Genomic DNA, 57,331 nt, shown 5'->3' with positions numbered 1-57,331 from the left:
GTCCGCCTCGCAGGATCTCCAGGCGATGCTGCGCGACATCAAGCTGGCGGTGGACGATTCCGCAGCCGACTATCTGGACACCGAGAAGAAGAACACCGGGCTGTTCCAGTGACTCCGGCGGGCCGGGAGCGCTGACCGTGTCCAGGTCAGCGTCCCGGCCGCTGCGGTTCGACGGGCTGCGCGGGATAGGGCTGCGCGGTTTAGGGCGGTGTGGGATAGGGCTGCGCGGGGTGCGGCTGCGCGGGGTGCGGCGGCGCGGCGCGTGGTCAGCTCGGGTCGGCCGGGCGCCAGCGTCGACGCGCACCTCTGGGCAGCACCAGGGCGAGCAGCGCCACGACGACCGCTGCCGCGCCGATCACCGTCCCGACCAGCAGGGCCCGATCCCGGGCCGTGGCCCGGCGCGCCTGCCGGGCGACCACCGCCGGGTCGGCCCGTACGTCGGCGAGCGTGACGACCGCACCGGGGCTGGCCGCTCGGCCGCCACCGGTCTCGGTGACCGCCCGGTAGGGGTTCAGGACACCAGCGCCGTATCCGCCGCCGTGGCCGGGGCCGGGTGCCGGGTCAACCGTGGCGACGATCCGCTCCGCCACCTGCACGGCGGTCAACTCGGGCCGATACTGGCGCAGCAGTGCCGCGGTGGCGGCCACGAACGGTGCCGCGTAGCTGGTCCCCTCGACCCGGTGGTGGCCCTGACCGGGCGCGGCAGTCAGCACCTCGGTGCCCGGTGCGACCAGGTCGACGTACGGACCGGTCTGCGAGAAGGTCGCCCGCACGCCGTCCGCACCGATCGCCCCCACCCCGAGCACTCCGTCGTAGGCGGCCGGGAACGGGCGCGGGTCGCCGCTGTCGTGCAGGTTGCCGGCGGCGGCCACCAGCACCACGTTCCGGTCGACGGCATATTGCACGGCCGAGCGGACGTCCGGGTCGTCGGCGTACAGCACCACCGAGAGGTTCACCACGTCGGCCCCGTGGTCCACCGCCCACCGGATGGCCCGGGCGAACTCGTCGGCGCTGACCGTACGCCCCGATTCCCGACCCTCTACCACCTGCTGCTCGCTCACGCGTACCGGGAGGATCCGGGCACCTGGCGCGAGGCCGTGGAAGGCGACACCGGCCCGGGGCGCCGCCGCGATGATGCTCGCCACGCCGGTGCCGTGCCCGGCGCAGTCCCGGCTGCCGTCCCCGCCGGGGTCGAGCAGGTCGGTGCCGGCCAGCACCCGCCCGGCCAACTGGGGATGGGCCCGGTCGACCCCGGAGTCGACCACCGCCACCGTCACCCCGGCGCCGCTGGCCAGCGGCGTGAGCTGCCCGGTGTCGTACCGCTGCTGGGGCCAGGGCAGGGCGGCAACCGGCCGGACGGGGGCGAGTGGGGTCGCGCAGGTGGGCGCCGTACCGGGAGCGGAGCCGGTGGCGGCGGCCGGGGCTGCCGCGCCGGTCAGCACCGTGGCCGCCAGACCTGCGAGGACCGGGCGCGCTATCGATCGAGACATCGACGGCCTCCGTATCGTGTCGGCTCCGGGACGGGATGTTATCGCCTCCTCGGGACCCTGGCAGGCCGCCGCCAGCCAGCCATTGTGATCTTGAAACCACCTTGTAGGTTGTACGCGATACCTGTGGCCTGTTCTCGGAAGGAGAGGTGGCCGTGACCGAATGGGAGCCGGCCACGGAGGCCGAGGTGGCCATGCGGGACGCGCTGCGCGCCAACGACCAGGAGCTCTACTTCCGGCTCCTGTCCCGCACCGATCTCCTGCTGCCGGTCTCGGCGCCGGCGCTGCCCGGTCAGGCGTCGCCGGGCTGGGGCACCTGGACCACCGGTGGCCGCACCCATGTGCTGGCCTTCACCTCCAGTAACGCGCTGCGGACGTGCCTTGGCGACCACGCCGGCACCAACCGGCGCGTGCCCTTCAGCGACCTCGCGGTCGGTTGGCCGAACAACGAGTGGTGGCTCGCGGTAAACCCGGGGCTGCCCGTCGAGGGATACCTGCCGGCCTGGTTCGTCGCACAGCTCTCCCGGGGCGATGTCCGGCTGCCCGGCCGTGCCATGGGTGCCCGCGCCCGGCTGGAGCGGGCCGAGTCTCTGGCCCGGACCAGGAGTGGTACGACCGGCCGGGACGTCGCGTCCTCGTCGCCGACCACGTCCGGGGCCGACCCGGCGGCGACTCCGCCCACGCGGCCCTCGCCGTCCCGGGGTGCGGTGCCGCCGACGAGCGGCTCGGCCGTGCCGGAAGCCACGTCCCGGACGTCCGGGCCCGCTGAGCTGTCCCGCCGACCCGGTGGGGAGGACATGCCCGCCGCAGGTCAGCGTTACCCGACCGGCCCGCCCCGATCGGGCCGGCCGGGCACCGACTCCACGCGTGTCACGGGTCGGCCCGCCTCCCGGTACGCCCCGTTGTCCGCCGCCGACCGCCCCGGTGCGGTGCCGCCCGAGCGGCCGGGCCCCGCCGCGGTGCCGGCCGAACGGCCGGGTCCCGCTGCGGCGTGGCCGCCCGCGAATCGACCGGCTGCCGACGTCGACGGACCGGCCGCCACCAACGGCGGCGGCCAAGGCGGCCGGCGGTCGTTCTTCGAGCCGGCGTCCGCTCCGCCCCCGGGCGGGGCTCGGCCCGGGGACCGCGCGGTGCCGCCGTCCCGGCTCGGGCGGGGCAGCCAGCCCTTCCCGCGCCGACGTCCGGCCGATGCGCCCGCCAGCGAAAGCGCACCCCGGCAGTTCCCGGATCCGGACGCCACCCGGCCGATCCGGCCGCCGGCCGTTGACCTGGGCGCGTCCCGCCGAGTGCGGCCGCCCGCGTCGGGTGACGAGACCACTCAGCCCTTGCCGCCCCGCCGGACGGAACCGCTGGGCGACGAGCCCACCCGCGCCTTCCGGGTGACCGGGCCGGCAACCGCCGAGCCACCCTTGACCCGGGTCGGGTGGACCGATCCGGGTGCCGAGCAGACCCAGGCGATCCCCCGCGGCTGGCCGGGCACTCCGAGCCCGTTCGAGCCGGTCGAGGAGTTGCCGGCGTCCGTCGCGGAGCCGGTCTCCGGCCCGCCCGCGCCGCGCCGCGGCTTCACGCCCATCGTCATCGAGGGCACCATCATCGAGTCCCGCGACCTCACCGACCCGGCCGAGGCCGGTGGGCCGGTCGATGCGGCCTGGCGACCAGGCCCGGAGCCCACCGCCCCACCGTCGTTCGGCTCGGCCCGGTCCGATCCTGCGCCGTCCAGCTCGCCGATGTTCGGGTCAACCTCGTTCAACCCGGCACCGTCCGGACCGAGCCCGTTCGAGGCGGCACCGTCCGATCCGGTGCGGTCCGGTTCGAGCTCGTTCGAGGCGGCACCGTCCGATCCGATGCCGTCCGGTCCGAACCCCTTCGAGCCGGCATCGCCTCGTCCGAACCCCTTCGAGCCGGCACCGCCTCGTCCGAACCCCTTCGAGCCGGCACCGCCTCGTCCGAATCCGTTCGAGCCGGTGTCGCCCGGTTCGGTCAGCAGCGATCTGGCGGGTGGCGACCGAGGTGGCGTACGCGCCAGCGACCTCGTCGGTGGAGATCGCGCCGGCACCGGCCTGGGCTCGCCGGTCGGCCTGACAGGCGCGGATCGGGTCGACATGGACGCGCCGGTCGGCGTGGTCGCCGGCGGGCAACCGGCGGGGCCCGGAGCAGGCGCCGGCACCGAGCCGAGGTGGGCTGACGCCGACGACAGCGTCCAGCCGACGGTCGCGGACGATGGCGGCCCGCACGGGATGACGGGCGGGCCGGTGCCGGTCGAGTTCCAGCCCGCGAACACGGTCGAGGAGGACCTGCTCGCGGCGGCCGGCGCCGGCAGTACCGACACGTTCCTGTCCACCCTGCTGCTGGCTCGGGTCCTGCTGCCGGCCGCAGCGGAATCGGCGCGCGGCAGTCGCCCCGGCGACCCGGGCTTCGTCTGGCGTACCGAACAGTTGGACAACGAGACCTACGTGGTGGTCTACACCTCGCCGGAGCGCCTCGCCGACCACGTCGACGGCGACGTCGACACGGTCCGGGTGAAGTTCGCCCAGTTGATCCGCCGCTGGCCGGACGAGGACTGGTCGTTCGCCGTCAACCCGGGCACCCCGGTTGGTGCCAAGCTGCCCGGCGAGCAGATCGTCGCGCTGGCCAACTGGGCTGCGGAGGTGGGGCTCGGCGACGATCTGGAGGTGGATCCGGAGGAGCCGACCGTCGCGGCGGAGCCGGCGGCCCGCCCCCGGTACGCCCCGGCGGCCGTCGATCCGGCCCGGCCGACCGTGATGCAGAAGGCGATCGCGCCCAGCCAGCTCGCGTACTACCTGGATCGGGGGTACGACCGGGTCTCCGGCTTCGTGCACCGGGCCGGCGAACTGGCCCACCTGACCACGCCGGCTCAGCTGCACGACGCCCTCGGCCTCGGCTACCCGGATTCACCCTTCGAACGGGACGCCGAGGAGATCTACGTGCTGCGCTGGCCGGCGCACCGTCCGAGCCTCTACCGGATTCCGTACGGGGGGCAGAACGAGCCGGCAATGCGAGCCATGGAGGGGTGGGTCATCGAACGCCCACCGTTCCGGGGCAACGGCTTCGCCCCGGGTGAGAGCAGCGACGTGGTGGCCGAGTTCAAGGTGGACAGTGCACGACTGCCGTACGGCGCGCAGCTCTGGCGGATCGGTGCGGACGGCGCCGAGCGGGTCATCGCGGTGCTCGACACGGACACGGTGTCGTGGCGACGGGCCGGTGAGGCGTGATGCGGGACGGCTACGTGGCCCGTTGGCAGGGCCGGGAATACCAGGCCAGCCCGGACGGCGACGACGTCCGGCTCTATCAGCCCGAGCCGGGCGAGGGCTTCGACGAGGTCCGCGAAGGCCGGTACGTGCGGGTGCTGCCGGCGAGTGAGATCGAGGACCTGGCGTACGTGCGGACCACCTGCACCTGGAAGGGGCAGCCGTTCATCGTGCTCGGCGAGCACGATGCCTGGCTGCGGGTGGAGTACACGGGTGGCCGGTGGCCGGTGGCCGAGGCGATGCGGCTGGAGGTCTTCGAGTTCGGCGTCTACCAGGGCTGGGCGCCGGCCGCCGAGGTCACCGACCTTCGGGAACAGCGGGTCTGACCGTTCAGGACTTGGCCCAGCGCAGGATCTCGCCGAGCACCAGCTCCGGCGCCTCCAGGTGTGGGAAGTGCCCCACCTCGTCGAGCAGCCGCCACTCGTAGGGGGCGACGACGTACCGGCCGGAGCCCTGGGCGGTACGCGGCAGGGAGGCGGTGTCCAGCGCGCCGTGCAGCTGGAGGGTCGGGGTGACCAGCGGCTTCTGCATCAGTCGCACGAACCGGTAGCCGTGCAGCCGCAGCAGCGAACGGAACGCCCAGCGGTATCCCTCCAACGCGCAGAACGCGGCCTGTGGAATGCGCATCGCCTCCCGGCAGCGCTCGGCGTACGCCTCGAAGGCCGGCCCGGCCGTCCAGCGCGGCCCACCCCAGCGGCGCAGCATCTCCACCACGGCGGCCCCGCCGTCCTTGGTCAGCACGTGCTCGTAGCGGGGGAGCTGGAACTTCAGCGCAGGGGTGGAGGCGGTGAACTGCCCGCGCGGGTCGGCGAAGATGGCGGCGCGCAGCCGCAGCGGATGCGGTGCCCCCAGGACCACCAGCCGACGGACCAGGGTCGGGTGGAACGAGGCCACCGTCCAGGCGATCATGCCGCCGACGCCGCTGCCGACCACCGTGGCCGACCGTTCGCCGAGCGCGCGGATCAGCCCGGCCATGTCGGCGGCGAGCGTGTAGCCGTCGTACCCCCGGGGTGGTTTGTCGCTGGCGCCGTAGCCGCGCAGGTCGACGGCGACCGCCCGGAACCCGGCGTCGGCGACCGCCGGCAGCATCTGGTGCCACGCCCACCAGTGCTCGGGGAAGCCGTGCAGGAAGAGCACCATCGGCCCGGTGCCGGCCTCGACCACGTGGAACCGCGTGCCGTTGGCGCCGACGAAGCGGTGCGTCCACGGCCCCTCGGTGAGGACGCAGGACTCGTCAACGGCTTCGCCGCGCTGGTCGGTCATGGCAGACAGCCTAGGACCCCGGGTGCTCCCGCCGGCCCTGGTGGTCGCGGTGAACAGGGAGAAGCCCGGGTTGTCCCCTACCGGGACGAGAGTCCGGCTCTGGGTTGACAAAGGGCGACGCCCGGGCAGGTGACCTGCCCGGGCGTCGCTGGTTGGTGCGGATCAGTGGTTAGCTGATCTTGATCTTCATCGAGGTGCCGTCCTGCTTGAGGACCTCGATCTTGGTGCCGGTGGCGGGGAGCTTCACACCGTGGTTCGGCAGCTCCGCGTACCAGTACTGCTTGGTGTCGTTGAACAGCGGTGCCGCATCCTGGCCGCGGATGTACTGCGGCTGGCTGTTGAGGTGCAGCGTGAACGAGTCGGCCTTCTTGAGGCTGAACGGCGCGTCGTAGACCTGGACGCGGGCCCGCCAGGCGGCCCCGGTCAGGTTGTAGATCGGCCGCGGCCGCGAGTCGATGTACAGGTTCCGACCCTCACCCGGGTGACCACCGGGGTTGGTGGCCGACGCCGGCGCGGTGTTGTTGTCCGACCAACGGGTGTTCCAGTACGAGATCAGCAGACCCTCCTGGTACGCGTAGTGGTCCACGTAGTCAGGGCGGGTGTTCGCGTAGCCGAAGAAGTACGGGCCCGTCTTCAGGTACTTGTCGTACGAGACGTACGACCGGTTGCCGGCGATGTAGTAGTTGTCGAACAGCCGGCTGTAGGTCGCACCGACAACCGACCAGCCGCTGAGCGACCAGCCTGCGTCGGTCTCGGCACCGTCGCTGAACACCGTCTGGCCGTCGGCGGTCACGGTGATCGCGTCACCGAAGAAGCCGCCCTCGGCGACGCCACCGTCGGTGACGTAGTGCAGGCGGACCTGCGCCACCTTGCCGGCGAGCGCGGTCAGCGGGATGTTGATGTCCGCCCAGGCGCCGTTGCTGGTGCCGTCGAGAGCCGGACGGTCGGCGCCGTCGACGCCGATCGGCTCGCCGTTGACGGTGCCGTCCAGGTCGATCCAGGTCTGACCACCGTCGGTCGAGCCCTCGAAGTAGAGGTAGTCGTAACCCTCCTCGATGGCGTACTTGCCCTTCAGCGACAGTGCCGCGGAGGACTTACCGGTGAGGTCGAACGTCCTCGACATGATCTGGTTGAGGTCGTCGTCGTTACCGGAGAAGTACTGCTTCGAGCCTTCGAACGGTGCGCCGTAGTTGAAGGTGTACTCCCGCTGCGGCAGCACCACCACGGCGGCCTGTGCCTTCGCCGAGTTGTACTCCTGCGGACCGAGGTCCAGCGTGCGCTTCTGCCCCGCCACGACCACCTCGTAGTCGAGCCAGCCGAGCTGGAGCTTGTTCCACGCACCCAGGTCGCCGCCACGGTCACCGATGGCCGGGTCGTTCTTGGCGCCGAGCCGGCTCTGGGCCATCAGGGTCCAGTGCTCGTTGTTGTTGTCCGCGGGGCCGTAGTCGTCCGGCAGGCCCAGGTCGTGGCCGTACTCGTGGTAGAAGACGCTGCGGCCGCCGTTTTCCGGCTGGATGGTGTAGTCGCGGATCCAGACGCCGGTGTTGCCGATCTGGGTGCCACCGATCGGGAAGTTCGGCGGACCCACCGGCGAGCTGTTGAAGGCCGACCAACGGTGGCTCCAGATGGCGTCCTCACCCTGGTGCGGGTCACCGTCGGCCTGGTCGCCGCCGGAGTGGACGATCTGGAAGTGGTCGATGTAGCCGTCCGACTCGTTGAAGTCGCCGTCACCGTCGTAGTCGAACCGGTCCCACTGGTCGTAGGAGCGCATCTCCTCGGCGATCTGCGCGTCCGTCCGGCCCTTGGCCTTCTGGTCCAGGACCCACTGGTTGGCGGCGTCCCGGATCAGCGCCCAGGTGTTCGAGCAGACGTTGTCGCCGCAGACGGCGGGGTCGCCGGTCGGGTCGTCGTCGGCCTTCGGGTCGTCTGACCGACCGTAGCGGGCCTCGTTGTACGGAACCTTGACCCAGTCGGTGACCAGGCCGTCGACCGTGTAGCGACCGGAGGACTGGGCCTCGTAGTACTGCTTCAGCGACTCGTCGCCCGGGTTCGTGCCGAAGTACAGCTGACGGAAGTGCTCCGGGCTGAAGTCCGGCTGCCAGACGGTGGAGTTGTCCACAGCCCGGTTGGGCTGCGGGATCTGGTTGTGCAGCGGCCCGCTGAAGGTCGTCGGCCCGGCGATGTCCGGGTTCATGTCCTTGTCCGGGTAGGACGGGTGCCGCTGGTCGCCGAACTCGGTCAGGATCACGAAGATCTTGTCGGTCCGCTCACGCTCGAGCTCGACGTACTGGTCCTTGCTCTGCTGAGCGCCGGCGAAGGAGCGGGCGTCGGAGCCCGTACCGTTCGTCTTGCCGACCTTGACGACCGTGCTGCCGTTGCGCTGGATTGGCTTGCTGCGGCCGCTCAGCACATCGCTGAGACCCTGCTGACGCAGCTCGCGACGCTTGTCCTCGAGCTTGTCGGGGAGCTCGTCCTTCAGTGACTGCGGTTCGGCGGCGGACGGAGCTGCTGCCGGCAGTTTGGGCTGAGGCGCCGCCGAGGCGGACGGGCCGAAAGCCAGGCCTGTCGCCGTCAGTGAGAGCCCGAGCAGACCCACTGCGACTTTGCGCACGTGGTACCTCCGGTGTGAGGGAACCGGCCCAACGGGGGTACAGGCCGGAGGGAGATCGATCCCACTAGTGGGACCAAAGGTGAACATAGACACTGCCGAGACGGGTGGGAAGATGCACGCGTCGATTTGTTGCAATATTTTGTTGGGAATGCTTTCCACCGTCACACCCCAGGGCTTCATCTGCGCCGCTGACCAGGATGGACCGGCCAGGACCGCTCGACAGTGACAAATTTCGATCATTTTCTTATGCCGCTCCGACCCCTTGACCGTGGCGTGCGGCCGACGGATGTCGGCCGGCCAGACATCGGCGTATCGGGGATGTGGCGCGATGTTGGTACGCCGTTCACGTATTGACTGTTGCCCGGACGCGGGACGGCCCGCCCGGAGCGTGTCGCTCCGGGCGGGCCGCCGTTGTTCCGTCGGACGACGGACCTTCTGGGGTCAGGGCCGCGCCGAGGTGACGTACACCGTGGCCGACGAGTTGTCCCGTGCCGCCTTCTTGACGGTGAGCGAAACGCCGTAGTTGACGCCCTGGTCACCGGGGTTGCCGGTGCCCAGCACGATCGCGCCACCGCCGAGGGTCACGCCGTAGAACTCCGGCGCCGGGCTGCCATCCGGGTGGGTGACCCGGGTGGTGTACGGCGAGTTGTTCCGGGACGGCAGTACCACCGAGGCGTCGTTGTCCCGCGCGAACGGGGCACCGTCGCGCATCTCGATGCCCGGGTACCAGGTCTTGGCGTCGGTGAAGGTCTTCACCGCCGGCTGCGACCGGAACTTGGTGCAGTACTCGCTGTACGGCTCGTCCGCCGCCTCCAGGCACTCCGTGAAGGAGTACGTCGGCTGCAGCGTGAACGCCGCGTTGGACGACTGCGGACGGCTGGGCAGGTTGTCCGTCGCCGACGGGTCCTTGACAGCGGCCTCGCCCGTGCGGCGGTACGGGTCGAAGTGCGAGTCGACGACGAGCAGGCCGCCCTTCGCGCCATAGCTGGGCAGGGCGGTCATCTGCCCGGTGACGTGGTTGACGTCGCCGAGCGCGGTGTCCCGGTACCAGACCAGCATGCCCGGCGCGTTGTACGAGATCCGGTCGACCTTCCACGCCTCGTGCGAGTAGATCGTGTCGTACGCGTACTTCAGGCCCTTGTCGAAGCCGTCGAAGTTGCGCCACTCGGCCAGGTAGTACTGCGCGTGCACCTCGGTGCCGCTGCTGACCTTCCAGCCCGCGCCGGTGGTGTCGACGAAGGTGCCGCCGGTGGCCGTCCAGCCGTTGGCGCCGCCCTCGACGTCGTCGCTCCAGGTGGTGGCGCCGCCGCCGGTGACCGAGAAGTCGTCGGCGAACCAGTTGCGCTCCTCGAACGCCTCGTCGGTGGCCAGCCGCAGCCGCAGCTGGACCGTCGTCCCGGCGTACGCCGACAGGTCGACGTAGTCGTGCCGCCAACCGTCGGTGCTGCCGGTCAGGCCGTACTTCTTGCCGCCGAAGTCGTTCATCCGGCCGTTCGGGTCCGGATAGCCGTCCGGCGTGGTGACCACGGCGCCGCCCTCGGCGTACACCTTCTGCTCGGTCCAGGACGTGCCGCCGTCCGTCGACAGCTCGACGAAGCCGTAGTCCCAGTCCTCCTCGATGATGTAGTTGTTCCACATCCAGAACTTGGCGTCCGCGGCCGCCGGCACGTCGACCGAGCGGCTCAGCTTGACGTCGGCCCACTCCTGGTCGTTGTTGCTGTGCCACATCTTCGTGCCACTGTGCGGCGTGGCCAGCGTCGTCACCTTGTCCGGCAGGTCGACCTTGATGCCGTCCTCGGAGTCGATCGGCGTACGCGAGGTCTGCCCGAGCTTCACCTCGCGGGAGTTCGACCCGGGGCGGATGGTCAGTGGGTCGGCCCAGCCGAGCACCCACTTGTCCCAGATGCCCATGTGCGTCGGCAGCGCCTGGAAGATCTCACCGGAGTGGGATCCGGAGGCCATCAGGTCCCAGAAGTCCACGTCCGAGTCGGCGTTGCCGGAGGTGTCGTAGAGGTCCGGCAGACCGAGGTCGTGGCCGAACTCGTGAGCGAAGACGCCGACGCCGGCGTCCTCGGGCTGCACGATGTAGTTCGACGCCTTGAGGTTGGTGCCCGGGATGGTGTAGCCACCGGCGATCGTGGAGGAGTGCGCCCACACGGCGTACACACCCTCGGCGCCGCCACCACGGGACTTGCCCTGACCGGCGTGCACCAGCACGAGGTGGTCGATCACGCCGTCCGGCTCGAACAGGTTACCGTCGCCGTCGCGGTCGGCCTGGTCTTCCTTGTCGTAGTCGGCCCACGGGAAGTTGGGGTCCTTCGCGGCGAGCGAGTCGATCGCGTCGGTGGCGAGGCGGCCCGCGCCGGCCGGGTTGTCCGGGTGGCCGTTCATCGACTGCTCACGGCCGGGAACCCAGTTGCCGTCTTCGTCCTGGAAGCAGCGGTTGGCCGCGTACCAGCCCTCCGAGTGCGGCACGGTGATCCACGGGCTGGCCTGCCCGTCCACCGTGTACGCGTTCTTGGACATCTCCAGGTACATGTTGTGCATGGTGCGGCCGGAAAGGTCGATGCCCTTCTTGCCCTCCGGGTCGCGCAGGTCCTTGCGGACGCGCTCGGTGATGCCCTTCTTGCTGTAGAGCATCTTGTCGTAGTGGGTCGGCGAGAAGTCCGGCACCCACATCGAGTTGTTGTCCTTGTGCGGCAGGGTCGCCGGGTTCGGGATGTTGTTGTGCTTCGGGCCATTCTGGACGGTACCCGGGACACAGGTGCGGTCCTCGAACACCGTCTTCGGCACCATGACGCCGGTGAAGTCGTCGTTGGCCTGGTCGTTGAACTCGACCAGCAGCGTCAGCAGCTTCGCCGTCTGGGTCGTCGGCGCCTGCTTGATCTTGCGAGGGCTCTTGCCCGTCTTGAGCGACGTGGCTTCGAGCTTGGCCAGCTGCCGGGCGGTCACCGGGTTACCCCGCGCGTGCTTCTGATCGAACGCGCGCGCGCCGTCGACGGCGGGGGCGTAGACGCCGCCCTTGCCCTTGACCTCGCGGCCGGTCGTGTCGGTCTGCACCTCGGGTTCGGCGTAGTTGATGTAGTACTCATCGGCCCCGATCACGGCCCCGGGGGTGCCGGACGCTGACTGGGCCGCCGCGCTGCCCGTCACGGTCAGTGACGTGGCCACGAGGGCGATGGTGGGCAACGCGACGAGTAGTCGTCGACGCGTCCCTGGAGGCGAGGTTCTGTTCATGCCGCTCCGTTTCTCGGGCATGGGCGGAGGAAGTCGGTCGATTCCGGGCGCGGTGCAGCGCATCGAGACCTGCCGACATGCGTGAAACTAAATGAGAAAGCCGCCGTCGGGTTGGATCGTGATGGATGCGTTATCCGGTCGACTCGGCCAACCTGGGAGCGCTGCCGGGCGTACCTCCACAAAAGACGACGGTGGGTGACGGTCCGTCCGGACCGCCACCCACCGCAGGGGTACGCCTTGAAATCAGTCCTCGTCGGACTTCGCGCCGCTCATCCCGGAGGAGATCAGCTCCATCACCGAGGAATCCTGCAGGGTGGTCACGTCGCCCAGGGACCGGTTCTCCGCCACGTCCCGCAGCAGGCGGCGCATGATCTTGCCGGAGCGGGTCTTCGGCAACTCCGGCACCAGCATGATCTGCCGGGGCTTGGCGATCGGGCCGAGCGTCTTGGCCACGTGGTTGCGCAGCTCGGCGATCAGCTTCTCGCCCGCCTCGCCGGCGACGTCCGCGCTGCCCCGGGGAATCGCGAACGCGACGATCGCCTGACCGGTGGTCGGATCGGTCGCGCCCACCACGGCGGCCTCGGCCACCGACGGGTGCGACACCAGTGCCGACTCCACCTCGGTGGTGGAGATGTTGTGCCCGGACACCAGCATCACGTCGTCGACCCGGCCGAGCAGCCAGATGTGCCCGTCGTCGTCCTTCTTCGCACCGTCACCGGCGAAGTACATGCCCTCGAAGCGGGACCAGTACGTCTCGATGAACCGGCTGTCGTCACCCCAGATGGTCCGCAGCATCGACGGCCACGGCTCACGCAGCACCAGGTACCCACCGCCGCCGTTGGGCACCGACTGGCCCTGATCGTCCACCACGTCCGCGACGATGCCGGGCAGGGGAGTCATCGCCGAACCCGGCTTGGCCGCCGTCACACCGGGCAGCGGAGAGATCATGATCGCGCCCGTCTCGGTCTGCCACCAGGTGTCCACGATGGGCAGCTCGCCCCGGCCGACGTGCTGCCGGTACCAGATCCACGCCTCCGGGTTGATCGGCTCGCCGACGCTGCCCAGGAGCCGCAGCGAGGACAGGTCGAAGCCGGCCGGGATGTCGTCGCCCCACTTCATCATCGTGCGGATCAGCGTGGGGGCGGTGTAGAGGATGCTGACGCCGTACTTGTCGATGATCTCCCAGAACCGGCCCTTGTGCGGGGTGTCCGGGGTGCCCTCGTACATCACCTGGGTGGCGCCGTTGGAGAGCGGGCCGTACACGATGTAGGAGTGCCCGGTGACCCAGCCGATGTCGGCGGTGCACCAGTAGACGTCCGTCTCCGGCTTCAGGTCGAAGACCGCGTGCGTGGTGTACGACGCCTGGGTCAGGTAGCCGCCGGTGGTGTGCAGGATGCCCTTCGGGCGGGCCGTGGTGCCGCTGGTGTAGAGGATGAACAGCGGGTGCTCGGCGTCGAACGGCTGCGCGGTGTGCTCGGCCGACGCCGTCTCCACCGTCTCGTGCCACCAGTGGTCCTTCGCCGTCCAGCCCACCTCCTGGCCGGTCCGGCGGACCACCAGGACGTGCTCAATCGACGGGCAGCTCGCCACCGCCTCGTCCACGGTCGGCTTCAGCGCCGACGGCTTGCCCCGGCGGTAGCCACCGTCGGCGGTGATCACCACCTTGGCGCTGGCGTCCTGGATCCGGTTGCTCAGCGAGTCGGCCGAGAAACCGCCGAAGACCACGCTGTGGGCGGCCCCGATCCGGGCGCACGCCAGCATCGCCGCCGCCGCCTCCGGGATCATCGGCAGGTAGATCGCCACCCGGTCACCGGCGGTGACACCCAGCTCGGTGAGCGCGTTCGCCGCCTGGCAGGTCAGCTTGTGCAGGTCGGCGTAGGTGAGCGTGCGGGTGTCGCCCGGCTCGCCCTCCCAGTGGATCGCCACCTTGTCGCCGCGACCCGCCTCGACGTGCCGGTCCAGGCAGTTGTACGCCACGTTGAGTTGCCCACCGACGAACCACTTCGCGAACGGCGGGTTCGACCAGTCCAGCACCTCGTCCCACTGCTTCGCCCAGGCCAGCCGACCGGCCTGCTTCGCCCAGAACGCGAGCCGGTCCGCCTCCGCCTCGGCGTACGCGTCGACGGTGACGTTGGCGTGCGCGGCGAGTTCGGCCGGCGGGGGGAACTGGCGCGTCTCGTTCAGCAGATTGGCCAATGCCTCGCTCATGCCGTGACTCCTCGTCCTCGGGTGACCTGGGTCTCGCTGGCCACGAGGGTAGTCGGGGCTCCACCTACCGGCGACCGCTGCCCACTCCGTCCGCGCCGAGCGGCCCCCGCCGCGCGCCCGACGGCCCGTCCGCGTCGCGCGGCCGTGACCGCGTTCGGCCCGTACCCCGGTGGTGGTTCGGCTCGCGATGCGGGCGGGTGCCACCCGGGACGCCGGGCCAGGTCGCTAGCGTGGCGGGGTGACCACCGACCCGCTCGCACCTCTGCTCGCCCTCGCCGACATCGCCGCCGCCGTCGAGCGGGCCCGCGAGCGGTTCGACCAGGCGCTCGGGCACCGCGCGCTGCGCCGACACGGTGGCCAGGTCGCGGCCGAGGTCAGCCTCCGGTCCGCGGTGGCCAGCGCCGCCCTGGAGGGGTACGCCCACGAGCGCGAGGCGGTCCGCGCCGGCACGGTCACCGACCCGGTTCTCCAGGGTGCGCTGCGGGTCGCCGGGGCGCTGCCCGGGCTGAGTGAACTCTGGCCCAAGGCCCCGCGGCAGGCCCTCGCGAAGCTGCACGTGCTCGCCGCCCGGGACATGGTGCCGGAGGCCGAACTGGGTCGGCCGGTCTCCGACCCGGTGGTCGCCGCCCGGCTGGACGGACTGACCGGGCTTGTCGCCGGCGGCACGAAGGTCTCGCCGCTGGTACTCGCCGCCGTGGTGCACGGAGAACTGTTGAACCTGCGCCCGTTCGCCGGACCGTCCGGCGTGGTGGCCCGAGGTGCCGCCCGGTTGGTACTGCTCTCCACCGGCCTCGACCCGCGCGGCCTGCTCGCCGTCGACGTCGGCCACCACGAGCGGGAGCCCGAGTACGTCGGCTCGGCCGGCGCCTTCGCCACGGGCACCCCGGACGGCCTGCGGTCCTGGCTACGCCACTACATGGCGGCCGTGGAGGTGGGCGTCGACCAGCTCACCACCATCGGCGACGAGGTCCTGGCCGCCACCTGATCCCGACCGTTTGCCCGGCTGGGGCTGGGTGGTCAGGTGGTGGCGGCGGCGCGGGTGCGGCGGTGCCGGCCGTACCAGGCGATGCCGATGGCCACGCCCACGCCGACGCCGAGCGCCGCCGCGGCGACCGGGACGGCGGGCCGCTCCCGTAGCCGGCGGCCCAGCGGGATCGGGTGCCGGAACTCCAGCACCGGCCAGCCGTTCTCGGAGGCGAGTTTGCGCAGCTGCCGATCCGGGTTGACCACGCTCGGGTGGCCGACGCACTCCAGCAGGGGCCGGTCGCTGTACGAGTCGGAGTAGGCGTACGAGTCGGCCAGGTCGTAATCACGGGCGAGGGCCAACTCTGCAACCGCCTCGACCTTGCTCGGGCCGGCCGCGTAGAACTCGACCTCGCCGCTGTACCGGCCGTCCCGCACCGTCATCCGGGTGGCGATCACGTCGGTCACCCCGAGCAGCTCGCCGATCGGCCGGACCATCTCCTCACCGGAGGCGGAGACCAGCACGACGTCCCGGCCAGCGGCCTGGTGCTCCTCGATCAGCGCGGCGGCCTCGGCGTACACGTAGGGGTTGATCAGGTCGTGCAGTGTCTCCGCGACGATCTGGCGGACCTGTTCCACCTGCCAGCCCTTGCAGAGCGCGGCCAGGTAGTCCCGTGTTCGGGCCATGGTCTGCTCGTCGGTGCCGCCCAGCCGGAACATCAGCTGCGCGTACGCCGACTTGACCACGTCACGCCGTGTGATCAGCCCGTCCCGGTAGAACGGCCGACCGAACGCCAGGGCGCTCGACTTGGCGATGACGGTCTTGTCCAGATCGAAGAAAGCGGCACTTCGGCCCACGGCGCGAAAGTCTAGCCGGATGGTCTATCGTCGGCGGGTGCCCGGGGTCACGTCACCCCTCAGACCTGCGGGCCGGAGCCACCACCTCCGCTCGGCGTGATCGCGCGCACACTCCGCGCGAATATTTCGCGTTGTGTGGGGTCTACACCACTCGACGTGACGGGCCCGCTCAGGCAGACTTGTCCGCACGAGCATTCATATCTCGGACAACAGGACAGACCCTCGGCGGTTGCACCCCCCGTGACCGCTGAGTGGTTCGGCTCGACCCCCCCGGAGCCGAACCTCCGACGACCCCCGTCTCCCCCCGACGGGGGTCGTCCCTTTCCGGAGCGTCCGCCAGAAACGCGCCCAGGTGTGGATTCCCGCTGGTCCGTCAGGTCGGCTCGACGGGTAGCCACAGCTCGCAGGTCGCGGTGCTGAAATCGTCCGCGTGCTCGAGGATCGCCACCATCGAGGGACCTGGCCGCAGACGCCACGGGTTGGAGGGGAACCATTCGGTCGCGGTCGCGGCCCAGGCGTCCTGCAGGGACTGCGGGTGCGGTCCGGCGGTACGGAAGATGGCCCACATGCCGGCCGGTGCCTCGATGGCGTCGAGGTCGTCGGGGACCGGCGTGTCCTGGGACACGGCGACCCCGTGCAGGTAGGTCAGTTCGCTGCCCTCGGTGCCGTCGGGGTCGACGTCGTCGCTGACCTGTAGCAGCCCTGCAGGGTCGGAGTCGCTGAGGGCCTTGAGCCGGAGGTGCTCCTGCGGCGGGATCGCGGTTATGTGCTGCTGGATGTGCGGATTGATGCCCCGGTGGATCAGGGGGACCCTCGCTGCGTGTCCGACGAGTCGGAACGCCGGGCGGTCCACGACGCGGGTGTCCATGGGTTTGCTCCCTTCGACGGTCAGGCGGAACCTGACCTGCGGTTGTGTGCGAAGGGGACCTCCGTCGCGGCGTACGTCACCGGGGTTGGCACCGTGGACGGCCCGGAACGCACGTCCGAACGCCTCGGTTGAGCCGTAGCCGTTCCGGACGGCGATGCTCAGCAGGTCGTCCGCACCGCGAACGACGTCGGCAGCCGCGACGGTCAAGCGCCGCCGGCGCACGTACTCCGACAACGGCATGCCGGCCAGCGACGAGAACATCCGGCGCAGGTGGTACTCGGTCGTGCCGAGCGTGCGGGCCAGTCCGCTGACGTCGAACTCCTCGGTGAGGTGCTCCTCGACCAGGTCGACGAGCCTGTTGAGTGCCGCGATCACGAGGCCTCCCTTCGACATCGATCCTGGCCGGAGGACCCCGGCCCGCGCCCGACCGTAGAGGTCCGATCCGATCATGCGCCCAGATCATCGCCGAGTCCGGTAATCGTCGTGCCGGTCGTGACACAAGCCAGAGTGAGAGTCGCCGAGGCAATGGGGGTTCGGGTGGGTCCACCAGGGGAACGCGACGAGGGCTGGTTCACCAGCCTCTACGCCGCCGAGTACGCACACATCGTCAGATACGGCCTACGTCGGCTCGCCGACGGGGACGCTGCGGCTGAGCTGGCCCAGGAGGTCTTCGTCGTCGCGTGGCGGCGTCGCGGTGAGGTTCCGGATCGCGGTCTGCCCTGGCTGTACGGGGTGGCCCGACGACTGCTGGCGAACCAGTGGCGGTCTCGACGAGCCGCGCCGGACGTCCTGCCGATCACCGACGCCGACCTGACGCGGTTCGCGCCGACGGCGCCGAGCCGACCGTCAGCCATCGTGCCGTACGCCCGACCCGTCGCCTGGTCCTGGCGGCCGGGACGCTGGCGGTGGCGGCCGGTGCCGTGGCTGTTCTCCGGCCGTTCGAGTCGACCGGCGAGGATGTCCCGGACGCGCCGGGTGACGCGGCGGGCACGGTGCTCGTGCCGGTCGCGTACCAGTTCGACTCGGACGCGCCAGCGGCCGGCCCGCGGCTACGCGCCCTGGCCGACACGATCGTCGACGCGGACTACGACAACCGCGACGGGCGCTACACCTACCACCACACGAAGGCCTGGGGCGGCTCGGTGATGAGCTCCGACGACGGCCGTCACCAGGTCGCCTTCGTCGACGAGACGAAGGTCTGGCGAGCAGCCGACGGCACCGGTCGGCAGGCCAACAAGCAGCTGGAACCGCAGTATCCCGACCAGGCGTCCCGGGACTACTGGCAGCGCGAGCTCGCCAAGCACCGAACGGGCACCGGCACCCCCGCACCCTCCGCCTTCCCACTGCCGATCCTGGCTGTACCGGCCCTGCCGGCCGACCGGTCGGGGTTGCGCGACCTGCTGAAGGTCGTGCACGGTGCCGGCGCGACCAGCAAGCAGGTCAACACGGTCTACGGGGACTACGCCGTGCCGCGCCAGACCCGCGCGGAGATCCTCCGGGTCCTCGCCGACGTTCCCGGCTTCCGTTGGCGAGGCCAGGTGACCGACCGTGTCGGCCGCAGGGGAGTCGCGATCACCTTCGACGACCGAGAGCACGACCAGCAGAATCTGCTGATCTTCGACCCGAAGACGGGCGGGCTACTCGCCCACGAGATGCTGACGTTCGCACCCGTGCGGCTCGGCGCGTACCAGGTGATTCTCGATACCGGCTGGACCGACCAACCCGGCTGATCACCGACTGCGGGGCCGCTCCCTCGGGAGCGGCCCCGCATTGGGTTCCACCGAGCCTGAGGGCTCCGATCAGCGGGCGAACTGGCTCGCCCATCAACCAGTGCGGTGCTGCCCGCTTCGGGACTGGTGCCTCGATGTGAGGCTGTGCCCGAAGAAGTAACCCAGCAGGATCAGGAAGCTGTTCGTGACGGTGTCGGTTACCGGTGTGTCGGTGAACATCGCGGCGACGACCACCGCCGCCAGGCCGGTCAGCAGCACCGCACCGACGATCGTCGCCACCGACTCCTTCGCCAGAAAACGCGTCCACACCTCGGATCTTCGTTCGAAGAGGTGCACCCTGAGCAGTGGGTCTTCGGCGATTCGTGCCCCGGTCTCAGCGGCCTGTTGGGTCCGTTCGAGTTCGGCCCGCCGCCCCTCGACGTCTGCGACCACCGCCTCCAGACGGCGAATGACGCCGGCCACCGCGGCCCGGTCGTCTGCGTCCTGGAGGCCGTTCGCCCGCTCGTGAACCGTGGACAGAGCCTCGTTCATCCGCATCCGTACCAACCGGTCGAGGATGGACCGTCGCCGGCTGAACAGCACGGCGAGCACCGTCCCCCGATGCTCCTCCATTCCCAGCCGTTCCCACGTCTCCTGGCCGGTCAGCGACGCCGGATCGGCGATGAACTCGTCAAGGTGCGTGCCTGCACCTTCGAGTTCCGCGTCCGTCATCGCCTCCAGCCGGTTCGCCGACAATCCGTGGCGGTCCAGCGAAAGGTTGTAGAAGGCGACGGTCGAATTGGCCCCGATGTCCGCCTCCGCCCGGCCGACCCGCCGCAGGAGGTCCGTCAGGGGGATGCCCGCGAGCGGTTCGGGGGTCTCCTCCGGAGCCGGTGTCGATGATCGTCGACCTGCCCGACTCGGCGATCGATCTTGCGTCGTCCTCATCTGTCCGTCCACCTCTGGTCAGGGGCTGACCAGCTCACGGGCCGATTTCCGGTCCCGCCGCCGGTCTCTGTTCGGCTTCTTCGTGATGTCCCCGGTCGGTGCGTCGGCCGGACAGTCACCCGTCGGCTCGTCCCGCTGCGGCCGGTCGTGGACCCGGTTGGATCGACTGCGCGCTGCGAGCAGCAGATCCAACCGATCGCGCCAGTGCAGGCTCGGCTCGGGAGGACAGGGAACCTCGTCCACCTGGGTGCCGGCCAGGGTCAGGCTGTAGACCGCACGGATCCGGGCGAGGCTCTTGTAGGTCCGCCGGCTGAACCAACTGCGTACGACGAGCCAGATCAGTTGGGACAGTGCCACTCGGGGGCGGTTGACCAGCCGGGAGAGCATTTGAAGGGTGCCTTCGAACTCGGCCACCTCGGTCGAGAGTGCCTGGTGTCGCAGCGAGAGTCTTCGAAGCTCGTATCTGGTCCTACCGAGGATGGCGCCGGCGTCCTGGCGCGCGGTGCGGAGGATCTCGTCCCGATGTCGTGTGGCGGCCACCAACGACCGCTCCGCCTCCTCCTGCCTTGCCAGCGCCCGGACGGAATGGCAACAGTCGAGGGAGATCCAAGGGGTGTCCAGGCCGTCGGCCGACGGGTAGTCGGGCACTCCGTAGCCACTCGATGCCGCTCGCCGGTACCAGTAGTGCGCTTCGCTGAACCGCTCGTCCACGGCCGGACCGTTCTCGTCGAGGCCCAGGTCGAGGCGGTTGAACCCGTCCACGGCCTGGCCCTCGTACAGTCGAGCGAGGCGGAAGCCGGCGTCGCCGATGTCCCGCTCGGCCGCCGCACGCAACCACCGCTCCGCGCCGGCCAGGTCGCCGCACGATTCCAGGTGTACGCCGAGGGAGTACGCGGCGACGCCGTACTCTGCCGCGACGGCCGAATCCTCCAGTGCCCGGAGGCGATCGGGGCTGGTGATCCGGGACCTGTAGTGGGCCTCGAAAGCTCGATACTGCCCCTCGGTCGTGGTGTCGGACCCCGGGCCCATTTTCGACGTCAAGGCAGCCCGCAACTGCCGCTCAATATCCATGTCACACTCCTCCCACCGGCTGCTCGGCACCCGGCCCGGTCGCTGAAAGGCGCCTGGCCATCAACTCCTCGAGCTTTCTCAGTCCTCTCGCTTTGTGCGTCTTCACAGTTGATCCTCGAATCCCCAGAATCTCGGCTACCTGCTCCTGGCTGAGGTCGCAGATAACCTCGAGAACGATGACCTCCCGTTGCCGCGCCGGCAGGCGCCGGAGCGCCCGTAGCAGTTCGGCGTCGAGATCCAGGCTGTCGACGACACTGTCGGCACCTGATACGCAGGTCCTGCGGTCGATTTCGTCGATCTTGCTGTCGAGAGGGTGGTACTGGGAGGGGATGAAAGCCGGGCGAGACAGGCGCTGTCTCGCCATTTGGTACATCAATATCTCCGGCCGGTCGTACCGGTACGCCGCCAGGGTCGCCATCACTTCCTGGGCGATGTCCTCGGCCAAGTGTCGGTCCCCCGTCCAGGCCGCCACCGCGTTGACCAACTTGTGCCGGTTCTTAAGAAAGAAGAGCTCGAACGCCTCGTGGGGCGACAGATCAGAATTCACCGTCGGAATCCCCGCATCCGACGGAAGGCCGTTCGTGGAACCAGGTTTCCGCCGTCGTGCGGACAATTTCTGTCCGCGACTGACGGCAACCTGTGTGACCCCCGGGCGTCACGGCGTCGGGGGAGGTCAACGCCATCGTGTGCAGCACGCTTCAACCCTTTCGGATACTGCAGCTCGCCATAAACGGTCGCGCGGGCAGGCAGCCGTGCCCGACGCTTTGATCATCTTTATCGGGCAGGGGTGTGCGCCCTGGATTGATCACCTGTGTGTGGGGTTCCGGGTGGGAGCCCTACTGGAAGAGGCGGATCCGGTCGTCCCGGGTCTACAGGACAAGAAATAAATCTTGAGCAATTTTTGAACGCCCAGGATGGACGAAGGGTATCGACCGGCTCGCCCGGCCCGTCGGGCAAGCCGCGTGCTTAGCAGATCAACTAGCCCACCGGGAGTTGTCCACAGGTGACGAACTTATCCACAGCCGGCGCGACCGGGGCCGCCGGCTGAGCGGAATCGGCGCAGGGTCGGCGGCACACAGAGCCCGACCGCTGGAGGCCGCGATGCCATCCCGTACCTCCGTTCCACCCATCCGACGGCTTCCCCTGGTCGTCACGGGGGACGGCGACCTGCTCGACGATCTACTCCGGCTCGCCGCCGCCGGCGGGACCGAAGTCGAGGTCGCCGCCGATCCGGCCGCCGCCCGTACTCGCTGGCAACCCGCCCCACTGATCGTGCTCGGCGCCGACCAGGCGCAGTCGTGTCTGCGCGCCCGGCTGCCCCATCGGCCCCGGCTGGTGCTGGTCGGCCGGGCCGGCCAGCTCGATCCCGGTTGGCAGCTCGCCGAGCTGATCGGCGCGGAGCACGTCGCCGCCCTGCCGGCGGCGGAGCCGTGGCTGGTCGATCGGTTCGCCGAGCACGGCCCGGATCGTCCGGACGGCTCCGGTGCCCGGATCGTCGCGCTGCTCGGTGGGCGGGGCGGCGCAGGGGCGAGTGTGCTTGCCGGCGGGCTCGCCGTGACCGGGGCCCGTGCCCGGCTGCGTACCCTGCTGGTCGACGCCGACCCGCTCGGCGGTGGCCTCGACCTCGTGCTCGGCTGGGAGCAGCTGGAAGGGCTGCGCTGGCCGTCGCTCACCAGCGCTGATGGGCGGGTCGACGCCCCGGCGCTGGTGCGGGCGCTGCCCAGCCGGGGCGACCTGGTGGTGCTCTCCTGGGATCGCGGCGACCTGTTGCCGCTGCCCGCCGCCGCGATGGCGGCCACCATCGACGCCGCCCGACGCGGTCGCGACTTCGTGGTGATCGACCTGCCTCGGCAGTTGGACGACGCCGCGGTGGTCGCGTTGCAGGCGGCCAACCAGGCGTTCGTCGTCGTCCCGGCCGAGCTGCGTGCGACCGCGGCCGCGGCCCGGGTGGTGGCCGCGGCCGTCCCGCACTGCGCCGCGCTCTCGGTGGTCGTGCGCGGGCCCGCCCCAGGTCGCTTGCGTGCAGCAGAGGTGGCGCGGGCGCTCGGCCTTCCCCTCGCCGGCACGCTGCGCCCCGAGCCGGGGCTCGGCCGCGGACTGGAACGGGGCGAGGCGCCGGCTGCGGCTGGTAAAGGTCCGCTGGCCGCCCTCTGCCAGCGGATCGTCACTGACCTCACCGGTGCTCCGGCGACGGGTGCGGCATGACGACCCGGCCGCAGGACGGCACCCTCGCCGGCCGGGTGCGGCAGCGGATCGCCGCCGCCACCATGCCGGTCACCCCGGCGGCGATCGTCTCCGCGGTACGGGCCGAGCCCGCCGCCGCAGTGCTCGGTGACACGACTGTGCTGCGGATCGCCGACCAGGTGCGCGACACCCTCGTGGGCGCCGGTCCGCTTGCCCCTCTGCTGGCCGATCCGGAGGTGACCGACGTGCTGGTCAACGGCACCCGAGTCTGGGTGGACCGGGGGGCGGGGCTGCACCAGGTCGCGGTCCCGGTGGGCTCGGTGGAGGACGTCCGCCGGTTGGCTCAGCGTTTGATCGCCAGCGCGGGACGGCGGCTCGACGACGGCTCCCCGTACGCCGATGCCCGCCTCGCCGACGGCACCCGGCTGCATGCCGTGCTGCCGCCGGTGGCGACCGAGGGTCCCTACCTGTCGCTGCGGACCTTCCGGCACCGGCCGTTCACCCTCGACGAGTTGGTGCAGCAGGGCACCCTGCCGCGACCGGTGGCACCGGTCCTGGCCGCCGTCGTCGCGGCCCGGTTGGCGTACCTGGTCACCGGAGGCACCGGGTCGGGCAAGACGACGCTGCTCAACACGCTGCTCGGGATGGTGCCGGCCACCGAGCGGATCGTGTTGGTGGAGGACGCCGCCGAGCTGCGTCCGGGGCATCCGCACGTGGTGGGGCTTCAGGCGCGTACCGCCAATGTGGAGGGCTCCGGCGTGGTGAGCCTCGGCGACCTGGTCCGGCAGGCGCTGCGGATGCGCCCGGACCGGCTGGTGGTCGGGGAGTGCCGGGGCGGCGAGGTGGTCGACCTGCTCGCCGCCCTGAACACCGGCCACGACGGGGGCGCCGGCACGCTGCACGCCAACACCCCGTCCGACGTACCGGCCCGGCTGGAGGCGCTCGGCATGCTGGGTGGGCTACCCCGGGCCGCGCTGCACGCCCAGGTGATCGCCGCGTTGCAGGTCCTCTTTCAGGTACGCCGTGGCGACCGGGGGCGGGTCCTGGAGTCGGTCTGCCTGCTGCTCCCGGAGGGGCCTGAGCGGTTGGTCACGGTGGTGCCCGCCTGGGTCCGCGGTCGCGGGCTCGGGCTGGCCGCCCGGGCGCTCGGAGCACTGCTGCGGGACCGTGGTGTACCGGTGCCACCGATTCTCACCGAGCCGTGGCCCGGATCGGCTGGTCCGGCATGAGCGGCGCGACGGTGCTGGTGGCGGCGCTGCTCCTGGCGGCCGCGACCCTGGTGGCCTGGCCGGTGCACAGCATCCGGGCCCGCCGCCGTCGAGTGCTCACGGCGGGCGGCGGTGGCGAAGTCGGCGCTGACGTGGACGACGCGTTGCTGGAGTGGGTCAGGGAACTCGGTCGCACGCCGGACGGGCCGGCCAGCGGGCTCGGCAGCCCGCCCGCCTCGGGCCATCTGCCCATTGCCGTGGGCTATGGCGGTGGACGGACAGCTGTCGGGTGGCCCGTCCGGGACGCCACCGGAGCACCGAGCTGGCCGCGGGGAGCGGGTGGGTCGGCGAGGTCCACACGCCCGGCAGGTCCGGTACGACCGCCGAGCCGTCGGGATCCCCGTCGCCCGACCGGGACCGCCGGCCCGGTGACCGAGGCTCCCGATACCGAACGGGCCGCAACCACGTCAGTGATCGAAAACGCGGATCCGCAGGCGGACGTTCGGGGTGGGACGCCGGAGATGGCCGGCGGGCGCGGCGACGTCGACGACCGGCACCAACATCGGCACGACACGCCGGCCGTGACGGCCGGCGGGGCGAGCGTGGGCACGTTGATGCGCGTCCCATCGTGCTCCGCGCGGCTGCTGCTGTTGGTCGGCCTGGCCGGGGCTGGTGTCGGTGCCGTGCTCGGCGGCCCGGTGGCTGCGGCGGCGGTAGGCGGCTACGGCACGCTGACCGTGCGCTCGCTGCTGCGGTGGCGGGTGAACCGGCATGCCGAGCAGATCCGACGGCGTGGGTTGGACCAGCTCTGTGGCCTCGCGGCGGACCTTCGGGCGGGCCTGCCTGTTCCGCCGACCGTCGAGATCGCCACAACCGGTGCGCCGGACGGGTCGGATCGCCTTCGCCAGCTGACCTCGGCGGCGGTGCGACTGGCGGACCGAACCGGCGCGCCGCTGGCGGAACTCGTCGAGCGGATCGAGGCGGACGCCCGGGCGACCGACCGGGGGTTGGCCGCCGCGGCCGCTCAGGCCGCCGGTGCGCGGGCCACCGCCTGGCTGCTGGCGGGCCTGCCGATCGGCGGCATCGGGCTCGGCTACGGCATCGGCGTCGATCCCGTGGCGGTGCTCCTGCACAGCACGATCGGTGGGGTCTGCGCGGTCCTGGCCGTTGCCCTGCAGATCGTGGGCCTGTTCTGGACCGAGCGGCTGGGTGCGGCTCCGGGGCGGGCCGCCTGATGTCCCGACGCCGGCCAGACGCCATTCGGCTCGCCGCAGGAATGGGTGGGCTGGCCGTGGCGGTGGTCGTCGGGGGTTGGCTCGGGTGGCTCGGCGCGGTGCCGACCGCATTCGTGCTGGATCTGCTGCTACGGCGGATCGAGTCCCCGGCCGTACGCCGCCAGCGGCTTCGGGAGGCCGCCGACCTGCCGCTCGCCGCCGACCTGCTGGCCGCCGCGATGCGGGCGGGCGCCCCCGTGGACCGCTCGGTGCTGGCCGTCGCCGAGGCGTTGGACGGTCCACTGGGCGTCCGGCTGGCGCGGGTCGGCCGCACCCTGCTGCTCGGCGGTGGCACGGCAGAGGCGTGGTCCGCCCTGGACGGGGTGCCCGGCGCGGATCGACTGACCGCCGCCGCGTCCCGCTCGGCCAACAGCGGTGCCGCCCTGGCCGGTGCACTGACTCGGCTCGCCGACGACCTGCGTGCCGACCGGGCCACCGCTGCCGAGGCATCGGCCCGCCGGGCCGGCGTACTCATCGTCCTGCCGCTGGGGCTCTGCTTCCTGCCGGCGTTCATTCTCGCCGGCCTGGTGCCGGTGATCGTCGCCGTCCTCGGCGACGTGCTCTGACCCATCGAGAAGGGAAACAGCCATGCGCAAACTCGTCGCCCGTCTACGCGGCGATGCCGGAATGAACACCGCCGAGTACGCCGTCGGTACCCTCGCCGCGGTCGCCTTCGCCGGGATCCTGTTGAAGGTGCTCACCTCCGGCAACGTCCAGTCGGCGCTGACCGCCGTCATCGACCGGGCGCTCAAGTGATCCGGCGCCGGCAGGCCAGCCGCGATCGGAGGGCGGGCAGCGCCGAGCGGGCGGTCCGCAGCGACCGGGGTTCCTTCACCGCCGAACTGGCGGCCGGCCTGCCGGCGCTGCTCCTGCTTCTGCTCACCGGCCTGACCGCGGTCAGTGCCGTCAGCACCCAGGCGAGTTGCCTGCACGCCGCCCGGGAAGCGGCGCTGGCCGCCGCGCGGGGCGCGGACGGCAGCGCGGTCGGTCGCCAGGCGGCGCCACCCAGGGCGGAGGTGTCGGTGTCGATCAATGGCGATTATGCGCAGGCGACGGTACGGGCTCCGGTGCGCGCGCTGGGTGCTCGGCTGCCACAGCTCACCGTGGAGGCCACCGCCGTGGCAGCCGTGGAGCCGGGAGCGGGCGAGGTGGGCCCATGATGCGGCGACCGGCTGCCGAACGGGGTGGTGCGACTGTCCTGCTGCTCGCCATCGGGCTGGTCTTCGTGCTGGTGGGGACGTTCAGCGCAGCCGTGATCGCAACGGGGATGGCTCGTCAGCGGGCGGCGGTGGCGGCCGATCTGGGTGCACTGGCGGGGGCCGGCCGCGCACTCGACGGTGACACGGCTGCTTGCGCGTTCGCTGCGGAAATCGTTGACCGCAACGGTGGGCGGCTGGTCGACTGTCGCGTCGATGGGCTGGATGTGCTGGTGACTGCCGAGATGGTGGTCACGCCATTGCCGGGCCTGACCCGGGTCGCGGCGGCAACGGCTCGCGCCGGACCGGTGCGTGACTGAGACAACCGATCCAGCTGGGGTCACCCCGCACTCTGGCGTCGCTGACGAGTCGAACTTGCGGCCCTGATGCCGTGGACGAAACCGGTCCACTGGCCAGTGGTGAAGGACAGCGCCGGTCCCTGCTGATCCTGGCTCTCGCGGACAGCGGCCCCGGTGTCGAGGCTGCTACCTCGACCCAGGTGCCGCCGCTGTTGTCGCCGCGGTTGGACCTGCGCCACGCCGCTGCGCTGAGATTCGGGGTCGTCATGGCAGCGCGATTCGGAACCGTCAGGGCGGTCGATGATCTTCTGCCGTTCCGGTCGCACGGCGATCTGCTGGTCGACGTCTTCCCGGACGTTCAGGACGCCGCCAGGGCCTCGGCGATCATGCGGTGTCCCTGGGTTTCGAACGATTCGTCGCCTACCCGGTAGGCCCAGGCCGCGGTGCCGATCGCCTCGCGAACTCGAGTGCGGTGCCACGCGGGCGTCTGGCGCGGATCGTTCCCGTACCCGTCGAGGAAAGCTGTCTCGAGTTTCGGATCGCGGCGGAATTCTTGGGCGGACAGCCGGGTGAAGTCCGTGAAGGGCGGACGCATTCCCGCCCGACCGAAGTCGATGATGCTGACGACGCCGTTGTGGATGAGCCAGTTCCGGGGGTGCCAGTCTCCATGGGTCGGCACGAGCAGTGCGCCCGGCGTGGGCCAACTGCTGATCTCCGCGCGCAGCCGTTCCACGGTGCCCGGGGCGATCCGGTGTGGTCCGCTGAGCCAGGTGAGCGACTTGTCGTTCTCCCGCTTCTCGTGGTCGTCGTCAGTGCTGCTGGTCTGCGCGTGGAGCAGTGCCAGGAGTTCGCCCGCCTCCCGGTAGGTCGCGGGAGCGTCGGCGTGGTGGCTGCCGAGCACCAGCTCGCCGGGCAGATATCTCGTGACGAGGAGTTTCGCCTCCGAGTCGCCATGCTCCAGGACCGGCGCACGCCCCAACCTGGTCCACGGAACCAGCCAGTTGAGGTGGGCGCGTAATTCGCGGTCGAGGTGATGGTCACTTTCGCCGCCGGCTTTGACGATGAATCGCGACCCGGCGTACGTCATCTCCAGGACTGTCGTCTGGACCAGGCCCCAGCTGTGGTCCTTTTCGACAGTCGCGCCCGGGAGCCACTGATCCAACAGGGCGAGTTGCCGTGCCGAGAGGTTGGCGAGCCCAGAAGACATGGCGGAATCCTACGAGCCGCACCGCCTGACCCGTGATCCACGCAAGAACATGGATATTGCTGCCTGCGAGACCGTTCGAGGCACCAACATCCGTGTAGTTGCGCGGATCCTGAAGCGTGTGCGCGTGGGCCGATCTTCGAGCGGCGTCGCAGAGCCGACAGCTTGCTGGCCGGGACGCAGGCGGAAAGCCCGTGTCCCGGCCAGCGGCCGAATTGGGTCGAGCCGGGTGCGTCAGCGGGACTGGAGCGCGTCGAGGGCGACGGCCATCGCGATGACGAGGCGGCGGTCGATCTGCGGGTTCTGCACCTCGACGACGTACTTGTCGCGCAGGCCCCACTTCTTCACCACGGAGAAGAACGGCTGGCCGCCCGCGGTGAAGTCGAAGTGGTACGGCAGCCAGGACAGCGAGTCGACGAAGCGGCGCAGCAGCGCCACCGGCAGGCTGCGCTCCTGGCCGGTCACCTGCGGCAGGCCGGCCTGCTCGACGTGCCAGGTGGAGCGGAGCAGCGACTGGGCGAAGTCCTTGCGGAACAGGCCGATCGCGTTGCCGGCGGCGTCGGTGACGTCGTACGTGGCACCCAGGTCGATGCGCTGGCGTGCCTTGAAGCCGAGCAGGGGCTGCTGCTTGGTGTCGTCCGTGTAGATCGTCACCTGCTCCTTGAAGGCGAGCCGCTTCTGCTGGGCGAACGCCAGCAGCTCACCCTCGGTGCCGTCCGGCGCGACCGCCCGGACCTCGTACTGGTTGACCATCATCCGCAGCCGCTGGCGGATGTGGAACTGCTGCAGGGTCTGCAGATTGTCGAGCTGCATCGAATCTCCTCAAAGGGCTGGTGCGCCGGAGTCTCGCACAGCCCGGCAACCGCCGCGGCCCGCGCCCCCGGCCTGGCCGGCGACCGCCGCGGCCCGCGCCCCGGCCTGGCCGGCGACCGCCGCAGCCGGCAACCCGGCCAGGTCGGCGACCCGCCGCGCCCGGCGACGGTCTTGGCCCACAGCCCCGCCCGGTGAGCGTTCGAAGCGTCAGCGGCCGTCGACGGTGGCGCGACGCAACGCCCAGCCGTTGAGCACCTGGTGGATGTCGCGGAGACGTTCGTTGATCTGCTCCAGCCGTTCCGCCTGGGCCAGCGCGGCCAGCGCGGAGCCGAGCGCGATCTGCTGGTCGAGGGTGAGTCTCTCCTGGTCGATGGTGTAGAGCAGGTCGACGGTCTCGGCGATGGTGTCGGCCACGACTTCTCCTCGGGCACACGGCGGACTGACAGACGCGCTTCGATGGAAGCGCTCCCATCATTGTGCCCCGCGCTGCCCGGGATCATGCAACCTTGCTCAGGCGGGCAGGTTTGCCAGCACCACGTCGAGCACCCGGATCGCGTCCGGCTTGGAGAGCGGGTTGTTGCCGTTGCCGCACTTCGGCGACTGCACGCAGGACGGGCAGCCGGTCTCACAGCCGCACTCGGCGATCGCGTCCCGGGTGGCGCGCAGCCACGCCGACGCCGTCCCGTACGCCCGCTCGGCGAAACCGGCACCGCCCGGGTGGCCGTCGTAGACGAAGACGGTCGGCGCCTCGGTGTCCGGGTGCAGCGCCGTGGACAGCCCACCGATGTCCCAGCGGTCGCAGGTGGCCATCAGCGGGAGCAGGCCGATCGCCGCGTGTTCGGCGGCGTGCAGCGCACCCGGCACGTCGGCCGCCTGCACCCCGGCAGCGGTCAACGACTGCGGCGACAGGGTGAACCAGACCGCCACCGTACGCAGCTCACGGGTGGGCAGGTCGAGTGGCCGGGTGTCGATCACCTCGCCGGTGGCGATCCGCCGCCGCTGGTACGACACCACCTGGCTGGTCACGTCCACCTCGCCGAGGAACATGCCGACCGGCCCGGCATCCACGTAGGAGCGTACGGACACCACGGACAGGTCGGTGACGTCCCGGGCGTGGGTGGACCAGTCCGGCTCCTCGATGTGCACCAGCGCGCAGCCGTCGGCGAGGTCGAGCTCGTCCACCACGTACGAGACGCCCTGGTGCAGGTAGACCGCGCCAGGGTGCAGCAGGAAGTGCGAGGAACCGCCGTCCACCGTGCCGAGCAGCCGGCCGGTGGCCGACTCCACCACGGCGACCGGGGCACCACCCTCGCCGCGCAGGTCCACCTCGGGGCGTTCCCGGTGCCGCCAGTACCAGCCAGTGGGCCGTTGCCGCAGTGCGCCGGCCTCCACCAACTGGTCGATGGCCTCCTTCGCCCCGTCGCCGAAGAGCGCCAGGTCGGCCGGGGTGAGCGGTGCCTCGACCGCGGCGCAGGCCAACTGCGGGGCCAGCACGTACGGGTTGGCCGGGTCGAGCACCGTCGCCTCCACCGGCGCTCCGAAGATCGCCTCCGGGTGGTGCACCAGGTAGGTGTCGAGCGGGTCGTCCCGGGCCACCAGCACCGCCAGCGCCTCCTGCCCGGAGCGCCCGGCACGGCCCGCCTGCTGCCAGAGCGACGCCCGGGTGCCCGGGTAGCCGCAGATCAGCACAGCGTCCAGGCCGACCAGGTCCACGCCCAGCTCCAGCGCGTTGGTGGAGGCCAGGCCGAGCAGGTCACCGTGCAGCAGCGCCCGCTCCAACTCACGTCGCTCCTCGCGCAGGTAGCCGCCCCGATAGGCGGCCACCCGGCCGCCGAGCCCCGGCACCGCGTCGTCCAGCGCCCGGCGCGCGTTGGCCGCCACCACCTCGGCGCCCTTGCGGGACCGGACGAACGCGAGCGTGCGTACCCCCTCGGCGACCGTGTCGGCGAGCAGGTCCGCGGTCTCGCGCAGCGCCGACCGGCGGACCTGGCGGAGGTCGTCGTGGTCGCCGGTCGGCTGCGGGGGCACCGGGGAAATCGAGCCCGAGTCGGCTGGGAGCAACGGCGGTTCCCACAGCGCGAAGGTCACCCCGCCGCGCGGCGAGGCGTCCTCGGTGATCGCCGTCACCGGCAGACCGGTCAGCCGACCCGCCGCGGTCGACGGGTCACCGGAGGTCGCCGAGGCGAGTACGAACACCGGGGTGGCCCCGAACCGCGCACACTGCCGGCGCAGTCGGCGCAGCACGTGCGCCACGTGCGAGCCGAACACTCCCCGGTAGGTGTGGCACTCGTCGATCACCACGTACGCCAGCCGGCGCAGGAAGCCGGACCACTGGGCGTGCCCGGGCAGGATGCCGTGGTGCAGCATGTCGGGGTTGGTCAGCACGAACCGCGAGTGCTTGCGGATCCACTCCCGCTCGGCGCGCGGAGTGTCCCCGTCGTAGCAGGCTGGGCGTACCCCCTCCAGCTCCAGCGCGGCGACGGCCCGCAGCTGGTCGGCGGCGAGCGCCTTGGTCGGCGCCAGGTAGAGCACCGTGGCCCGGGGGTCGGCGAGCAGGGTGGCCAGCGCCGGGAGCTGGTACGCCAGTGACTTGCCGGACGCGGTGCCGGTGGCGACCACCACGTGCCCGCCGTCGTACGCCAGGCTGGCTGCCTCGGCCTGGTGCTGCCAGGGTGCGACCACGCCGCGGCGGGCGAACGCCGCGCGCAGCTCCGGCGGGGCCCACGGCGGCCAGGGCGCGGGCACGCCGGCGCGGGCCGGTACCCGCTCGACGTGGGTGACCGGGTCGCCGGCGCCCCGGGCGCGCAGCCGGCGTAGCAGGTCGGCTGGCGCTGGCTGGAGGCCCGGGCCTGCGGATACGGTGGCGGCGGACGACGGCTCCAGGTCGTGGCCCGGGGACAGGCCCGCCGAGCTGATGCCGTCGTCAGTCACGCCCTGCACTCTCGCACTGGTGTTCGGAGATGAAAAGTCGGGCCGGGGGGTAAGGGGAAGCCTCCCGCTGGCGACCGCAAGGTGTCCCGGCGGTAGTGGTTAGATGCCCAGGAGAGTTTACGGCTCTTGCGAGGAGGACCGATGGAGCTGTCGCTGGCGACCCGCACTGTGGGTGAGCACACGGTGCTGGAGGTCGGCGGTGAGGTGGACGTCTACACCGCGCCCCGGCTCCGCGAACGGCTCCTCGAACTGGTCGACGGTGGTGCCCGACACATCGTGGTCGACCTCGGTCGGGTGGACTTCCTCGACTCGACCGGGCTCGGCGTGCTGGTCGGGGCGCTCAAGCGGCTCCGTACCGCCGGGGGTTCGTTCGCCCTGGTGTGTGACAAGGAGCCGCTGCTCAAGATCTTCCGGATCACCGCGCTGGACCAGGTGTTCCCGCTGCACCCCACGGTCGATGCGGCGGTCGGCGCGGACCCGACCGGCGCCAACGCGTGATGGCGACGGTCCGGCTCTCCTTCTCCCCGGCGCCGGTGCACGTGCGCACCGCCCGACTGGTCGGCGTCGCCGTCGCCCGGCGGGCCGGGGTTCGTGAGGACCTGCTGGACGAGGTGCGTCTGGCCATCGGTGAGGCGTGCACCCGCGCGGTGGCCCTGCACCGTCAGTACGGCCTGGCCGACCCGGTGCTGGTGGAGATGTCCGACGGCGGTTCGTACGCGGTGCGGGTCGTGGACCGGGCGCCGATCGAGGCCGGCATCGGGCTGACCGCGCTGCCGCCGGACGAGCTGGCCAACGAGTCCCTCACCGACGAGGCACTGACCACCGGCGTCGGCTTCGCCCTGCTCGCCGGTTTCGTCGAGGACCTTCAGGTGCGCCCGGTCGACGAGGGCATCGGCACCGAGGTGCGCATGGTGTGGCCGGTCGGCCGCTGACTCGAATTCCGTTCCACAGGCCGCATCCCGAACGGGGTGCGGCCTTGTTTCATGGATCGGGCCCTATATCAGATTTCGTTTCATAACACAGCGACGAAGATCATCGAGACACGGTGCCACCTCGGTGTGACCTCCGACACTGTGGAGGGCTACAGTACCCGGGTTGTCAGCAAGTGATCCAACCCGCAGCCAGCGGGTATGGGTGGTCATCGCTGGTCCGCTGGGGTTGGCGCGCGCTTGCGAGTCCGCATTTCAGGCGCCGGTGGGTGCGTCTCCACTGACCGGCGCGCGTGTTCGGTACAGGAGGACACAGATGTCCGAGACCTTTGCCGCCGACAGCGGCGGGCTATCCCTAACCGGGGCCAATGCCAGCTACGTCATCATCGCCGCGGCGATCGCGTTGGTGGCGCTCGCCTTCGCCGCTGCCCTGACCAAGGCGGTGCTGGCAGCCGGCAAGGGCACCACCAACATGCAGGAGATCTCCGGCGCGGTCCAGGAGGGTGCCTCGGCGTACCTGCTCCGGCAGTTCCGCACCCTGGCGATCTTCGTGGTGATCGCGGTGATCCTGCTCTTCCTGCTGCCGGTGCACGACACCGACGGCAGTGAAACCGCCGTGAAGCTCGGCCGGTCGGCGTTCTTCGTGGTCGGCGCGGGCTTCAGCGCGTTCATCGGTGGTGCCGGCATGTGGCTGGCCACCCGGGCCAACCTGCGGGTTGCCGCCGCCGCACGGGAGCGACAGGGTGGCCGCGAGGCGGCCATGAAGATCGCCTTCCGGACCGGCGGCGTGGTCGGCTTCCTCACCGTCGGCCTCGGCCTCTTCGGCGCCGCGCTGGTCGTCATCATCTTCGAGGGCGACGCCCCGACGGTGCTGGAGGGCTTCGGCTTCGGCGCCGCCCTGCTGGCCATGTTCATGCGGGTCGGCGGCGGCATCTTCACCAAGGCCGCCGACGTCGGCGCCGACCTGGTCGGCAAGGTCGAGCAGGGCATCCCGGAGGACGACCCGCGCAACGCCGCCACCATCGCCGACAACGTGGGCGACAACGTCGGTGACTGCGCCGGCATGGCCGCGGACCTGTTCGAGTCGTACGCGGTCACGCTGGTCGCCGCGCTGATCCTCGGCCGCGCCGCGTTCGGCGAGGACGGCCTGGTCTTCCCGCTGATCATCTCCACCATCGGCGTGCTGATCGCGATCGTCGGCGTCTTCATCACCCGGCTGCGCGCGTCCGACCGTAACGGCCTGACCGCGATCAACCGGGCGTTCTACCTCTCGGCGGTGCTCTCCGCGGTGCTCGTGGCGATCGCCGCGTACGCGTACCTGCCGGCGACCTTCGGTGGCCTGGAGGGCGGGCTCCGCAACGCCGACGGCACCCCGATCGACGGCAACCCACGGCTGGTGGCCATCGGCGCAGTGGTGATCGGCATCGTGCTGGCCGCCGCGATCCAGGCGCTGACCGGCTACTTCACCGAGACCAACCGACGTCCCGTGCAGGACATCGGCAAGAGCTCGCAGACCGGTGCGGCCACCGTCATCCTCGCCGGCATCAGCATCGGGCTGGAGTCGGCGGTCTACTCGGCGCTGCTGATCGGTGCCGGCGTGTTCGGCGCGTTCCTGCTCGGCGGCAGCTCCATCACGCTGTCGCTGTTCGCGGTGGCGCTGGCCGGTACCGGCCTGCTCACCACGGTCGGCGTGATCGTCGCCATGGACACCTTCGGGCCGATCTCGGACAACGCCCAGGGCATCGCCGAGATGTCCGGCGACATCGACGAGGAGGGCGCGCGCACGCTCACCGAGCTGGACGCCGTCGGCAACACCACCAAGGCGATCACCAAGGGCATCGCGATCGCCACGGCGGTGCTGGCCGCGACCGCGCTGTTCGGCTCGTACACCGACACGTTGAAGACGGCGTACGCGGACGCGGGCGTCGGCGACGTCGGCGCGGAGATCCTCAACTCGCTGAACGTGGCCAACCCGCGCAACCTGGTCGGCCTGATCATCGGTGCGGCGGTGGTCTTCCTCTTCTCCGGGCTGGCCATCAACGCGGTGTCCCGCTCGGCCGGTGCCGTGGTGATGGAGGTCCGCCGGCAGTTCCGTGAGCTGCCGGGCATCATGGACCGCACCCAGCGCCCGGAGTACGGCAAGGTCGTGGACATCTGCACCCGGGACGCGCAGCGCGAGCTGATGACCCCCGGCCTGCTCGCCATCCTGGCGCCGATCGCGGTCGGCTTCGGCCTCGGGCCGGGCGCGCTCGCGTCGTACCTGGCCGGGGCGATCGGCGCCGGCACCCTGATGGCGGTGTTCCTGGCCAACTCCGGCGGCGCGTGGGACAACGCCAAGAAGCTGGTCGAGGACGGCGCGTACGGCGGCAAGGGCTCCGAGGCGCACGCCGCCACGGTCATCGGCGACACCGTCGGTGACCCGTTCAAGGACACCGCCGGCCCGGCGATCAACCCGCTGCTCAAGGTCATGAACCTGGTCTCGCTGCTGATCGCGCCCGCCGTGGTGGCGTTCAGCATCGGCGACGACCGGAACACCCCGGTGCGGGTCGGCATCGCGGTGGTGGCCACGCTGATCATCGTGGCGTCGGTGGTGTTCAGCAAGCGCAAGGGCATCGCGATGTCCGACTCCGACGCCGACGGCAGCGCCGGCGCGGGCAGCACCGACCACCGGCCGGAGACGATCAACGCCTGAGTTCCACCGGTACCGGGTCCCCGGTCGGCGGCACACGCCGACCGGGGACCGCCGGAGGTCCGGTCCGGGCCGTCTGACCGGTGCCACGCCTGGCCAAAGGCCGTACGCTGCAACGCATGCGTACGTGCCGGGCGTCTGCCGCCGGAAAGCTCACGGTGGTCCTGGCCACGTTCGTCGTCGTACTCGCCGGCTGCGGCGGCGGCCCCAGCCCACGGGCCTGGGCATCCACGGTCTGCGGCGCGCTCACTCCGTGGCGCTCCGAGATCAGCAAGTTGACCAGCAGCACGGATGAGCAGATGACCGCGCAGACCACTCCGGCGCAGGCCAAGGAGAACCTGGTGCGGCTCTTCGGCGGGGCGGAGCAGGCCAGCGAGACCGCGCGTAAGAAGGTGGAGCAGGCCGGCGTACCGGAGACGGACAACGGCGAGGCGATCTCCGCCGGTTTCAGCAGCTCGCTGGGGAAGATGCGGGACGCCTACGGCCGGGCCCGGGACACCATCGACCGGTTGGGCACCGGCGAGGCGACCGTCTTCTATGACGGGGTGCGGGCCGCCGTGGAGACCCTCAACAAGGAGTACGACGCCAGCGCGCTGGACACCAGCCGGCTCAACTCCGAGGAGCTGAAACAGGCCTTCGACGAGGTGCCGGAGTGTCGCTGAGGGGGCTCGGCGACACCGGAGACGCGCAGGCGCTGCCGGCGCTGTTTCCAGCACCCGAGCCCAACGTGCCCGGGCCGGTACGACGGCGACCCGGGCCGACCCGGTCCGGAACCGGCTCGCCGACGGACGCGGGGCGGCAGCTGGTCTTCTTCGGCGCGGAAGCGGCCGAGCCCGTGGTCGCCGACCTGGCCGGGCTGCTCGCCGGGCCGGGCGAGGTGGTGCGGATGGGCGGCACCGCCCGCCTCTCGGTGCTGGTCGACGCCGCGTGGCGGGTTCACGTGCTCGTCGCCGAACTGGCGCAGCGCGGGCTCGCGGCGAGCTGGGAGCGGACCGACGACGAGCGACACGCCGTGCGTACCTCGTACACCCGGATTCTGAAGCCGCTCGCCGCCGCGTGGCTGCACGGCCCGGCGAAACGCCCGCCCGCCACCTTCCATCTGACCGGCCGGCGGCTGCGGCTCTGGCTCGCCGCGGCCGGGACGCCGGAGCCGCTGGGTGGCTTCCTGCTGCGGCTCGGTGACGGTGATCAGGGGTGTTGGGAACCGGTCGGCGCGGCGCTCGCCGCGGTCGGCCTGACCGGCCCGTTGCTGGGCTCGGACGACGGCGGTCCCGGGTACCTGATCACCGGCCGGCGCCGGGTGGGACGGCTCGCCGAACTGGTCGGTGAACCGCCGCGCGCGGCACCGGCCGACGCCTGGCCGACCAGATCCTGACCGAGGACGATTCCGCTATTTCACCCATCCTGGGCGCGGTGGCCGGTTGTCTGGTCCCGGACAGCCGCTAGGGGACATACCGTCGGCAAACAGGCGGTTCGGACCTCGGTCGACGGCCCGCCATCGTCACAGTGACCCGCTTCGGGCCCTACCCACGGTGTACGGTGGCGCCGTCCGGCAGTGCCGAGCGTGGCGGGGTGGCGTCGACCATCGCGTCGGAGCGGTTTACGGCCCGCGAAACCCGAAACGCGGGCGGCGCGTTACGTTGGACATCCGGACCGCCGGTGCGACGGCGGGGTCGAGGGCGATCGCTGTCCGAGCGCCGGCAGACCACGAGCAGGAGTGAGGTCGGGGAGAGACGTGCCGAGCAACGCTGGAACCACCCGTCTGGTCATCGTCGAGTCACCGGCGAAGGCCAAGACGATCTCGGGCTACCTGGGCCCGGGGTACGTCGTGGAGGCCAGCTTCGGTCACGTCCGCGACCTGCCGCGCAACGCCGCCGACGTGCCGGCCAAATACAAGAAGGAACCCTGGGCCCGGCTCGGGGTGGACGTGGACAACGGCTTCCACGCGCTCTACGTCGTCTCCGCCGACCGCAGGCAGCAGATCAGCAAGCTGGTGAAGCTGTCCAAGGAGGTCGACGAGATCTTCCTGGCGACGGATGAGGACCGCGAGGGCGAGGCGATCGCCTGGCACCTGGTCGAGACGCTCAAGCCCAAGGTGCCGGTCAAGCGGATGGTGTTCCACGAGATCACCAAGCCGGCGATCCAGGCGGCCGTGGCCAACCCCCGGGAGATCGACCGCGACCTGGTCGACGCCCAGGAGGCCCGGCGGATCCTCGACCGGCTCTACGGCTACGAGGTCTCCCCGGTGCTGTGGAAGAAGGTCATGCCGAAGCTCTCGGCCGGCCGGGTGCAGTCGGTGGCGACCCGGATCGTGGTCGAGCGGGAACGCCAGCGAATGGCCTTCCGCACCGCCGAATACTGGGACATCCTGGCCAGCCTCGCCGTGGCGAACGCCGGCGAGGGGCCGCGTGCCTTCAACGCCACCCTGATCGCACTGAACGGCGACCGGATCGCGACCGGCAAGGACTTCGAGCCGACCACCGGCCGGGTGAAGCCCGGGGCCGGCGTCGTGCACCTGGACGAGAGCGGTGCCCGTGGGCTGGCGGCCCGTCTCGAGGGCCGGCCGTTCACCGTCACCCGGGTCGAGGAGAAGCCCTACCGGCGCCGCCCGTACGCGCCGTTCATCACCTCGACCCTCCAGCAGGAGGCGGCCCGTAAGCTGCGCCTCTCCTCGCAGCAGACGATGCGCACCGCGCAGCGGCTGTACGAGAACGGCTACATCACCTATATGCGTACCGACTCGGTCAACCTGTCGGAGACCGCCATCTCGGCGGCCCGCCGGCAGATCGTCGAGCTGTACGGCGAGCGCAGCGTGCCTCCGGAGCCGCGCCGCTACACCGGCAAGGTGAAGAACGCGCAGGAGGCGCACGAGGCGATCCGCCCGGCCGGGGACAACTTCCGTACCCCGGGTGAGGTGGCCAAGGAGCTGTCCGCCGAGGAGTTCAAGCTCTACGAGCTGATCTGGCGGCGGACCATCGCCTCACAGATGACCGACGCGGTCGGCTCCAGTGTCTCGGTGCGTATCCGCGCGATCTCCGCCGCCCAGGAGGAAGCGGATTTCGGCGCGACCGGCAAGACCATCACCGACCCGGGCTTCCTGCGCGCCTACGTCGAGTCCAGCGACGACGAGAACGCCGAGGCCGAGGACGCCGAGCGCCGGCTGCCCACCCTGGTCAAGGACCAGCCGCTGACCGCCGACGAGCTGGCGGCGCAGGGCCACCACACCCAGCCGCCGTCGCGCTACACCGAGGCGTCGCTGGTCAAGGCCCTGGAAGAGCTGGGCATCGGCCGCCCGTCCACGTACGCGTCGATCATGCAGACGATCCAGGATCGGGGGTACGTCACCAAGCGCGGCCAGGCGATGATCCCCACCTTCCTGGCCTTCGCGGTGATCGGGTTGATGGAGCGGCACTACCCGCGCCTGATCGATTACGACTTCACCGCCACGATGGAGAACGAGCTGGACGAGATCGCCGGCGGTGACCACGCCGCGGTCGACTTCCTCACCGCGTTCTACTTCGGCAGCGCCAACGGTGCCGGCGACCAGGACATCGCCCGCTCCGGTGGGCTCAAGAAGCTGGTCACCGAGAACCTCAGCGAGATCGACGCGCGCAGCGTCAACTCCATCCCTCTCTTCACCGACGACGACGGCCGCGAGGTCGTGGTCCGGGTCGGCCGGTACGGGCCGTACCTCCAGCGTGAGCTGCCGGGCGGCGAGCAGCCGGCGCCGGCCGCCACAGGCGAGGGCGAGGAGGGCGGCTCCCAGGGCGACCGTGCGCCGATCCCGGAGGGGCTGGCCCCCGACGAGCTGACCCCGGAGAAGGTGCACGAGCTGTTCCTCGGCGGCAGCGGCGAGCGCAAGCTCGGCGACGACCCGGGCACCGGCGAGCCGATCGTGCTCAAGTCCGGCCGGTTCGGCCCGTACGTCTCCAGCGGTGAGCGCAAGTCCTCGCTGCTGCGCTCGCAGACGCCCGACTCGCTGACCCTCGACGAGGCGCTCAAGCTGCTCAGCCTGCCCCGGCTGGTCGGTGTGGCACCCGACGGCGTCGAGGTGTTCGCCAACAACGGTCGCTACGGCCCGTACGTCAAGCGGGGCGAGGAGTTCCGTTCGCTGGAGTCCGAGGACCAGATGTTCACCGTCGGCCTGGACGAGGCGCTGGCCCTGCTGGCCGCCCCGAAGGCCCGTGGCCGCCGGGCGGCGGCACCGCCGCTGCGCGAGATGGGCGTCGACCCGCTGACCGAGAAGCCGCTGGTGATCAAGGACGGCCGCTTCGGCCCGTACGTCACCGACGGTGAGGTCAACGCGTCCCTGCGGCGCGGGCAGACCCCGGAGGCGCTGAGCATCGAGGAAGCCTCCGAGATGCTGGCCGACAAGCGTGCCAAGGGCCCGGTGCCACGTAAGAAGGCAGCGGCGAAGAAGGCTCCGGCCAAGAAGGCGGCGGCAACCAAGAAGACGGCCGCCGCCAGTAAGTCCACCGCGGCCAAGAAGACCACCACCGCCAAGGCCACCACTGCGGCGGCCAAGAAGGCCCCGGCCAAGAAGGCGGCTCCCCGCAAGGCCGCGACGAGCACGGAGTAGGTCCGGCCTGCCGGGACCTCGAAACGGGATCTTGGAGGGAAAGCGCCCCTCAAGGGGCGCCTAGCTTCCAAGATCGCGGCGTTGTCCACAGGGGCAGATGGCGGGTGGGCGGGGTCGGCAGACTCCGGTCATGGGTCTACGTGCCGGAGTCTCGTTGGCCGCGCTGGGGCGGCCGCTCGTCGATGTCGACGATCACCAACTGGCCTCGCTGTTGTTTCGCCAGGAGGCGGTGATCAGCCTTGGTCAGGCGTTGGGGTTTCTCTCCGCGAAGGCCATCCGGCATCGGGTTGCCACCGGTCGCTGGCGGCAGGTTCACCGGGCGGTCTTCGTCACCCACAGCGGGCAGGTCAATCCGGACCAGCGTCGCTGGATCGCCGTGCTCGCCGCCGGCCCGGCGGCGGTGCTCGGCGGGCTGACCGCAGCTCAGGCGTGGGGGCTGCACCGGTACGACAGCGAAACAGTTCATCTGCTGCTCCCCGCCACCCGTCGCAGAGATCCACTGCCGCAGGGCGTCCGGGTGCACCGCACCACCTGCCTGTCCGAAGACGACGTACTCACCCTGGGTCGGCCTCGTCGGACCATGCCTGCCCGGTCTCTGGTCGACGCGGCGCAGTGGGCGATGACGGACGACGAGGCCAGGGCGATCATCGCGACCGGGTTTCAGCAGCGGCTGGTCGGCGGCGCTGAGCTGCACCGGGTGCTGGACCGGCTACCCCGGGCCCGCCGGCGCAAGCTGATCCTGCAGACGGCTGCCGACGCGGCCGGTGGTTCGCACTCTCTGGCAGAACTCGACCTGCTCGGGCTGCTGCGGTCGGCCGGGCTTCCCGAGCCGGCCCGGCAGAGGGTCCGGTACGACGCAACTGGCCGACGTCGCTACCTGGACGCCTACTTCGATCACTGGCAGGTGCACGTGGAGGTCGATGGTGCGGACCATCTCGATCCGCGCACCGCGTGGGCCGACATGCGTCGGCAGAACGATCTGTGGATCGAGGGCGACCGAGTGCTTCGGTTCCCCGCGTGGGTGATCCGTGCCCACCCGCACGAGGTGGTCCGCCAGATCCGGGCGGCACTGCGCGCGGCTGGATGGACAGCGTGAAGATCTTGGAAGGTGCCGGCCCCTCCGGGGGCAGTTTCCTTCCAAGATCGCGTGCGTCACTACTCGCCGAGGATGTGGGTCAGGTGGGGGTTGGTGAAGACCCGGTTGGGGTCCAGGCGGTCTCGGACAGCTTGGAAGTCGGCGAACCGCGGGTACGCCGTGGCCAGCGAGGCGGCGTCGCGGTAGTGCAGCTTGCCCCAGTGCGGGCGTCCGCCCAGCCCGGTGGCCACCTCTTCGAAGGCCCGGAAGTACGGTTCGTAGGGCATGCCGACGTACTGGTGCACGGCGATGTACGCGGACTCCCGGCCGTAGCCGTGCGACAGCCAGATGTCGTCGGCCGCCGTGAACCGCACCTCCACCGGGAAGAGCACCTTGAACGGCAGGCCGTCGACGATGCGTTGGAGCGCGGCGAGGGCCTCGGGCAGCGCCTCACGGGGCAGCCCGTACTCCATCTCCACGAATCGGACCCGGCGCGGCGTGCAGAACACCCGGTCCGAGCGACCGGTGTACTGCCGTTCGGTGAGCGCTCGGGCGGAGACGGCGCTGATCCTCGGGGCCAGCGCCGGCACGGCCCGGCCGAGTCGGCAGGCGCCGGCGAAAATGGTGTTGGACAGGAAGTCGTCGTCGAGCCAGCCGCGCCACCGGGACAGCGGCCGGTCGTCGGCCGGCACCCGGTCGTTGGTCTTGACCTGGACCCGCGTGGTGTAGGGGAACCAGTAGAACTCGACGTGGTCGTGGTCGGCGATCAGGGTCGGCAACTCGCCGAGCACGTCGGCCAGTGCGGCCGGGCGTTCGTGTGCGTGCAGCACGAAGGCGTCCACGCAGCGCAGGGTCACCTCGACCAGCACCCCGAGCGCGCCGAGCGACACCCGGGCCGCGGCGAAGACGTCCGGGTTCTCGTCGGCGGAGCAGCGCAGCACCTCACCGGTGCCGGTGACCAGGGTGATCGCCTCGACGAAGGTGGACAGACAGCCGAAACCCGCACCGGTGCCGTGGGTGCCGGTGGAGATCGCGCCGGCCACCGTCTGTGCGTCGATGTCACCGAGGTTGGGCAGCGCGAGGCGGTGCCGGGCGAGCAGGCTGTTGAGGGTGTGCAGGGTCATCCCCGCCGGTACGGTGACCAGCCGGTGCTCGATGTCGACGCTGATGCCGGTGTCCAAGTCGGACAGGTCCATCCGCCGGTCGTCGGCGAGGGCGATCGCGGTGAACGAGTGGCCGCTGCCGGCCACCCGGATCCGGCCGCCCTCCGCGCCGGCGGATCTGACGGCCTCGGCGACGTCGGCCGGCGAGCCGGGGCGCAGGATGGCGGTGGCGGTGCCACGCTGGTTGCCGGCCCAGTTGGTCCAGCGGGCGGTGAGCGGTGCGGTGCCGACCATGCGCGCTCCTCATTCATGAATATGAACTGACTTCATATCAGGAACGTTGTACCTGGTAAATACCGCAATCGAGGTCCGCTCGTTGTACCGGTAGTCACGGATTCGTGACGTGGAGATATGTTCATCCGTCGAAGGGGGGTGGCGCCGAGTGTCCACACCAGCCGCCACGACCGGGCCGCTGCGCCGCGTACCGGTGCAGGGTCGAAGTGTCGCGCGGGTCCAGCGCATGTTGGACGCCTGCGCCGAACTCGTCGACGAGGTGGGGTACGAGGGGCTGACCACGACCCTGCTCGCCGAGCGCGCCGAGGTGGCGATCGGGTCGGTCTATCAGTTCTTCCCGGACAAGCGGGCGATCGTGCAGGCGTTGACCCTGCGCACGATGGAGTCCTACCTCCAGCGGCTCGACGAACGGTTCGCCTCCGACGAGATGACCCACTGGTGGGACGGCGTCGACGCGGGCATCGACGAGTACATCACGATGCACCGCACGGTCCCGGGGTTCCGTACCCTGCACTTCGGCGACGTGGTCGACCTGCACCTGCTCGATGAGCAGCGAGACAACAACGGCGTGATCGCCGACCAGTTGGCCCGTGTGCTCACCGAGCGTTTCGGGTTGACCGACGTGCCGCAGTTGCGCTTCGTCCTGGAGATCGCGGTGGAGGCGGCCGACGCACTGATCAAGCTCGCGTTCCGCCGCCGCTCCGACGGCGACGAGCGGGTGCTGGTCGAGGCGAAGGCCCTGATCCGGGAGTACCTGCACCGTCAGGTCGACGGGCACGAGGGCGGTGGCGACCGGTCCGCGGTCGAACAGCCGGCCGAGGCGACCCAGCCCGCCTGACGCCCCTCCGATCGACCCGCCCCCGCTCGTGGGGGCGGCGTCAGAGGAACGCCTTTCCCTCGCCCCGGTAGGTGGGCACGGTCCCGACGATCGTGTCCCCTTCCACCAGGTGCAGTTCGTTGACCCGTTCGCACAGCTCACCCGCCTTGGCGTGTCGGAACCACACCCGGTCGCCGATACGCAGGGTGGCTGCCGCCGCGCCGGACAACGGAGTCTGCACCTCGCCGGCACCCTCGGTGCCGACCAGCTTCAGGCCGGCCGGCAGCCAGGGGCGGGGTAGCCGGCTGTCCGCGGCCGGGCCGGAGGCGATCCAGCCGCCACCGAGCACGGTCGCCAGCTCCGGCGTCGGCCGGCGGACCACCGCGCAGGCGAAGAACGCCGCCGGGGTGGGCCGCCAGGCGCGGTACGCGTCGAACAGCGTCGGCCCGTACAGGCCCGATCCCGCGGTGACCTCGGTGACCGCGGGATCGGCGCTGGTCGCGGCCACGCTGCCGGTGCCGCCGCCGTTGACGAATTCCAGGTCGGCGTGTTCGCGTACCGCTGCCACCGCCGCACCCCGGCGGGCCACCAACTCGCGGTACGACCTGCGCTGGGCCAGCCTGATCGCGCCGGCCAGCAGCGCCTGCCCCGGCGGCGCGTCGCCCAGGCCGGCGATCTGCGCCTCGTACGACATGAGGCCGACCAGTCGGAAGCCGGCGCGACCGGCGACGGTGGCGGCGAGCGTGCCGGCCGCTCGGGCGCTGTGCACCGGTGAGCGGCGAACGCCGACGTGTACCCCGCGCAGCGGTCGCCAGGAGGCGTCCAGGTCGAGGCAGATCCGCAGCTCGGCACGCTGCCCGGGGGCCTGGACGGAGTCGATCAGGTCGAGCTGGCCGCTGCCGTCGATCATCAGCGTGATCGCGGCGGCCAGCGCCGGGTCGGCGGCGAGTTCGGCGAGCGCCCCCCGGTCCGCGCTCGGGTACGCCACCAGCACGTCGTCGGTGACCTCGGCCCGGACCAGCCAGATCGCCTCGGGCAGCGTGAATGCCATCACGCCCCGCCACCCGGGTCGGGCCAGCGCCCGGCTGATCAACTCCCGGCTGCGCACCGACTTACTGGCCAGTCGGAGCGGTTTTCCGGCGGCGCGGTCGGCCAGGGCGGCCGAGTTGGCGTCGAAGGCGCTGAGGTCGACCACCGCGTAGGGCGGGTCGAGGTCGGTCGTCGCCCGATCCAGGCGCTCGCGAAGTTTGTCGCTTTCGATGGCCACGTGTGCACGCTAACTGTCTGGCGGTGAATGCGAAATACCCTCGCGTACGTCCGGGCTGCGCTCGGTGCCTCCGGCGGCCTAGGCTCAGCGAGCAGGAGAATGTCGCCGGTGGGGCGACCCCCCACCGGGACTAGAGTGTTCCACCGGGGGTGCCCAGCGATGGGCCGGCACGTGGAGGTACGGCCATCGAAAGCCAGAACAGCGGCGAGTCGCCCGGCGTGTCGCGCTCCGGCGACCAGTCGGGCAACGCCGCCAACCAGTCCAACGGCGGCCAGGTGGATGCCTCCGGCTACGCCGCCATCCGATCGGTGCTGCGGATCCGACCGTTCCGACGGCTCTGGATCGTGCTCGGTGCGGCCTCCTTCGGTGACTGGCTCGGCCTGCTGGCCACCGCACTCTTCGCCGCCTCCCAGGTGCAGGGCAGCACCGCCCAGGGCGCCGCGTTCGGCGGGGTGACCGCGATCCGGCTGCTGCCCGCGTTGGTGCTCGGCCCGGTGGCCGGCGTCTTCGCCGACCGGTTCGACCGGCGCTGGACGATGGTGATCTGTGACCTGCTGCGCTTCGTGCTCTTCGCGTCCATTCCGCTCTACGCCCTCACCGGTGCGGCGGGCGGCCTGGTGGTCGGCTGGGCGCTGATCGCCACGTTCCTGATCGAGTCGATCACCCTGCTCTGGATCCCGGCCAAGGAGGCCGCGGTCCCCAACCTGATCCCGCGGGCCCGGCTGGAAGCGGCCAACCAGCTCACCCTGATCACCACGTACGGCCTCACCCCGGTCGCCGCCGCCGTCGGCCTCGCCGTGCTCGACCGTGGCGTCCGTGGTGCCGTCGGCGGCGACCTACCCTCCTGGGCCGAACCGGCCCAGCTCGCGCTCTGGATCAACTCCTTCTCCCGGCTCGCCACCGCACTGGTGGTGGCATTCGGGATCAAGGAGATCAGCGAGGCGCAACGCGGTGAGGCCGAGCGTGCCGAGCAGAGCATGTTCCGGCAGTTCGCCGAGGGCTGGAAGTACATCGGCCAGACCCCGCTCGTCCGTGGCCTGGTGCTGGGCATCTTCGGCGCTTTCGCAGGCGGCGGCATCGTGGTCGGCACGGCCAAGTTCTTCGCCAACTCGCTGGGCGCTGGCGACGCCGCGTTCTCGCTGCTCTTCGGCGCCATCTTCGTCGGCCTGGCGCTCGGCATCGGGCTCGGCCCGATGATCGTCAAGGAGATGTCCCGGCGTCGCTGGTTCGGTATGAGCATCGTGCTGGCCAGTGCCTCGGTGATGGCCCTCGCCTTCGCCATCCACCTGTCCATGGCGATCGTCGGCGCGGTGCTGGTCGGCGCCGGCGCCGGGATGGCCTTCCTGGCCGGCACCACGCTGCTCGGTGGCGAGGTGGCCGACGAGGTACGCGGCCGGGTCTTCGCGGTGGTGCAGATCGGCACCCGGCTGGTGCTGATCCTGGCCATCGGGTTGAGCAGCGTGTTGGTCGGCGTCGGTGGCTCCCGCAAGCTGACCATCGCCGACCTCGGTATCTCCGTCTCCTCCACCCGACTGCTGCTGCTCGCCGCCGGTGTCGCCGGCATCTTCGCCGGGATCAGCGCGTTCGGCCAGATGGACGACAAGAAGGGTGTCCCGGTCCTCGCCGACCTGTGGGGCTCGATCCGGGGTCGCCCGCTGATGCCGTCCGAGCCGTTCGTCTCCGCCGGGCTCTTCGTGGTCTTCGAGGGCGGCGAGGGCGCCGGCAAGTCCACCCAGCTCGCCGCCCTCGCCGAGAAGCTGCGCGGCGAGGGGCGGGACGTCGTGGTCACCCGCGAGCCGGGGGCGACCGCGGTCGGTCAGCGGATCCGGTCGCTGGTGCTGGACACCTCGGGCGACGAGGCACCCTCGCCGCGCGCCGAGGCGCTGCTCTACGCCGCCGACCGGGCGCACCACGTGGCCACCGTGGTTCGGCCCGCACTGGTCCGGGGCGGCGTGGTGATCAGTGACCGGTACGTCGACTCGTCCCTGGCGTACCAGGGTGCGGGACGGACCCTCCCGGTCGACGAGGTCTCCTGGCTCTCCTCCTGGGCCACCGGTGGGCTCAAGCCCGACCTGGTGGTGCTGCTGGACGTCGAACCGCGGGTCGGCCTGTCCCGGGTGGCCTCGCGCAGTGCGGCCGCCGATCGGTTGGAGGCCGAGTCGATCTCCTTCCACGAGCGGGTCCGGTACGCCTTCCTCGACCTCGCCGCCGCAGACCCGAAGCGCTACCTGGTGCTCGACGCGTCCCGGTCGACCGACGAGATCACCGGGCAGGTGGTCCGGCGCGTCGAGGAGATGCTCGGCAAGCCGGGCGGCATCGTGCACCCCCGTCCGGCTCAGGGTCCGGACACCTCGGTGCAGCCTGAGTTATCCGACGCGGAGCTGGTGACGATGGAGCATCGACCCTGATGCCGGACGTCTTCGCCGACCTGGTCGGTCAGGACGAGGCGGTCCAGGCGCTGCGCCGGGCCGCCGCCGCGGCGTCCGCCGTACTGCGCGCTGGCGCGGCCGACCGGGCTCCCGCGCTGATCGCCGCCGCTCCGGTCGGCGGTGCCGCCGCGCCCGACGGGGTGGATCCGTCCGCCGGGATGACCCACGCCTGGATCTTCACGGGCCCGCCCGGCTCCGGCCGTTCGGTGGCGGCCCGCGCCTTCGCCGCCGCCCTGCAGTGTGTGCACGGCACCGGCTGCGGCGAGTGCCCCGGCTGCCACACCACGATGGGTGGCACCCACGCCGACGTCCGGATGGTGGTGCCGGAGGGGCTCTCCATCGGCGTCAATGAGATGCGCGCACTGGTGCTCCGCGCGGCCAGCACCCCGTCCGGCGGGCGCTGGCAGGTGGTGGTCATCGAGGACGCCGACCGGCTCACCGAGGCGGCCGGCAACGCGCTGCTCAAGGCGATCGAGGAGCCCCCACCGCGTACGGTGTTCATGCTCTGCGCCCCGTCCACCCACCCGGACGACGTATCGGTGACCATCCGGTCGCGCTGTCGGGTCGTACCCCTTCGGCAGCCGCCGGCCGCGGCGGTGGCCGAGGTGCTGGTCCGTCGGGACGGCGTCGCGGCCGACGTGGCGCAGTGGGCGGCGGCCGCCGCGCAGGGCCACGTGGGTCGGGCCCGCCGGCTGGCCCGCGACCCGGAGGCCCGCAAGCGGCGCGAGGCGGTGCTCGCCGTACCCCGCCGGTTGACCGGCGTCGGCGCGGCGTTCGACGCGGCGTCCGCGCTGATCGAGGCGGCCGAGGCGGAGGCCGAGGCGTCGGTCGCCGAGGCCGACACGGCCGAGCGGGCCGCGCTGGAGACGGCGCTCGGCGCGGGCGGCACCGGCCGGGGCGCGGCCGGCGCTATGCGGGGTGCTGCCGGGCAGCTCAAGGAGCTGGAGAAGCGGCAGAAGTCGCGGGCCACCCGGGCCCAGCGGGACGCTCTGGACCGGGCGCTGGTCGACCTGGCCGGCTTTTATCGGGACGCGCTCACCATGGCGCTGCGCGCACCCGTCGCCCCGGTGCACACCGACACCGCCGCGCTGGCCGGTGCCGGGGCGCAGAAGTGGGACGCCGAGGGGGCGCTGCGCAGGCTGGAGGCCGTGCTCGCCTGCCGGGCCGCGATCGAGGTGAACGTGAAGCCACGGATCGCCGTCGAGGCGATGATGCTCGCCCTCTGGAAGGGCTGACCCGCAGCTCCCGGCCCTGGTCCCGTCCCGTGGTCCGGGTCATCCACAGGCATCGACACGCCCGATTGCTGTGCGGTACGGTCCGGTGTGCCGTGGTGACGGTGACGGCACGCTCAGTGATGGCTCATCCGGGAGGAGTCGGCCGATGCCGCGGGGGGAGATCGACGAAGCCTGGATCGAAGAAGCGGTGCGGCGTTACCGCCGGATCGAGTCACTCCAGGCGGAGTTCGACCAGGCGGTGTCGACCGTCGAGGTGACCGTCCGATCGCCGGACGGGCTGGTCGAGGTGGTGGTCACCGCCGGCGGGCGGATCACCGACGTCCGGTTCCTCGGTCCGCTGCACAGCCGCAGCCCTCGGGACGTGGCCGGCTCGGTGCAGGCGGCGGTCACCGCGGCGGCCGACGCCGCCGAGTGGGCGCGGGAGAAGCTGCACAACGAGACGTTCGCCGCCTACCGACCGCTCGCGGGAGCCTGAGATGGATACCCTGCACGCGCTCTCCGCCCGGTTGGACGAGGCGAGCGCCACGCTCATCGCCCTGTCCCACTCGGTCACCGCGAGCGACCCGGCCCAGGCCGCGTTCGGCGCGGACGCTCCGGGGCGGCCCGGCGAGCTCGGCCGCGCGCTGCACCGGCAGTGGACGGCCGCCACCGAGGACCGGGCCCGTGAGGCGCGAGCCGCCGCCGGCCGGCTGGCCGCTGCCGCCACCGCGGTGCGCGAGGCCGCCGACCGCTACGGCGAGGTCGACCGGGCCGCCCGCCGCCGGCTCACCGGGGAGTCGTGATGGACCCGCTGGACCGGCTCGCCGAGCCCGGCCTCGACCTGCTGCGTCGGGTGGACACCCTGCTCGCCGCCGGTGTCCCCGAGGGGCACCGGGTCTGGCCGTTGCTGCGCCGGATGCAGGTGCTCCCGGGCGATGCGGTCCGCGGCTTCCTCGACCTCCACCCGGCGCCGCTCGCCGGTGCCGGGCACGCGGTGCGCCGGCTGGTCCGGGGGTACGACGACGTCTCCGCCGCGCTCACCGATCCGGTGCTCTGGTCCGGTCCGGCCGCTTCGGCGTACGGGCAGGAGCGGACGGCTCTGCTGCGCCACCTCGACGAGGGGCCGGAGAGCCTGGTCGGGCGGCTGGAGTCCACCGCCGGTTACGCGGATGCGCTCGCCGACTGGGTCGAGGGCAGCCGCCTCGCCTTGGCCCGCACACTGGCCGACGTGCTCCGTTCTGCCGAGGCGGTCACCGTGGTCGCCACCACCGCCCCCGGCGTGCCTCCTCGACCCGGGCCGCTCGGTACCGGGGTGGCCGACGCGGCCGAGATCGCCGCGCGGGTGCTGGCGGTGCTCTGCGTCGCGTACGACGGTGCGGAGACGCTGCTGCGCCAGTGGGCCCCGAGCCTGGCCGAGTCCGCCTGGCGGCCGGCACTGGACGGTCGGCCTCGACACGACCAGCCGACCCGGGTCGGCTGGTAGCTGGCCACCAAGCCCCGGACAGGCCACGGCGTCGCTCGCGACGCGCAGCCTGAGCCGGCACCAGCGGCGACGCCGTGGTCTTCCCCCTGCACCCCCCGCAGGTCTGCCTCCACTCAACGCTGCCCGAGCGCGTTTGTCCCCTGTCGAGGCCAGGATTCAACCGTCCGGGCGAGGGCTAACGGCACGACGGGTGGCCCGGTCAATCGGTCAAGTCGACGGTCATGGATGGAGCGGGGCGTAGTCGTCCGGCGACGACCCGCGCGCCCCTCGGCCGTGTCGGGTCGTAGGGTGGGGGGATGGGCATGCTCTGCGCGGTCAGCTTCAACCGGTACGGGCGCCTCTACTACCTGGACCCCGGCGAGCTTCGCCCGCAGGTCGGCGACAAGGTGCTGGTGCCGACCGACGACGGCCCCGAGGTGGCCGAGTGCGTCTGGGCCGCGCAGTGGGTGACCGAGGAGACCGATGGTTTCCCTCGCCTGGTCGGGCTGGCCGGCGATGACGACCTGCGCCGGGACGAGGCGTTGCGTCGGCGCAAGGCCGAGGCAAAGGTGGCCGCCAAACGCCTGATCCGCGCGCACGGCCTGCCGATGAAGGTGGTGGCGGTCGACCACGTGCTCGGCTCCGCCGAGGGTGGCGGTGAACGCAGCACGGTCTACTTCACCGCCCCGCACCGGGTGGACTTCCGCTCCCTGGTCCGCGACCTGGGCGCCACCCTGCACTGTCGGGTCGAGCTGCGGCAGCTGTCCGCGCGGGACTCGGCGCGAGTGCAGGGCGGCATCGGCTCGTGCGGTCGGGACCTGTGCTGCGCGACGTTCCTCACCGACTTCGAGCCGGTGACCATCCGGATGGCCAAGGACCAGGACCTGCCGCTCAACCCGCTGCGCATCTCCGGTGCGTGTGGCCGCCTGATGTGCTGCCTGAAGTACGAACACCCGCTCTACCAGCGATTCCAGGAGACCGCCCCGGCCGTGGGCAGTCGGGTCTCGACGCCGGAGGGGGACGGCCGCGTGGTCGGCCACAGTGTCCCCCGCGACGCGGTCACGGTGCGGCTGGACGCCGACGGCTCCCGCTGCTCCTGCTCCCGCGCCTCGGTCTGCGCCCCCCGCCAAGCCCACGACCAGCACTACACCCCCCGCCCCTCCGAGAGTTGATCAAGAGGCTTCGGTCATTGCTTGCCCGATTCCTGACGCGGACCTCTTGATCACCTGCGTGACGTCAGCGCGGGTTGGGGGAGGGGTCAGGGGTTGAGGACTATGGGGGGTTCGGCCAGGTGGGGGGTTAGTGGGGGTTTGGGGCTCAGCCAGCTTGCGGTTGGGGACTCATCGGGGTTGACCTGCCAGTCGCGGGCCACCCGGTCCACCGCCACCGGGTAGATGGTCAGCGTGCCGTCCGGGTCGATGCGGAGCCGCAGGAACGCCTTGGAATCCTCGATGCCCTGGCCGGCGAACAGTTCGTTGACGTTCACCCCGAACGATCCGGCCACCAGCAGGTACACCGCCACCAACTGGCTGGCCACCAGGCCGCTGATCGGGCCGTAGAGCACCACCGCGGCGACCGCCGGCAGCGGCCACGGCCAGTCGTAGAACGGCAACGCCAACCAGGCCCAGGTGCCGGCCGCGGCCAGCGCGACATGCGCCAGGCCGTGGCCGACGCCGAGGATCCAGTGCCGCGCGTGCCGCTTGCCGCTCGCGCTGGGCGGCTTGGCGAACAGGCCCGCCGCCAGCACCGTGACGAGCACCATCAAGACCAGCGGTACGCTGACCAGCCGCTGCGCGGTGGTGTCCGCCCAGTTCGCCACCGCACCGGCCATGGCCAGCATCAACAGCGTGTGCAGGGTGCCGAGCAGCGTGGTGAAACCGGGATTGCGGAACGGCAGCCGGGGGAAGATGCCCCAGCCGTAGCGACGGGAGCGGGCGGCGTCCGGATAGCGGGCCACCAGGTCGTACGGCTGGGTGGGGCTGGACCGCCGGGCCAGGGTGTCCCGCGGCGGCACCTCGATGCGCTCCGGCAGCTTGTGCGTGGGGTACAGGTAGGCGCCGCCACCACCGCAGGTGATCAACTGCCGATCCGGTCCCGCGTAACGGGCGTAGTGGTGCAGGTCGCCGGAGAGCAGCAGCCGGACCTGCGCCCCGGTGGGAGCGATGATCGTCCGGACGAAGTAGTCGATCGAGTCGTACGCCATCGGTTGGTCGGCGGCCTTGACCCACGTCGGCGACGGTGCCGCGAGGATCACCTTGGAGTCCGGCCCGAGGCGCCGGGCCACCTCGTCGAAGTAGGTCAACTGCGGGTCGTCCAGGTACGAGCCGGACTGGTCGTCGACGCCGAGCAGCCACCAGTCGGCCGGTAGCTCCACCGCGAAGTACGACCGGGACTGCCCGGTGCCCCAGCCACCGAAGTGCCGGTCCCGGGAGCGGACGAACAACCGCAGGAAGGCGGTCAGCCCGTCGTACCAGTCATGGTTGCCCGGCACCGCGTAGAGCGTGGGCTCCTCCGGCGGGGTCGCCGGCAGCGCGGCCTGGTACGGGCCCTTGCACCGGTCCTCGTACGAGGCGTAGGCCGCCGACGGGTACACCTGGTCGCCACCCATCACCAAGGTCTGCGCCCGGGGCAGCCGGTGCCCGTCCACGGTCAGCTCCGGCTGCGCCAGCAGGTACGCCACGGAGTAGGTGGCGTTGAAGCCGTCACCAAGGTCAGCCACGTAGTCGAGCCAGAGCCCGCCGTCCGGCCCGACCTCGCGGAAGACGCCGTCGCCGAAGGCGTACTGCAACTCGCGCTTGTCCAGGTACGCGCCGAAGAGCATCGCCAGCAGCGTCCGGATACCGGTGCTGATCAGCAGGAACGGTGCCAGCCACGGCACCGGCTTGCGTGGCGTGAAGCCCAGCTCCAGCGGGTCCGTGGTGCGCGGGCGGTGGGCGGCCCGATCCCCGGCCTGGTGGTCGGGGTCGCCGAGGGGGGCGCGTTCGTCGCTCACCCGCCGCAGCGTAGTCCCGACCTCGAAGATCTGCCGTCCAGTAAACGTTCAGATAGTCGCCGATGTCCGGTTGGCGGTGGCGGGTGGAGAGGGGGTATCCCGTTCGGTCGGTGGCCGACGGGTGCCGTACACTTGCTGATCGTTGCCGCCTTAGCTCAGTCGGCTAGAGCGACGCACTCGTAATGCGTAGGTCGACGGTTCGATTCCGTCAGGCGGCTCGGTACCGAAGCCCAGGTCATTGGCCTGGGCTTCGCCGTTTCCCAAGGTCAATCGGGCTGCCGCCGTTGGTGGCGGTCCGCAGATGGTCCGCACCCCGCGCCGCGCACGCTTCGTCCAGTCGGGTGGCGACCGCGTCAAGGCGGCCCGCAAGCGGGCCGCGCCGGCCCGGCCCCGGCCTGCTGGCGACCTCCGGCCGGCATCGGCCGGGCCGGCCGGCCACGCTGACGGGACACAAGACTTTGAAGACCTCGGGGCTCCGCCCCGAACCCCGGTCCTCCTCAGAGATCGGCTGGGAGATCCGCCAGTCGCACCAGGGGAAAGCCACTCGCTTTCCCGGAACGGTGCCTGCCAGCATGTCCGGGTGAATTCACCCCTGGTCACCCTGCGCGCGATGCGTCCAGACGAGTACGAGAACTACACCACGCGACGGGACCTGGCGTACGTCCAGGCCCTCGCCGAGACACTGCCGGCCGAAGCCGCGATTGAAAAGGCGCGAGAGGATCGAGCCCGGTTTCTGCCCGTGGGTTTGGCGACGGAACGTCATCGTCTTCTGGCAGCGGAGAACACCGCAGGCCAAGTCGTCGGCTACGCGTGGGTCGGGCTGGAGGAGCCACGCACCAAGACGACCGACACAGCGTGGCTGCACGACATCAGCGTGGAAGAGCCCTACCGGCGATCCGGCTATGGGAGAGCGATCCTCTCGGCCGTAGAGGCGGTGGCACGGGAAGCGGGTGCGAGTCGGCTCGGCCTTAACGTTTTCGGCGATAACGCGTCCGCGATCTCCCTGTACCAGACGAGCGGCTACGAGGTCACGGCCCAACAGATGGCGAAACGCCTGTAGTCGATAGGGCGGCCCGCCGCGACCGCGGGACGGTCCGCATCCAGTCCGCAAGAGGTTCACGGACAGTGGGGAGCGGCGAGAGATGTCGGAAGGCATTTCCGCTGCGAGAGCTCCATGTGCCCAGGTCTGCGGGTCGCCCATCTTGATCTCGTAATGCGTAGGGCGACGGTTCGATTCCGTCAGGCGGCTCGGCACGGAAGCCCAGGTCATTGGCCTGGGCTTCGCCGCTTCCTGGGGTCATCATGTCGCCGTGGGTGGTTGGCATCAGCCGCCACTGCCAGCCTCGCTGCCTGGGTGCCGCAGGTCAGCTAGAGCAGTACGATCTGACCGGGCAGTTCAGGCGAACCGGACAGCACTGTGCGGAGTGTGTTGATCTTCGGGAACTCGCTCACTCCTGCCTCGCCTCACAGACTCCGCCACTCCGAGTCGTCGCCGAGGATCCGGTCAAGTGCCTCGACCGCCAGCTGCGGCAGGTCGCCGTCCAGGTCAAGAGATTCGCCCAGCAAGCAGGAAGTCTGCTGCGTGCGGCGAGGCCATCCGTCGTCGAGGTGTCCGGTCTTGCGTGCCGCCGTTATCAGGGCAGCACGAACCTGGTCGGCCGAGCAGACGGGTCGGCGTCAGGGGCGGACGCGAGGACGCGAGGACGCGGTCGGGCTTCGGGCTCGAGTCAGATGTTCAACAGGCCGCCGTTGCGTAGGGCGTCGTCCTTGATCGCGATGAGATTCGCCGAGACGTACGGGATGTTGTGCGTCTTGTGCCACTCGCTCGGGAAGTACGTGACCAGGCGCGATGCCTGGAATCTGCATCTGATTTCGGGTACGAACCGAGAATAGTTGGCGTCCGTGAAATACCAGAACGAGTTCTCGTTGTAGAACGCCACATGCGTCGGATCCTGGTAGGCGCCCCGACCGTCGGTGCTGGGTGTCAGCGACAACAGCATCCCGTTCGGCGCGAGCAGTCGGTACAACTCGTTGAACAGTGCGATCTTGTCCGTAATGTGTTCCAGGAAGTCGGCAGCGCGAATGACCCCGACGCTGTTGTCCGGCAGGTCGACGCCCTTGGTCACGTCGCAGACCATGTCGACGCCCGACCCGTCGCGGTAGTCCAGGCCGAGATAACCCTCCGGCTTGTTGTGGGCTGCGCCCAGGTCGAGCGCCAGGAGCCCTTGTCGCCGTGACCAGGCCAGCGCGTTATGTTGGATGTTCCGGTCGTAGATCTCCACCGTACGCTTTTGAATGCGGGCGTTGTAGTCCGGGTCGCGCTGCGTGTTCTTGGCATGCATGCGCTGCAGATAGAGGCATTTCTGAATGTGGTGGAACTCGCTCACCTGGTAGAGCCGGGCCATCAGATCCGCGTCATCAGCGACGTCGAGCGACTCGTCGTATCCGCCGACCTTCTCGTAGATGTCCCGGCGGAAGGCCCGCACATGGTTCGGTGCGTACCAGATGTAGCTGACATTGTGCGGCGTCGGCGGCAGTGCGCGGCAGACCAGCACCTCGCGGCCGTCCACCTTCTCGTCGTAGTGCCGCCAGCCGAACGAACTCGCGAAGCGGTCCTCGCAGCGGCTGCCGTCCTCCTGGACCTGCGCGGTGTCGCTGTAGACGAATCCCACCTCCGGATTGGAGTCGAAAGCGTTTACGATTTCCTGCAGGCAGTCGCTGCTGAGCAGATCGTCGTCGTCAAGCTCGACCAGGATTTCACCGGTGGCCTCGGCGCAGGCGTACCCCTTCACGGCGCCAATGCCGTTCAAGTTGTCCTGGACAATGAGCCGAACTCGATCGTCGTGCTTCTCGGGCCGCCAACGAGACCCCTGGTTGAGAATGACGACCCATTCCCAGTCGGTGAAGGTCTGCGCGATCAGTGACTGAAAACATTCGTCGATGAACCGGGTGCGGTTGCTCCCCGTGAAGACCGTTACGCGCGGCGTACGCATGAAACCCCTCACCTACCCGCTCGAGTCGAGGATGATGCCTTCGGGGTCGGGCGGTACTTTTCCGGAACGCCCGAGGCGAGCCCCTTGTCCAGCCGGATCGCCGCATTGAAGGCGTCCCGGGCTGCCGCGTCGTCACCAGACTGGGACAGCAGCATTCCCAGCCTGAGGTAGGCGGTCGACGACTTGTTGTCGATCGACACGACCTTGCGGTAAATGTCTATCGACGTCGTCGGAGCCTTACCTTCCAGTGCAATGGCCTTGTTGTAAAGGGCCGGCTTGTAGTTCGCGTCGGCCGCCAAGGCCTTGTCGTAGTTGCTGATCGCCTCGTCGGCCTGGTTGCGCGACTGGGCGATGAAGCCCAGGTTGAACCATGCGAATTTGTTGTTGGCGTCGGCGTCCAGCAACCTCTCGAAGGTGGTTTTTGCCGCTTCGAGGTCACCGGCTTGACCCTGCTCGACGCCGATCTTAAGCAAATCCGCCGGCGCGGTTCCGGTGCTGGTGCCGCCGTTTGCCTTGTCGCTGTTGCCGGCATTGCTCGTCTGCGGCTTGTCAGCAGGCTTCTCGCTGCATGCCGGGACTCCGGTCAGCAGGACCGCACCACAGGCAAGTGACCCGAATATCAGGCGCGTGCTCATTTCTACTCCTCGACGGTAACGGGGCGATCCGACTCGCTATACGGCCGGCTGGAGTTGCTACTGTTGGCCGTCGCGCGGCCAGACGTGTCGGCTGCGGGCGCAAACGCGAGCGGTGTGGTGGGTGAGATGCAGGACACCCAAATGGTGGCACCTCCGCCGGTAAAGACGAATTGGTAGCCACTAATCGAGAGCGGCTGGATCTGCACCGGGTTGACGCCCGCACCCGAGAGTTGATATCCGGACCCGACAGCAATGTCTCCGGGCACACACCCGAAATCAACGGGGGTATCCGCAATTATGGTCAGCGGGCCCTGAATGTAGGCGGACTGGATTCCGTTGCCCGAAAAGCCCTGTGGGCCTTGCGCGCCGGTGTCGCCCTGCGGGCCTTGCACCCCCTGCAGGCCCTGCGCACCTTGGGTCCCCTGGAATCCCTGAACGCCCTGCGCGCCGGTGTCACCTTGGGCGCCTTGTGCGCCGGTGTTGCCCTGGGTGCCCTGGAATCCCTGAACGCCCTGCGCGCCGGTGTCACCTTGGGCACCTTGTGCGCCGATATTGCCTTGTGCGCCCTGTGTGCCGGTGTCGCCTTGAACGCCCTGGGCACCGGTGTTGCCCTGTGCGCCTTGAGCTCCGGTGTTGCCTTGGAATCCCTGGGCGCCTTGCGCGCCGGTGTCGCCTTGGGCGCCTTGTGCGCCGGTGTTGCCCTGTGCGCCTTGAGCTCCGGTGTTGCCTTGGAATCCCTGGGCGCCTTGCGCGCCGGTGTCGCCTTGGGCGCCTTGTGCACCGGTGTCGCCTTGGGCGCCTTGTGCGCCGGTGTTGCCCTGTGCGCCTTGAGCGCCGGTGTCGCCTTGAACGCCCTGGGCACCGGTGTTGCCCTGTGCGCCTTGTGCGCCGGTGTTGCCCTGGGTGCCTTGGAACCCCTGGGCGCCTTGCGCGCCCGTCTCGCCTTGGGCGCCCTGTACGCCGGTGTTGCCCTGTGCGCCCTGGGCACCGGTGTTGCCCTGCGCGCCTTGAGCGCCGGTGTTGCCCTGTGCGCCTTGTGCGCCGGTGTCGCCTTGGGTGCCTTGTGCGCCGATGTTGCCTTGCGCGCCCTGTGCGCCCTGTGCGCCGGTGTCGCCTTGAACGCCCTGGGCACCGGTGATGCCTTGTGCGCCTTGTGCGCCGGTGTTGCCTTGGGTGCCTTGTGCGCCGGTGTCGCCTTGAGCGCCCTGGGCGCCGGTGTTGCCCTGTGCGCCTTGTGCGCCGGTGTTGCCCT

At 70.9% G+C, this 57,331-nt stretch carries 48 protein-coding genes, 1 tRNA gene and 1 pseudogene (1 of these 50 cut by a window edge); 29 read left to right on the top strand and 21 right to left on the bottom strand.

Features of this window, described 5'->3' with window-relative positions; all coding sequences use genetic code 11:
• Positions 1–112, top strand: partial view of a WXG100 family type VII secretion target gene (locus ACFQGL_RS28820; protein WP_377515739.1) — the 3' portion only. The gene continues 182 nt to the left of window position 1, outside the view; the window shows 112 of its 294 coding nt (coding positions 183–294); the start codon falls outside the window, past its left edge; its stop codon occupies positions 110–112.
• 154 nt (positions 113–266) lie between these two features.
• Here ACFQGL_RS28820 and mycP read toward each other — a convergent pair whose 3' ends face one another.
• Complete coding sequence (gene mycP / locus ACFQGL_RS28815; protein ID WP_377515738.1) at positions 267–1,490, bottom strand: type VII secretion-associated serine protease mycosin; 1,224 nt, start codon at positions 1,488–1,490, stop codon at positions 267–269.
• 152 nt (positions 1,491–1,642) lie between these two features.
• On the opposite strand from mycP, the gene ACFQGL_RS28810 reads away from it, so the two are divergent.
• Both ACFQGL_RS28810 and ACFQGL_RS28805 read left to right on the top strand, forming a co-directional pair.
• A complete protein-coding gene (locus tag ACFQGL_RS28810; RefSeq protein WP_377515737.1) occupies positions 1,643–4,720 on the top strand; it encodes an SseB family protein in 3,078 nt (1,025 codons plus the stop codon).
• Positions 4,717–5,082 carry a hypothetical protein gene (locus ACFQGL_RS28805; protein WP_377515736.1) on the top strand — a complete coding sequence of 122 codons (366 nt, stop codon included), beginning with the start codon at positions 4,717–4,719 and terminating at the stop codon, positions 5,080–5,082. The genes ACFQGL_RS28810 and ACFQGL_RS28805 overlap by 4 nt, the downstream gene beginning before the upstream one ends.
• 4 nt (positions 5,083–5,086) lie before the next feature.
• On the opposite strand, the gene ACFQGL_RS28800 is transcribed toward ACFQGL_RS28805, so the two are convergent.
• The 4 genes from ACFQGL_RS28800 to acs all read right to left on the bottom strand — a co-directional run bounded on the left by ACFQGL_RS28800 (position 5,087) and on the right by acs (position 14,075).
• A complete protein-coding gene (locus ACFQGL_RS28800; protein ID WP_377515735.1) occupies positions 5,087–6,019 on the bottom strand; it encodes an alpha/beta fold hydrolase in 933 nt (310 codons plus the stop codon).
• A gap of 169 nt (positions 6,020–6,188) precedes the next feature.
• Entirely contained in the window at positions 6,189–8,615 is a 2,427-nt protein-coding gene (locus ACFQGL_RS28795) for an immune inhibitor A domain-containing protein (protein WP_377515754.1), read from the bottom strand.
• Positions 8,616–9,071: 456 nt separating this feature from the next.
• Positions 9,072–11,801 (bottom strand): immune inhibitor A domain-containing protein, encoded by a 2,730-nt coding sequence (locus ACFQGL_RS28790; RefSeq protein WP_377515733.1) that lies wholly within the window; start codon positions 11,799–11,801, stop codon positions 9,072–9,074.
• A 309-nt stretch (positions 11,802–12,110) separates the two neighbouring features.
• Complete coding sequence (acs, locus tag ACFQGL_RS28785; RefSeq protein WP_377515732.1) at positions 12,111–14,075, bottom strand: acetate--CoA ligase; 1,965 nt, start codon at positions 14,073–14,075, stop codon at positions 12,111–12,113.
• A 238-nt stretch (positions 14,076–14,313) separates the two neighbouring features.
• Here acs and ACFQGL_RS28780 point away from each other — a divergent pair, with 238 nt between their 5' ends.
• Complete coding sequence (locus tag ACFQGL_RS28780; protein WP_377515731.1) at positions 14,314–15,060, top strand: Fic family protein; 747 nt, start codon at positions 14,314–14,316, stop codon at positions 15,058–15,060.
• A gap of 32 nt (positions 15,061–15,092) precedes the next feature.
• Here the strand turns inward: ACFQGL_RS28780 and ACFQGL_RS28775 are convergent, their stop codons facing one another.
• Entirely contained in the window at positions 15,093–15,896 is an 804-nt protein-coding gene (locus ACFQGL_RS28775) for an HAD family hydrolase (RefSeq protein ID WP_377515729.1), read from the bottom strand.
• Positions 15,897–16,269: 373 nt separating this feature from the next.
• Positions 16,270–17,139 carry an AraC family transcriptional regulator gene (locus tag ACFQGL_RS28770; RefSeq protein ID WP_377515728.1) on the bottom strand — a complete coding sequence of 290 codons (870 nt, stop codon included), beginning with the start codon at positions 17,137–17,139 and terminating at the stop codon, positions 16,270–16,272.
• Between the two features lie 150 nt (positions 17,140–17,289).
• Here ACFQGL_RS28770 and ACFQGL_RS28765 point away from each other — a divergent pair.
• A pseudogene (locus tag ACFQGL_RS28765) lies at positions 17,290–17,478 on the top strand (RNA polymerase sigma factor); the annotation flags it as partial.
• A gap of 44 nt (positions 17,479–17,522) precedes the next feature.
• Positions 17,523–18,494 carry a CU044_5270 family protein gene (locus tag ACFQGL_RS28760; protein WP_377515726.1) on the top strand — a complete coding sequence of 324 codons (972 nt, stop codon included), beginning with the start codon at positions 17,523–17,525 and terminating at the stop codon, positions 18,492–18,494.
• Positions 18,495–18,587: 93 nt separating this feature from the next.
• Here ACFQGL_RS28760 and ACFQGL_RS28755 read toward each other — a convergent pair whose 3' ends face one another.
• From ACFQGL_RS28755 to ACFQGL_RS28745, 3 genes are all read right to left on the bottom strand, one after another.
• The gene (locus ACFQGL_RS28755; protein WP_377515724.1) at positions 18,588–19,205 is read right to left on the bottom strand and encodes a hypothetical protein; all 618 of its coding nucleotides are present in this window, start codon (positions 19,203–19,205) and stop codon (positions 18,588–18,590) included.
• Between the two features lie 234 nt (positions 19,206–19,439).
• Positions 19,440–20,492 (bottom strand): SEL1-like repeat protein, encoded by a 1,053-nt coding sequence (locus ACFQGL_RS28750; RefSeq protein ID WP_377515723.1) that lies wholly within the window; start codon positions 20,490–20,492, stop codon positions 19,440–19,442.
• Position 20,493: 1 nt separating this feature from the next.
• Complete coding sequence (locus ACFQGL_RS28745) at positions 20,494–21,039, bottom strand: RNA polymerase sigma factor (RefSeq protein WP_377515722.1); 546 nt, start codon at positions 21,037–21,039, stop codon at positions 20,494–20,496.
• A 554-nt stretch (positions 21,040–21,593) separates the two neighbouring features.
• On the opposite strand from ACFQGL_RS28745, the gene ssd reads away from it, so the two are divergent.
• From ssd to ACFQGL_RS28710, 7 genes are all read left to right on the top strand, one after another.
• A complete protein-coding gene (ssd, locus tag ACFQGL_RS28740) occupies positions 21,594–22,697 on the top strand; it encodes a septum site-determining protein Ssd (protein ID WP_377515721.1) in 1,104 nt (367 codons plus the stop codon).
• Positions 22,694–23,905, top strand: a complete 1,212-nt coding sequence (locus ACFQGL_RS28735; RefSeq protein WP_377515720.1) for a TadA family conjugal transfer-associated ATPase — start codon at positions 22,694–22,696, stop codon at positions 23,903–23,905. The genes ssd and ACFQGL_RS28735 overlap by 4 nt, the downstream gene beginning before the upstream one ends.
• Positions 23,902–25,119, top strand: coding sequence for a hypothetical protein (locus ACFQGL_RS28730; RefSeq protein WP_377515719.1), 1,218 nt, complete (start codon positions 23,902–23,904; stop codon positions 25,117–25,119). The genes ACFQGL_RS28735 and ACFQGL_RS28730 overlap by 4 nt, the downstream gene beginning before the upstream one ends.
• Positions 25,119–25,724: a type II secretion system F family protein gene (locus tag ACFQGL_RS28725; RefSeq protein ID WP_377515718.1), complete on the top strand. Its 606-nt coding sequence runs from the start codon at positions 25,119–25,121 to the stop codon at positions 25,722–25,724. Before ACFQGL_RS28730 ends, ACFQGL_RS28725 begins: the two co-directional genes overlap by 1 nt.
• A gap of 22 nt (positions 25,725–25,746) precedes the next feature.
• Positions 25,747–25,914: a DUF4244 domain-containing protein gene (locus ACFQGL_RS28720; RefSeq protein ID WP_222954134.1), complete on the top strand. Its 168-nt coding sequence runs from the start codon at positions 25,747–25,749 to the stop codon at positions 25,912–25,914.
• Between the two features lie 86 nt (positions 25,915–26,000).
• Complete coding sequence (locus ACFQGL_RS28715) at positions 26,001–26,318, top strand: TadE family type IV pilus minor pilin (protein ID WP_377515752.1); 318 nt, start codon at positions 26,001–26,003, stop codon at positions 26,316–26,318.
• Positions 26,315–26,674, top strand: a complete 360-nt coding sequence (locus ACFQGL_RS28710) for an Rv3654c family TadE-like protein (RefSeq protein WP_377515717.1) — start codon at positions 26,315–26,317, stop codon at positions 26,672–26,674. Before ACFQGL_RS28715 ends, ACFQGL_RS28710 begins: the two co-directional genes overlap by 4 nt.
• Before the next feature lie 20 nt (positions 26,675–26,694).
• Here the strand turns inward: ACFQGL_RS28710 and ACFQGL_RS28705 are convergent, their stop codons facing one another.
• The 5 genes from ACFQGL_RS28705 to ACFQGL_RS28685 all read right to left on the bottom strand — a co-directional run bounded on the left by ACFQGL_RS28705 (position 26,695) and on the right by ACFQGL_RS28685 (position 31,553).
• On the bottom strand, positions 26,695–26,892 hold the full coding sequence (locus tag ACFQGL_RS28705) for a DUF397 domain-containing protein (RefSeq protein WP_377515751.1): 198 nt from the start codon (positions 26,890–26,892) through the stop codon (positions 26,695–26,697).
• A 119-nt stretch (positions 26,893–27,011) separates the two neighbouring features.
• A complete protein-coding gene (locus ACFQGL_RS28700) occupies positions 27,012–27,740 on the bottom strand; it encodes a phosphotransferase (RefSeq protein ID WP_377515715.1) in 729 nt (242 codons plus the stop codon).
• Positions 27,741–28,091: 351 nt separating this feature from the next.
• Complete coding sequence (locus ACFQGL_RS28695; protein ID WP_377515714.1) at positions 28,092–28,670, bottom strand: LURP-one-related family protein; 579 nt, start codon at positions 28,668–28,670, stop codon at positions 28,092–28,094.
• 207 nt (positions 28,671–28,877) lie between these two features.
• Complete coding sequence (locus ACFQGL_RS28690; protein ID WP_377515712.1) at positions 28,878–29,084, bottom strand: hypothetical protein; 207 nt, start codon at positions 29,082–29,084, stop codon at positions 28,878–28,880.
• Between the two features lie 96 nt (positions 29,085–29,180).
• Positions 29,181–31,553: a DEAD/DEAH box helicase gene (locus tag ACFQGL_RS28685; protein WP_377515749.1), complete on the bottom strand. Its 2,373-nt coding sequence runs from the start codon at positions 31,551–31,553 to the stop codon at positions 29,181–29,183.
• Between the two features lie 189 nt (positions 31,554–31,742).
• On the opposite strand from ACFQGL_RS28685, the gene ACFQGL_RS28680 reads away from it, so the two are divergent.
• From ACFQGL_RS28680 to ACFQGL_RS28650, 7 genes are all read left to right on the top strand, one after another.
• Positions 31,743–32,099: an STAS domain-containing protein gene (locus ACFQGL_RS28680; protein ID WP_377515711.1), complete on the top strand. Its 357-nt coding sequence runs from the start codon at positions 31,743–31,745 to the stop codon at positions 32,097–32,099.
• Positions 32,096–32,533 (top strand): ATP-binding protein, encoded by a 438-nt coding sequence (locus ACFQGL_RS28675; protein ID WP_039905274.1) that lies wholly within the window; start codon positions 32,096–32,098, stop codon positions 32,531–32,533. The genes ACFQGL_RS28680 and ACFQGL_RS28675 overlap by 4 nt, the downstream gene beginning before the upstream one ends.
• 313 nt (positions 32,534–32,846) lie before the next feature.
• On the top strand, positions 32,847–35,222 hold the full coding sequence (locus ACFQGL_RS28670) for a sodium-translocating pyrophosphatase (RefSeq protein WP_377515710.1): 2,376 nt from the start codon (positions 32,847–32,849) through the stop codon (positions 35,220–35,222).
• A gap of 116 nt (positions 35,223–35,338) precedes the next feature.
• Positions 35,339–35,881, top strand: a complete 543-nt coding sequence (locus ACFQGL_RS28665; protein ID WP_377515708.1) for a hypothetical protein — start codon at positions 35,339–35,341, stop codon at positions 35,879–35,881.
• Positions 35,872–36,594, top strand: a complete 723-nt coding sequence (locus tag ACFQGL_RS28660; RefSeq protein ID WP_377515706.1) for a hypothetical protein — start codon at positions 35,872–35,874, stop codon at positions 36,592–36,594. The genes ACFQGL_RS28665 and ACFQGL_RS28660 overlap by 10 nt, the downstream gene beginning before the upstream one ends.
• Positions 36,595–36,954: 360 nt before the next feature.
• Positions 36,955–39,798: a type I DNA topoisomerase gene (topA, locus tag ACFQGL_RS28655; RefSeq protein WP_377515705.1), complete on the top strand. Its 2,844-nt coding sequence runs from the start codon at positions 36,955–36,957 to the stop codon at positions 39,796–39,798.
• A 130-nt stretch (positions 39,799–39,928) separates the two neighbouring features.
• The gene (locus tag ACFQGL_RS28650) at positions 39,929–40,894 is read left to right on the top strand and encodes a hypothetical protein (protein WP_377515704.1); all 966 of its coding nucleotides are present in this window, start codon (positions 39,929–39,931) and stop codon (positions 40,892–40,894) included.
• 59 nt (positions 40,895–40,953) lie between these two features.
• Here the strand turns inward: ACFQGL_RS28650 and ACFQGL_RS28645 are convergent, their stop codons facing one another.
• Positions 40,954–42,270 (bottom strand): D-arabinono-1,4-lactone oxidase, encoded by a 1,317-nt coding sequence (locus ACFQGL_RS28645; protein ID WP_377515702.1) that lies wholly within the window; start codon positions 42,268–42,270, stop codon positions 40,954–40,956.
• A 226-nt stretch (positions 42,271–42,496) separates the two neighbouring features.
• On the opposite strand from ACFQGL_RS28645, the gene ACFQGL_RS28640 reads away from it, so the two are divergent.
• Positions 42,497–43,108, top strand: a complete 612-nt coding sequence (locus ACFQGL_RS28640; protein WP_377515748.1) for a TetR/AcrR family transcriptional regulator — start codon at positions 42,497–42,499, stop codon at positions 43,106–43,108.
• A 40-nt stretch (positions 43,109–43,148) separates the two neighbouring features.
• On the opposite strand, the gene ACFQGL_RS28635 is transcribed toward ACFQGL_RS28640, so the two are convergent.
• The gene (locus tag ACFQGL_RS28635) at positions 43,149–44,354 is read right to left on the bottom strand and encodes an amino acid deaminase/aldolase (RefSeq protein WP_377515701.1); all 1,206 of its coding nucleotides are present in this window, start codon (positions 44,352–44,354) and stop codon (positions 43,149–43,151) included.
• A 308-nt stretch (positions 44,355–44,662) separates the two neighbouring features.
• Between ACFQGL_RS28635 and tmk the strand changes: the two genes are divergently transcribed.
• The 6 genes from tmk to ACFQGL_RS28605 all read left to right on the top strand — a co-directional run bounded on the left by tmk (position 44,663) and on the right by ACFQGL_RS28605 (position 50,631).
• Positions 44,663–46,762 (top strand): dTMP kinase, encoded by a 2,100-nt coding sequence (tmk, locus tag ACFQGL_RS28630; protein ID WP_377515746.1) that lies wholly within the window; start codon positions 44,663–44,665, stop codon positions 46,760–46,762.
• Positions 46,762–48,018: a DNA polymerase III subunit delta' gene (locus ACFQGL_RS28625; protein WP_377515700.1), complete on the top strand. Its 1,257-nt coding sequence runs from the start codon at positions 46,762–46,764 to the stop codon at positions 48,016–48,018. Before tmk ends, ACFQGL_RS28625 begins: the two co-directional genes overlap by 1 nt.
• A gap of 145 nt (positions 48,019–48,163) precedes the next feature.
• Complete coding sequence (locus tag ACFQGL_RS28620; protein WP_053659404.1) at positions 48,164–48,493, top strand: YbaB/EbfC family nucleoid-associated protein; 330 nt, start codon at positions 48,164–48,166, stop codon at positions 48,491–48,493.
• 1 nt (position 48,494) lies between these two features.
• Positions 48,495–48,800 (top strand): hypothetical protein, encoded by a 306-nt coding sequence (locus tag ACFQGL_RS28615; RefSeq protein ID WP_377515699.1) that lies wholly within the window; start codon positions 48,495–48,497, stop codon positions 48,798–48,800.
• Complete coding sequence (locus ACFQGL_RS28610; protein ID WP_377515697.1) at positions 48,800–49,480, top strand: hypothetical protein; 681 nt, start codon at positions 48,800–48,802, stop codon at positions 49,478–49,480. The genes ACFQGL_RS28615 and ACFQGL_RS28610 overlap by 1 nt, the downstream gene beginning before the upstream one ends.
• 296 nt (positions 49,481–49,776) lie before the next feature.
• Complete coding sequence (locus ACFQGL_RS28605; RefSeq protein ID WP_377515696.1) at positions 49,777–50,631, top strand: PSP1 domain-containing protein; 855 nt, start codon at positions 49,777–49,779, stop codon at positions 50,629–50,631.
• A gap of 86 nt (positions 50,632–50,717) precedes the next feature.
• Here the strand turns inward: ACFQGL_RS28605 and ACFQGL_RS28600 are convergent, their stop codons facing one another.
• Entirely contained in the window at positions 50,718–52,451 is a 1,734-nt protein-coding gene (locus ACFQGL_RS28600; protein ID WP_377515695.1) for a metallophosphoesterase family protein, read from the bottom strand.
• Between the two features lie 144 nt (positions 52,452–52,595).
• Between ACFQGL_RS28600 and ACFQGL_RS28595 the strand changes: the two genes are divergently transcribed.
• Positions 52,596–52,669 (top strand) — tRNA-Thr (locus ACFQGL_RS28595).
• Between the two features lie 392 nt (positions 52,670–53,061).
• The gene (locus ACFQGL_RS28590; protein ID WP_377515745.1) at positions 53,062–53,511 is read left to right on the top strand and encodes a GNAT family N-acetyltransferase; all 450 of its coding nucleotides are present in this window, start codon (positions 53,062–53,064) and stop codon (positions 53,509–53,511) included.
• Between the two features lie 667 nt (positions 53,512–54,178).
• On the opposite strand, the gene ACFQGL_RS28585 is transcribed toward ACFQGL_RS28590, so the two are convergent.
• The 3 genes from ACFQGL_RS28585 to ACFQGL_RS28575 all read right to left on the bottom strand — a co-directional run.
• Entirely contained in the window at positions 54,179–55,444 is a 1,266-nt protein-coding gene (locus tag ACFQGL_RS28585) for a glycosyltransferase (protein WP_377515694.1), read from the bottom strand.
• Positions 55,445–55,452: 8 nt separating this feature from the next.
• Positions 55,453–56,079: a tetratricopeptide repeat protein gene (locus ACFQGL_RS28580; RefSeq protein WP_377515693.1), complete on the bottom strand. Its 627-nt coding sequence runs from the start codon at positions 56,077–56,079 to the stop codon at positions 55,453–55,455.
• Between the two features lie 2 nt (positions 56,080–56,081).
• Positions 56,082–57,331 (bottom strand): putative sodium/potassium/calcium exchanger (locus ACFQGL_RS28575; RefSeq protein ID WP_377515692.1); only part of this gene is annotated, 1,250 nt, incomplete at its 5' end.

It is taken from the genome of Micromonospora vulcania (assembly GCF_042658605.1).
Lineage (GTDB): Bacteria > Actinomycetota > Actinomycetes > Mycobacteriales > Micromonosporaceae > Micromonospora > Micromonospora vulcania.
Note: the sequence above shows the minus strand (reverse complement) of the source record. Positions and strands in the feature narration are given on the sequence as shown.

Excerpts from the sequence above, each read along its gene's own strand:
- mycP (WP_377515738.1), bottom strand. The coding sequence starts at position 1,490 with ATGTCTCGATCGATAGCGCGCCCGGTCCTCGCAGGTCTGGCGGCCACG.
- ACFQGL_RS28800 (WP_377515735.1), bottom strand. The coding sequence starts at position 6,019 with ATGACCGACCAGCGCGGCGAAGCCGTTGACGAGTCCTGCGTCCTCACC.
- acs (WP_377515732.1), bottom strand. The coding sequence starts at position 14,075 with ATGAGCGAGGCATTGGCCAATCTGCTGAACGAGACGCGCCAGTTCCCC.
- ACFQGL_RS28755 (WP_377515724.1), bottom strand. The coding sequence starts at position 19,205 with ATGACGGACGCGGAACTCGAAGGTGCAGGCACGCACCTTGACGAGTTC.
- ACFQGL_RS28750 (WP_377515723.1), bottom strand. The coding sequence starts at position 20,492 with ATGGATATTGAGCGGCAGTTGCGGGCTGCCTTGACGTCGAAAATGGGC.
- ssd (WP_377515721.1), top strand. The coding sequence starts at position 21,594 with ATGCCATCCCGTACCTCCGTTCCACCCATCCGACGGCTTCCCCTGGTC.
- ACFQGL_RS28735 (WP_377515720.1), top strand. The coding sequence starts at position 22,694 with ATGACGACCCGGCCGCAGGACGGCACCCTCGCCGGCCGGGTGCGGCAG.
- ACFQGL_RS28730 (WP_377515719.1), top strand. The coding sequence starts at position 23,902 with ATGAGCGGCGCGACGGTGCTGGTGGCGGCGCTGCTCCTGGCGGCCGCG.
- ACFQGL_RS28725 (WP_377515718.1), top strand. The coding sequence starts at position 25,119 with ATGTCCCGACGCCGGCCAGACGCCATTCGGCTCGCCGCAGGAATGGGT.
- ACFQGL_RS28720 (WP_222954134.1), top strand. The coding sequence starts at position 25,747 with ATGCGCAAACTCGTCGCCCGTCTACGCGGCGATGCCGGAATGAACACC.
- ACFQGL_RS28710 (WP_377515717.1), top strand. The coding sequence starts at position 26,315 with ATGATGCGGCGACCGGCTGCCGAACGGGGTGGTGCGACTGTCCTGCTG.
- ACFQGL_RS28700 (WP_377515715.1), bottom strand. The coding sequence starts at position 27,740 with ATGACGTACGCCGGGTCGCGATTCATCGTCAAAGCCGGCGGCGAAAGT.
- ACFQGL_RS28695 (WP_377515714.1), bottom strand. The coding sequence starts at position 28,670 with ATGCAGCTCGACAATCTGCAGACCCTGCAGCAGTTCCACATCCGCCAG.
- ACFQGL_RS28680 (WP_377515711.1), top strand. The coding sequence starts at position 31,743 with ATGGAGCTGTCGCTGGCGACCCGCACTGTGGGTGAGCACACGGTGCTG.
- ACFQGL_RS28670 (WP_377515710.1), top strand. The coding sequence starts at position 32,847 with ATGTCCGAGACCTTTGCCGCCGACAGCGGCGGGCTATCCCTAACCGGG.
- ACFQGL_RS28665 (WP_377515708.1), top strand. The coding sequence starts at position 35,339 with ATGCGTACGTGCCGGGCGTCTGCCGCCGGAAAGCTCACGGTGGTCCTG.
- ACFQGL_RS28650 (WP_377515704.1), top strand. The coding sequence starts at position 39,929 with ATGGGTCTACGTGCCGGAGTCTCGTTGGCCGCGCTGGGGCGGCCGCTC.
- ACFQGL_RS28645 (WP_377515702.1), bottom strand. The coding sequence starts at position 42,270 with ATGGTCGGCACCGCACCGCTCACCGCCCGCTGGACCAACTGGGCCGGC.
- ACFQGL_RS28640 (WP_377515748.1), top strand. The coding sequence starts at position 42,497 with ATGTTGGACGCCTGCGCCGAACTCGTCGACGAGGTGGGGTACGAGGGG.
- ACFQGL_RS28625 (WP_377515700.1), top strand. The coding sequence starts at position 46,762 with ATGCCGGACGTCTTCGCCGACCTGGTCGGTCAGGACGAGGCGGTCCAG.
- ACFQGL_RS28620 (WP_053659404.1), top strand. The coding sequence starts at position 48,164 with ATGCCGCGGGGGGAGATCGACGAAGCCTGGATCGAAGAAGCGGTGCGG.
- ACFQGL_RS28615 (WP_377515699.1), top strand. The coding sequence starts at position 48,495 with ATGGATACCCTGCACGCGCTCTCCGCCCGGTTGGACGAGGCGAGCGCC.
- ACFQGL_RS28610 (WP_377515697.1), top strand. The coding sequence starts at position 48,800 with ATGGACCCGCTGGACCGGCTCGCCGAGCCCGGCCTCGACCTGCTGCGT.
- ACFQGL_RS28605 (WP_377515696.1), top strand. The coding sequence starts at position 49,777 with ATGGGCATGCTCTGCGCGGTCAGCTTCAACCGGTACGGGCGCCTCTAC.
- ACFQGL_RS28590 (WP_377515745.1), top strand. The coding sequence starts at position 53,062 with ATGCGTCCAGACGAGTACGAGAACTACACCACGCGACGGGACCTGGCG.
- ACFQGL_RS28585 (WP_377515694.1), bottom strand. The coding sequence starts at position 55,444 with ATGCGTACGCCGCGCGTAACGGTCTTCACGGGGAGCAACCGCACCCGG.
- ACFQGL_RS28580 (WP_377515693.1), bottom strand. The coding sequence starts at position 56,079 with ATGAGCACGCGCCTGATATTCGGGTCACTTGCCTGTGGTGCGGTCCTG.